The sequence below is a fragment of the Roseateles sp. P2_H4 genome (assembly GCF_056403315.1).
This window is the reverse complement of record NZ_JBFUFR010000027.1, coordinates 55,535-111,115: the sequence shown is the minus strand read 5'-3', so window position 1 is coordinate 111,115 and position 55,581 is coordinate 55,535. Positions and strand designations below refer to the sequence as shown.

The 55,581-nt window shown below is 66.4% G+C and carries 53 protein-coding genes, 1 tRNA gene and 1 riboswitch (1 of these 55 running past the window's edge); of the genes, 11 read left to right on the top strand and 43 right to left on the bottom strand.

Annotated elements, in window-relative coordinates:
- Window positions 1-31 precede the first annotated feature (31 nt).
- A riboswitch (TPP riboswitch) is annotated at window positions 32-151 on the bottom strand.
- Between the two features lie 11 nt (window positions 152-162).
- Window positions 163-1,485 (bottom strand): MFS transporter, encoded by a 1,323-nt coding sequence (locus tag AC1DW3_RS20175; RefSeq protein ID WP_477934201.1) that lies wholly within the window; start codon window positions 1,483-1,485, stop codon window positions 163-165.
- 72 nt (window positions 1,486-1,557) lie between these two features.
- Between AC1DW3_RS20175 and AC1DW3_RS20170 the strand changes: the two genes are divergently transcribed.
- Window positions 1,558-2,457, top strand: coding sequence for a LysR family transcriptional regulator (locus tag AC1DW3_RS20170; RefSeq protein WP_477934199.1), 900 nt, complete (start codon window positions 1,558-1,560; stop codon window positions 2,455-2,457).
- Between the two features lie 94 nt (window positions 2,458-2,551).
- The gene (locus tag AC1DW3_RS20165; protein WP_477934197.1) at window positions 2,552-3,130 is read left to right on the top strand and encodes a YcxB family protein; all 579 of its coding nucleotides are present in this window, start codon (window positions 2,552-2,554) and stop codon (window positions 3,128-3,130) included.
- Between the two features lie 38 nt (window positions 3,131-3,168).
- Here the strand turns inward: AC1DW3_RS20165 and AC1DW3_RS20160 are convergent, their stop codons facing one another.
- From AC1DW3_RS20160 to aroC, 4 genes are all read right to left on the bottom strand, one after another.
- A complete protein-coding gene (locus AC1DW3_RS20160) occupies window positions 3,169-6,411 on the bottom strand; it encodes an efflux RND transporter permease subunit (RefSeq protein WP_477934195.1) in 3,243 nt (1,080 codons plus the stop codon).
- A 10-nt stretch (window positions 6,412-6,421) separates the two neighbouring features.
- Window positions 6,422-7,513, bottom strand: coding sequence for an efflux RND transporter periplasmic adaptor subunit (locus AC1DW3_RS20155; RefSeq protein ID WP_477934193.1), 1,092 nt, complete (start codon window positions 7,511-7,513; stop codon window positions 6,422-6,424).
- Window positions 7,514-7,820: 307 nt separating this feature from the next.
- On the bottom strand, window positions 7,821-8,360 hold the full coding sequence (locus AC1DW3_RS20150) for a hypothetical protein (RefSeq protein WP_477934191.1): 540 nt from the start codon (window positions 8,358-8,360) through the stop codon (window positions 7,821-7,823).
- A 145-nt stretch (window positions 8,361-8,505) separates the two neighbouring features.
- A complete protein-coding gene (gene aroC / locus AC1DW3_RS20145) occupies window positions 8,506-9,603 on the bottom strand; it encodes a chorismate synthase (RefSeq protein WP_477934189.1) in 1,098 nt (365 codons plus the stop codon).
- Window positions 9,604-9,867: 264 nt separating this feature from the next.
- On the opposite strand from aroC, the gene AC1DW3_RS20140 reads away from it, so the two are divergent.
- Window positions 9,868-10,419, top strand: a complete 552-nt coding sequence (locus tag AC1DW3_RS20140; RefSeq protein WP_477934188.1) for a PEP-CTERM sorting domain-containing protein — start codon at window positions 9,868-9,870, stop codon at window positions 10,417-10,419.
- 163 nt (window positions 10,420-10,582) lie between these two features.
- Here the strand turns inward: AC1DW3_RS20140 and AC1DW3_RS20135 are convergent, their stop codons facing one another.
- Window positions 10,583-11,050: a CBS domain-containing protein gene (locus AC1DW3_RS20135; RefSeq protein ID WP_477934186.1), complete on the bottom strand. Its 468-nt coding sequence runs from the start codon at window positions 11,048-11,050 to the stop codon at window positions 10,583-10,585.
- Between the two features lie 60 nt (window positions 11,051-11,110).
- Between AC1DW3_RS20135 and AC1DW3_RS20130 the strand changes: the two genes are divergently transcribed.
- Both AC1DW3_RS20130 and AC1DW3_RS20125 read left to right on the top strand, forming a co-directional pair.
- Window positions 11,111-12,415, top strand: a complete 1,305-nt coding sequence (locus tag AC1DW3_RS20130) for an O-acetylhomoserine aminocarboxypropyltransferase (protein WP_477934184.1) — start codon at window positions 11,111-11,113, stop codon at window positions 12,413-12,415.
- The gene (locus AC1DW3_RS20125; RefSeq protein WP_477934182.1) at window positions 12,412-13,209 is read left to right on the top strand and encodes an alpha/beta fold hydrolase; all 798 of its coding nucleotides are present in this window, start codon (window positions 12,412-12,414) and stop codon (window positions 13,207-13,209) included. Before AC1DW3_RS20130 ends, AC1DW3_RS20125 begins: the two co-directional genes overlap by 4 nt.
- On the opposite strand, the gene AC1DW3_RS20120 is transcribed toward AC1DW3_RS20125, so the two are convergent.
- On the bottom strand, window positions 13,194-14,654 hold the full coding sequence (locus AC1DW3_RS20120) for a flavin-containing monooxygenase (protein ID WP_477934180.1): 1,461 nt from the start codon (window positions 14,652-14,654) through the stop codon (window positions 13,194-13,196). The genes AC1DW3_RS20125 and AC1DW3_RS20120 overlap by 16 nt on opposite strands.
- Before the next feature lie 327 nt (window positions 14,655-14,981).
- Here AC1DW3_RS20120 and AC1DW3_RS20115 point away from each other — a divergent pair, with 327 nt between their 5' ends.
- Window positions 14,982-15,290 (top strand): Mpo1-like protein, encoded by a 309-nt coding sequence (locus AC1DW3_RS20115; protein ID WP_477934178.1) that lies wholly within the window; start codon window positions 14,982-14,984, stop codon window positions 15,288-15,290.
- Between the two features lie 159 nt (window positions 15,291-15,449).
- Here the strand turns inward: AC1DW3_RS20115 and AC1DW3_RS20110 are convergent, their stop codons facing one another.
- The 3 genes from AC1DW3_RS20110 to kbl are packed head-to-tail and all read right to left on the bottom strand — an operon-like array spanning window position 15,450 to window position 18,439.
- Window positions 15,450-16,256, bottom strand: coding sequence for a MipA/OmpV family protein (locus tag AC1DW3_RS20110; protein WP_477934176.1), 807 nt, complete (start codon window positions 16,254-16,256; stop codon window positions 15,450-15,452).
- A gap of 36 nt (window positions 16,257-16,292) precedes the next feature.
- Complete coding sequence (locus AC1DW3_RS20105; RefSeq protein WP_477934174.1) at window positions 16,293-17,246, bottom strand: NAD-dependent epimerase/dehydratase family protein; 954 nt, start codon at window positions 17,244-17,246, stop codon at window positions 16,293-16,295.
- A complete protein-coding gene (kbl, locus tag AC1DW3_RS20100; RefSeq protein ID WP_477934172.1) occupies window positions 17,243-18,439 on the bottom strand; it encodes a glycine C-acetyltransferase in 1,197 nt (398 codons plus the stop codon). The genes AC1DW3_RS20105 and kbl overlap by 4 nt, the downstream gene beginning before the upstream one ends.
- A 98-nt stretch (window positions 18,440-18,537) precedes the next feature.
- On the opposite strand from kbl, the gene AC1DW3_RS20095 reads away from it, so the two are divergent.
- Both AC1DW3_RS20095 and AC1DW3_RS20090 read left to right on the top strand, forming a co-directional pair.
- On the top strand, window positions 18,538-19,098 hold the full coding sequence (locus tag AC1DW3_RS20095) for a helix-turn-helix domain-containing protein (RefSeq protein WP_477934170.1): 561 nt from the start codon (window positions 18,538-18,540) through the stop codon (window positions 19,096-19,098).
- Window positions 19,099-19,129: 31 nt separating this feature from the next.
- Window positions 19,130-20,089 carry a Bug family tripartite tricarboxylate transporter substrate binding protein gene (locus AC1DW3_RS20090; RefSeq protein ID WP_477934168.1) on the top strand — a complete coding sequence of 320 codons (960 nt, stop codon included), beginning with the start codon at window positions 19,130-19,132 and terminating at the stop codon, window positions 20,087-20,089.
- A gap of 3 nt (window positions 20,090-20,092) precedes the next feature.
- Here AC1DW3_RS20090 and AC1DW3_RS20085 read toward each other — a convergent pair whose 3' ends face one another.
- A complete protein-coding gene (locus AC1DW3_RS20085; protein WP_477934166.1) occupies window positions 20,093-20,548 on the bottom strand; it encodes a YccF domain-containing protein in 456 nt (151 codons plus the stop codon).
- Between the two features lie 20 nt (window positions 20,549-20,568).
- Window positions 20,569-21,885 (bottom strand): YihY family inner membrane protein, encoded by a 1,317-nt coding sequence (locus AC1DW3_RS20080; RefSeq protein ID WP_477934164.1) that lies wholly within the window; start codon window positions 21,883-21,885, stop codon window positions 20,569-20,571.
- A 21-nt stretch (window positions 21,886-21,906) separates the two neighbouring features.
- Between AC1DW3_RS20080 and AC1DW3_RS20075 the strand changes: the two genes are divergently transcribed.
- Both AC1DW3_RS20075 and AC1DW3_RS20070 read left to right on the top strand, forming a co-directional pair.
- A complete protein-coding gene (locus AC1DW3_RS20075; RefSeq protein ID WP_477934162.1) occupies window positions 21,907-22,287 on the top strand; it encodes a DUF2069 domain-containing protein in 381 nt (126 codons plus the stop codon).
- On the top strand, window positions 22,284-23,687 hold the full coding sequence (locus AC1DW3_RS20070; RefSeq protein WP_477934160.1) for an FAD-binding oxidoreductase: 1,404 nt from the start codon (window positions 22,284-22,286) through the stop codon (window positions 23,685-23,687). The genes AC1DW3_RS20075 and AC1DW3_RS20070 overlap by 4 nt, the downstream gene beginning before the upstream one ends.
- Here AC1DW3_RS20070 and AC1DW3_RS20065 read toward each other — a convergent pair.
- The 24 genes from AC1DW3_RS20065 to rpsO all read right to left on the bottom strand — a co-directional run bounded on the left by AC1DW3_RS20065 (window position 23,665) and on the right by rpsO (window position 49,193).
- Complete coding sequence (locus AC1DW3_RS20065) at window positions 23,665-26,880, bottom strand: efflux RND transporter permease subunit (RefSeq protein WP_477934158.1); 3,216 nt, start codon at window positions 26,878-26,880, stop codon at window positions 23,665-23,667. The two genes, AC1DW3_RS20070 and AC1DW3_RS20065, sit on opposite strands and share 23 nt — an antisense overlap.
- Window positions 26,881-26,895: 15 nt before the next feature.
- A complete protein-coding gene (locus AC1DW3_RS20060) occupies window positions 26,896-28,065 on the bottom strand; it encodes an efflux RND transporter periplasmic adaptor subunit (protein ID WP_477934156.1) in 1,170 nt (389 codons plus the stop codon).
- 100 nt (window positions 28,066-28,165) lie between these two features.
- A complete protein-coding gene (locus AC1DW3_RS20055) occupies window positions 28,166-28,753 on the bottom strand; it encodes an NUDIX domain-containing protein (protein ID WP_477934154.1) in 588 nt (195 codons plus the stop codon).
- Entirely contained in the window at window positions 28,740-29,042 is a 303-nt protein-coding gene (locus tag AC1DW3_RS20050; RefSeq protein ID WP_477934152.1) for a DUF2818 family protein, read from the bottom strand. The genes AC1DW3_RS20055 and AC1DW3_RS20050 overlap by 14 nt, the downstream gene beginning before the upstream one ends.
- 152 nt (window positions 29,043-29,194) lie before the next feature.
- Window positions 29,195-30,676, bottom strand: a complete 1,482-nt coding sequence (gene nuoN, locus AC1DW3_RS20045; protein WP_477934150.1) for an NADH-quinone oxidoreductase subunit NuoN — start codon at window positions 30,674-30,676, stop codon at window positions 29,195-29,197.
- 20 nt (window positions 30,677-30,696) lie between these two features.
- Complete coding sequence (locus AC1DW3_RS20040; RefSeq protein ID WP_477934148.1) at window positions 30,697-32,175, bottom strand: NADH-quinone oxidoreductase subunit M; 1,479 nt, start codon at window positions 32,173-32,175, stop codon at window positions 30,697-30,699.
- 21 nt (window positions 32,176-32,196) lie between these two features.
- A complete protein-coding gene (gene nuoL / locus AC1DW3_RS20035) occupies window positions 32,197-34,242 on the bottom strand; it encodes an NADH-quinone oxidoreductase subunit L (RefSeq protein ID WP_477934146.1) in 2,046 nt (681 codons plus the stop codon).
- Window positions 34,243-34,254: 12 nt separating this feature from the next.
- On the bottom strand, window positions 34,255-34,575 hold the full coding sequence (nuoK, locus tag AC1DW3_RS20030) for an NADH-quinone oxidoreductase subunit NuoK (RefSeq protein WP_056271411.1): 321 nt from the start codon (window positions 34,573-34,575) through the stop codon (window positions 34,255-34,257).
- Window positions 34,572-35,225 carry an NADH-quinone oxidoreductase subunit J gene (locus AC1DW3_RS20025; RefSeq protein ID WP_477934144.1) on the bottom strand — a complete coding sequence of 218 codons (654 nt, stop codon included), beginning with the start codon at window positions 35,223-35,225 and terminating at the stop codon, window positions 34,572-34,574. The genes nuoK and AC1DW3_RS20025 overlap by 4 nt, the downstream gene beginning before the upstream one ends.
- A 54-nt stretch (window positions 35,226-35,279) precedes the next feature.
- Window positions 35,280-35,768: an NADH-quinone oxidoreductase subunit NuoI gene (gene nuoI / locus AC1DW3_RS20020; RefSeq protein ID WP_477895074.1), complete on the bottom strand. Its 489-nt coding sequence runs from the start codon at window positions 35,766-35,768 to the stop codon at window positions 35,280-35,282.
- Between the two features lie 10 nt (window positions 35,769-35,778).
- Complete coding sequence (gene nuoH, locus AC1DW3_RS20015) at window positions 35,779-36,882, bottom strand: NADH-quinone oxidoreductase subunit NuoH (protein WP_477934142.1); 1,104 nt, start codon at window positions 36,880-36,882, stop codon at window positions 35,779-35,781.
- Between the two features lie 14 nt (window positions 36,883-36,896).
- Window positions 36,897-39,203 (bottom strand): NADH-quinone oxidoreductase subunit NuoG, encoded by a 2,307-nt coding sequence (gene nuoG, locus AC1DW3_RS20010; RefSeq protein WP_477934140.1) that lies wholly within the window; start codon window positions 39,201-39,203, stop codon window positions 36,897-36,899.
- Between the two features lie 20 nt (window positions 39,204-39,223).
- Complete coding sequence (nuoF, locus tag AC1DW3_RS20005; protein ID WP_477934138.1) at window positions 39,224-40,564, bottom strand: NADH-quinone oxidoreductase subunit NuoF; 1,341 nt, start codon at window positions 40,562-40,564, stop codon at window positions 39,224-39,226.
- An 8-nt stretch (window positions 40,565-40,572) separates the two neighbouring features.
- The gene (locus AC1DW3_RS20000; protein WP_477934136.1) at window positions 40,573-41,073 is read right to left on the bottom strand and encodes an NADH-quinone oxidoreductase subunit NuoE family protein; all 501 of its coding nucleotides are present in this window, start codon (window positions 41,071-41,073) and stop codon (window positions 40,573-40,575) included.
- The gene (locus AC1DW3_RS19995) at window positions 41,070-42,323 is read right to left on the bottom strand and encodes an NADH-quinone oxidoreductase subunit D (RefSeq protein WP_477934134.1); all 1,254 of its coding nucleotides are present in this window, start codon (window positions 42,321-42,323) and stop codon (window positions 41,070-41,072) included. The genes AC1DW3_RS20000 and AC1DW3_RS19995 overlap by 4 nt, the downstream gene beginning before the upstream one ends.
- A gap of 3 nt (window positions 42,324-42,326) precedes the next feature.
- Window positions 42,327-42,923: an NADH-quinone oxidoreductase subunit C gene (locus AC1DW3_RS19990; RefSeq protein ID WP_477934132.1), complete on the bottom strand. Its 597-nt coding sequence runs from the start codon at window positions 42,921-42,923 to the stop codon at window positions 42,327-42,329.
- A gap of 10 nt (window positions 42,924-42,933) precedes the next feature.
- Window positions 42,934-43,410, bottom strand: a complete 477-nt coding sequence (locus AC1DW3_RS19985; RefSeq protein WP_046113908.1) for a NuoB/complex I 20 kDa subunit family protein — start codon at window positions 43,408-43,410, stop codon at window positions 42,934-42,936.
- Between the two features lie 33 nt (window positions 43,411-43,443).
- Window positions 43,444-43,803 (bottom strand): NADH-quinone oxidoreductase subunit A, encoded by a 360-nt coding sequence (locus AC1DW3_RS19980; protein WP_477934130.1) that lies wholly within the window; start codon window positions 43,801-43,803, stop codon window positions 43,444-43,446.
- A 227-nt stretch (window positions 43,804-44,030) separates the two neighbouring features.
- Window positions 44,031-44,115 (bottom strand) — tRNA-Leu (locus tag AC1DW3_RS19975).
- 113 nt (window positions 44,116-44,228) lie between these two features.
- Window positions 44,229-44,609 (bottom strand): preprotein translocase subunit SecG, encoded by a 381-nt coding sequence (gene secG, locus AC1DW3_RS19970; protein ID WP_477934128.1) that lies wholly within the window; start codon window positions 44,607-44,609, stop codon window positions 44,229-44,231.
- 215 nt (window positions 44,610-44,824) lie between these two features.
- Window positions 44,825-45,568, bottom strand: a complete 744-nt coding sequence (gene tpiA, locus AC1DW3_RS19965; protein WP_477934126.1) for a triose-phosphate isomerase — start codon at window positions 45,566-45,568, stop codon at window positions 44,825-44,827.
- A 10-nt stretch (window positions 45,569-45,578) separates the two neighbouring features.
- Window positions 45,579-46,565, bottom strand: coding sequence for an NAD(P)H-quinone oxidoreductase (locus AC1DW3_RS19960; protein WP_477934124.1), 987 nt, complete (start codon window positions 46,563-46,565; stop codon window positions 45,579-45,581).
- Between the two features lie 11 nt (window positions 46,566-46,576).
- Window positions 46,577-48,721, bottom strand: coding sequence for a polyribonucleotide nucleotidyltransferase (pnp, locus tag AC1DW3_RS19955; protein ID WP_477934122.1), 2,145 nt, complete (start codon window positions 48,719-48,721; stop codon window positions 46,577-46,579).
- A 205-nt stretch (window positions 48,722-48,926) separates the two neighbouring features.
- Window positions 48,927-49,193, bottom strand: coding sequence for a 30S ribosomal protein S15 (gene rpsO, locus AC1DW3_RS19950; RefSeq protein WP_477934120.1), 267 nt, complete (start codon window positions 49,191-49,193; stop codon window positions 48,927-48,929).
- Window positions 49,194-49,571: 378 nt separating this feature from the next.
- Between rpsO and AC1DW3_RS19945 the strand changes: the two genes are divergently transcribed.
- Window positions 49,572-49,967, top strand: a complete 396-nt coding sequence (locus AC1DW3_RS19945) for an Hsp20/alpha crystallin family protein (RefSeq protein WP_477934118.1) — start codon at window positions 49,572-49,574, stop codon at window positions 49,965-49,967.
- Here the strand turns inward: AC1DW3_RS19945 and tsaD are convergent.
- The 7 genes in view from tsaD to AC1DW3_RS19910 are tightly spaced (at most 59 nt apart) and all read right to left on the bottom strand, a layout consistent with a single transcriptional unit that may run on beyond the window.
- Window positions 49,964-50,998 (bottom strand): tRNA (adenosine(37)-N6)-threonylcarbamoyltransferase complex transferase subunit TsaD, encoded by a 1,035-nt coding sequence (gene tsaD / locus AC1DW3_RS19940; protein ID WP_477934226.1) that lies wholly within the window; start codon window positions 50,996-50,998, stop codon window positions 49,964-49,966. The genes AC1DW3_RS19945 and tsaD overlap by 4 nt on opposite strands.
- A 5-nt stretch (window positions 50,999-51,003) precedes the next feature.
- Window positions 51,004-51,342, bottom strand: a complete 339-nt coding sequence (fdx, locus tag AC1DW3_RS19935; protein WP_056196904.1) for an ISC system 2Fe-2S type ferredoxin — start codon at window positions 51,340-51,342, stop codon at window positions 51,004-51,006.
- Window positions 51,343-51,350: 8 nt separating this feature from the next.
- On the bottom strand, window positions 51,351-53,195 hold the full coding sequence (hscA, locus tag AC1DW3_RS19930; protein WP_477934116.1) for a Fe-S protein assembly chaperone HscA: 1,845 nt from the start codon (window positions 53,193-53,195) through the stop codon (window positions 51,351-51,353).
- 5 nt (window positions 53,196-53,200) lie between these two features.
- The gene (gene hscB, locus AC1DW3_RS19925; protein WP_477934114.1) at window positions 53,201-53,719 is read right to left on the bottom strand and encodes a Fe-S protein assembly co-chaperone HscB; all 519 of its coding nucleotides are present in this window, start codon (window positions 53,717-53,719) and stop codon (window positions 53,201-53,203) included.
- Between the two features lie 59 nt (window positions 53,720-53,778).
- Window positions 53,779-54,102, bottom strand: a complete 324-nt coding sequence (gene iscA / locus AC1DW3_RS19920) for an iron-sulfur cluster assembly protein IscA (protein ID WP_057299626.1) — start codon at window positions 54,100-54,102, stop codon at window positions 53,779-53,781.
- Between the two features lies 1 nt (window position 54,103).
- The gene (gene iscU / locus AC1DW3_RS19915) at window positions 54,104-54,490 is read right to left on the bottom strand and encodes a Fe-S cluster assembly scaffold IscU (RefSeq protein ID WP_477934112.1); all 387 of its coding nucleotides are present in this window, start codon (window positions 54,488-54,490) and stop codon (window positions 54,104-54,106) included.
- Window positions 54,491-54,511: 21 nt separating this feature from the next.
- A protein-coding gene (locus tag AC1DW3_RS19910; RefSeq protein ID WP_477934110.1) for an IscS subfamily cysteine desulfurase crosses the window boundary here: on the bottom strand, window positions 54,512-55,581 show its 3' portion. The gene runs 151 nt beyond the window's last position; the window shows 1,070 of its 1,221 coding nt (coding positions 152-1,221); its start codon lies off the right edge, out of view; its stop codon occupies window positions 54,512-54,514.

Sequence of the window (55,581 nt, the reverse complement as noted above, 5' to 3'; positions counted from 1 at the left end):
GCGCAACCACCGGGGTGGCAGCGCCCGCACGCCGCGAGGCATGCGCTCTCCTTACGCCGGTATTAGCCGGTTCAAGTTCACGGGTTCGGTCTCATGACCGTCTCAGCGTCTGGGTCTGGCAAGCCAGTCCCGGGCACCCCGGAGCGGGGGCGATTGTGCTTGTCAATTCGCGCGCCTGGCAAGCCCGAGAGAGATGGCAAGCAAGGCTGTCGCGATGACGAAGCTCAAACGCAGGCCGCCGGCGGCGAAGACGGCGCCCATGGCCGAAGCGCCCGTGATGAGGCCAAGGTTGCGCGACAGCGTCAACAGGCCGGAGATGACACCGCGCTGCTCGGCCGCCACATCGGCCATGACGGCCGTGTTGTTGGCGGCCTGGAACAGCGCGTAGCCGGGTGTGACGATGACGAGCGGGCCCACGTAGGCGATGGCTCCGAGCGAGGCGGGCAACAGAGCTATCAGCGCGCAGCCGAGGGCCATGGCGCAGAGACCCAGCTGGGTCATGCGCCGTGTGCCGAAATGATCCACCAGCCGCCCCGCAGGCACGCCGCTCAGCGCCGACGCGATGGGGCCGATGGACATCAGTGCGCCAACTGCCGCCGCACCCAGGCCCAACGCGCCACTCAGGTGGAAGGGGCCGACGACGAGGGTGGCCATCATGACGGCCGAGACGACGGCGTTCATCGCCAAAGCCGCACCGAGGATGGGATCGCGCAGGCGGTCCAACCGTACCAGCGGCGCCGCGGCGCGGGCTTCGGTGCGCAGGAAGAGCAGAAGGCACACAGCGGCGATGGCGAGCAGACCGAGGTGGCGCGTCATCGCCAGGGCATAGGCCGCCAAAGTCAGGGCAAGCCACAGCGTGCCGGGCAGGTCGAAACCCGTCGCGCCCTGCCCTCGTTCCGCCGGCAGGTAGCGCCAGGCCAGCACGAGGGCCAGCAGGCCCAGCGGCAGGTTGACGGCAAACACGGCCTGCCAACCCAAGGTGCCGATCAGCACGCCGCCCAGCGATGGGCCGAGGGCCGTGCCCACCGCCGACATCGTGCCCAGCAGCCCCATCGCGCTGCCCGTGCGCGCCTTGGGCAGTGCAGCGCCCACCATCGCCATCGTCAAGGCCATCATGGCTGCCGCACCCGCGCCCTGCAGCGCGCGGGCGGCAATCAGCAGCGGCAGCGTGGGCGCCAGCGCGCAGAGCGCCGACGCGGCCGTGAACAGCGCGATGCCGGCCAGCAGCAGGCGGCGCTTACCCGTCAGGTCGCCCAACCGGCCGGCGCCGACGATGAGGGTCGTGATCGCCAGCAGATAGGCCAGCACGACCCACTGCACGTCGGCGAAGCTGGCACCCAAGGCGGTGGCCAGCGTGGGCAAGGCGACGTTGGCGCTGCTGATGGCAAGCGACGGCAGCAGCGTGCACAAGGCCAGGCTGGCAAGCACGCCGGCGGCGGGCGCCGCGGCGGTTTCAGCGTGTGGGGCGAGGGTCGTGGTGTTCATGCCTCAACCTTAGGCATTGGCCAGGTATGGCGGAAGACGCATCATCTGCACTTCATCCCTGCACGAAACGCCATGTCAGACCCTGATCTGAATCTGTTGCTGACGCTGGACGCCCTGCTGGCAGAGGGCAGCGTCGCGGGTGCCGCCAGGCGCCTGAGGTTGAGCCCGTCGGCGATGAGCCGGTCACTCGCGCGTCTGCGAGAGGCGACAGGTGACCCGCTGCTGGTGCGGGCTGGCCGCGGCCTGGTGGCGTCGCCGCGGGCGCTGGAATTGCGCGAGCGCATCGGCCCGTTGCTGCACGAAGCCCAGGCCGCGTTGAGGCCGGCCGCGGCGCTGCGGCTGGACAAGCTCGAGCGCGAGTTCACGCTGCGCACGCGCGAGGGGTTTGTCGAGAACTTCGGGGCGGCGCTGCTCGCCCGCGTGACCTCGGAAGCGCCCGGCGTACGGCTGCGTTTTGTGCCCAAGCCGGATCGCGACAGCGCGCCGCTGCGCGAGGGCAGCGTGGATCTGGAGACCGGTATCGTCAGTGCGACCAGCGGGCCGGAGCTGCGCACCCAGGCGCTGTTTCGTGATCGCTTTGTCGGCGTGATACATGCCAATCACCCACTGGGGCGCCGCAAGCCGACGGCACAGCGCTACGCGGCCGGTCGGCACGTGGCCATCTCCCGTCGCGGCACTTCGCCTGGCCCGGTCGACGAGGCACTCTGCGCGCTGGGCCTGCAGCGCGACATCGCGGTCACCGTGGCGGGCTTTGCCGAAGCCCTGGCCCTGGCACGCGGCACCGACCTGATCGCGACCGTGCCTGAGCGCCACACCGGCCATCTGCGTGACGGGCTGCTGAGCTTTGATTTGCCGCTGGCGCTGACGCCCTTCACCGTGTCGCTGCTGTGGCATCCACGCATGGATGGGGACGCGGCGCACCGATGGTTGCGGGGCTGTGTGCGCGAGGTGTGTTCTGACACCCCCCGTTGATGACCGTGCATCTTCACCGGGGTCGCGCATCAGCCTGTCGATATTCGTGGGCATAGTCCCCGGCATCGACCTCCAACAGGCCCTTGTCCGAAAGATGCAATCCGTCAGCTTCACTCCGGCATCCGCAGACTATGTCTTCGTCCACCAGCACGTGCGCGCCCACCTCCTGGATCCTGGGCTCGCTGGCCAATTGCTGAGCGGGCTTTTCCTCGTCGGGACCATGAGCGGCGTCTTCGGAGCCGTGGGGGTTTTCACCTCGACGGTGACTCGCCACGAGGTTTACTTCTCCGAGCTGCGAATGGTTGGCCTTGCCGCGAGTGCCGGCTTTCTTGCGCTGCTGACCTGGAGCTATGTCCGTCAGGCACTGATCCGCCGGCTGGCTGCGGCTCAGCACAAGGACCTCCTGATTCCGACGGAGGTGCAGCTCACTGCCGCGAATCTGACCCTGCTCAACCCAGGCAAGACGGCAAGCTTTGACTGGCAAACCTTCCATCGTGTGAAAGAAGTCGATGGCTATCTTCTGTTCTATACGTCGGTGGACAGTGCGCTCTTTGTTCCAGCGCACGCTTTTCCGAGTCCGGAGACGTTCTCAGACTTCGTCAAAGTAGCGCTGGCCCAACACGCCAACAGCCACGCCAGCTTGGCCGCCCAACAAAAAGGGCCGACCACCTAAGCAGCCGGCCCAGCGCAGAAGCGCTCGAGGGATCTTGACTATTCCTTGTCCGCCGGCATCGCACCCGGCATGCCGTGCTGCGGCATCGACGACGCACCGCCCAGCTCCGCCGCCTTCTTGGCGGGCTTCTTCTCCCGCACCAGATAGCTGTAGAGCACCGGCACCACCACCAGCGTCAGCAGCGTCGACGTGATGACGCCACCGATGATGGCGCGGCCCATGGGTGCCTGGATTTCGCCGCCGTCGTTCAGCGCGATGGCCATGGGCAGCATGCCGAAGACCATGGCGGCCGTCGTCATGATGATGGGGCGCATGCGGATCAGGCCGGCCTCGCGCAACGCTTCGGCGACGGTCGCACCCGCCTTGCGGGCATGGTTGGCGAAGTCGACGAGAAGAATCGCGTTCTTCGTCACCAGGCCCATCAACATGACCAGGCCGATCATCGAGAACACATTCAGCGTCGAGCGCCACAGCAGCAGGGCCAGCATCACGCCGATGAGGGCGAGCGGCAGTGAAGCCATGATGGCGATGGGCTGCAGGAAGCTGCCGAACTGGCTGGCCAGCACGATGTAGATGAAGATGCCGGCCAGCGCCATCGCCGCCAGCAGGCCGTTGAAGGCCTCGGCCTGCTGCTTGCCGGCGCCGTCCACCTTGAAGCTGGTGCCCGGGGGCAGCTGGGTGGCCTTGATCAGCTTCTGCACATCGGCATTCACGTCGCCGCCCGGGCGGCCCTGGACGCCGGCGAACACGGCCTCGCGGCGCTGCAGGTTCTCGCGGCGGATGACCTCGGGGTTGAACACCGGCTCGATGGTCGCGACCTGGTCCAGCGCGATGGGCGCGCCGTCCTTGGAGAAGGCCACCGGCAGCTTGCTCATCTGCTCGATGCGCTCGCGCTGTTCGCGCGGCAGGCGCAGCAGCACCTCGACCTGGTTGCCATCCGGCGTCGTCCAGTAGGTCGCGATCTCGCCGTTCACGTAGGCACGCAGGCTGGAGGCGATCTGCGGGGCGGTCAGGCCCAGTTCGCGGATGGCCGAATCCTTCAGGCGCACGGCAAAGGCCGGCAGGCCGGGCTTGACGGTCGTGTCCACGTCGACGGCGCCGGGGATCTTCTTGATCTTCTCGACCAGGTCGGTGGCGGCCTGGGTCAGCACTTCGGGGTCGCTGCCCAGGATGGTGATCCAGATCGGGCGGTTGAAGCCAACACTGACCTCGATGCCGGGGATCTTGGCAATGTCGGCGCGGATGGCGTCCTCGATCTCCTTTTGCGTGCGCTTGCGTTCGCTGCGGTCGGTCAGCGTGATATTCAGCGCCGCCTGGTTGCGGCCGGTGGACAGGCCTTCGCCGGTGCTGCCGACCACGGTCGAGACGGTCTTGATCTCGGGGTAGTTCTTGAGGATCTCCTCGATCTGGGCGACCTTGGCGCTGCCGCGCTCGATGCTGCTGGCCACCGGCATGCGCAGGTTGACCTGCGTGAAGCCGTTGTCCGTCTCGGGCACGAATTCGCTGCCGACCATGGGCGCCAGGGCCAGTGCGGCGACGAAACTGGCGAAGGCTCCCCACATGACGAGGCCACGCGGCGTCAGCGTCGCGAAGCGGAACACGCGCTTCGCGGCCTTGTCGCGCTTGCCGTCCGCGCTGAACGGATGTCCATAGGCGGGAATGGGCGGCACGAAGACGCGGTAGCGACGGCCGGAGAAGGCCCAGTCGATCGTCCTGGCATAGAGGTCGTGCAGGCGGTCCATGCTCCAGTCGGTCGCGCGGATGAGATGACCGATGACAGGCCAGTGCTTGATGCGCGTGCCCGGCGGGTCTGGCCAGACCGACGACAGCATCGGGTCGAGCGTGAAGCTGACGAACAGGCTGACCAGCACCGCCACCGCGACGGTGATGCCGAAGGGGTAGAAGAACTTGCCGATGATGCCGCCCATGAAGGCGACGGGCACAAACACCGCGCAGATGGCGAAGGTCGTCGCCATGACGGCCAGGCCGATCTCGTTGGTGCCGTCGAACGACGCCTGGCGGTGGTCCTTGCCCATGGCCACATGGCGCACGATGTTCTCGCGCACGACGATGGCGTCGTCGATCAGCAGGCCGATGCACAGGCTCAAGGCCATCATCGTCATGAAGTTCAGCGTGAAGCCGAAGGCCTGCACGGCGATGAAGCTGGAGATGACGGCGATGGGCAGCGTGAGGCCGGTGATGATGGTCGAGCGCCAGCTGTGCAGGAACAGGAAGACGATGGCCACCGTCAGCAGCGCGCCTTCAATCAGCGTGTGCTGCAGACCGGTCAGCGAGCCCTTGACGAAGTCGCTGGCGGCGTAGATGAGGCGCAGCTCGACGTCCTTGGGCAGCGTCTTGCGCAGCTCGGCCATTGCTTCCTTCACGGACTCGCCGGTCTTGACGATGTTGGCGTCCTGCTGCTTGAAGATGTTGAAGCTGACGGCCGGCTGGCCGTTGATGCGGGCGATGCTGTCCTGCTCGCGCTCGCGCTCGACCAGGGTGCCGAGGTCGTTCAGCGTCAGCGCCAGGTTGCCGCGGCGGGCGACGATCATGTTGCCGAAAGCCTTGGGGTCCTTCACGCGACCTTCCACGCGCAGGATGGCGTCGGAGGTGGAGTCGGACAGCAGGCCCACCGGCTGATCGGCGTTGGCCTCAGCCAGCGCCTTGGCAATCTCGGCCGGCGTCACGCTGTAGGCGCGCAGCCGCATCGGGTCGAGGTCGATACGCACCTCACGGGTGGTCAGGCCGCCCACGTCCACCTTGGCCACGCCTTCCACACGACCCAGGCGCTTGGAGACGATCAGGTCGGCCATCATGGACAGCTCGCGCGAGCCGCGTGTGGGGCTCAGCAGCGCCATGACGACGACGGGCTGCGAGTTGTCGTTCTCGAAGCGCTGCACCGTCGGCGGCTTGGCGTCACGCGGGAATCGGGCCTGCGCGGCGGCGACGCGGTCGCGCAGGTCCTGCATCGCGCGGCCCATGTCGGCGTTCAGCGAGAACTCGACGCTGGCCTGCACACGGCCCTCGAAGCTGCGCGACTGGATGCGTTCCACGCCGGCAATCGTGTTCAGCGCCTCTTCAAGCGGTTTGGCGATCTCGCGCTCGACGGCCTCGGGCGAGGCGCCCGGGTAGCGCACGTCCACCTGCGCGCCGGGGAAGGAAATGTCGGGCATCTGCTCGACGCCCAGCTTGGAGTAGGAAAACAGGCCCAGCACGCACAGGGCCACCATCACCATGGTCGCAAAGACCGGGTTCTGGATGGAAACGCGGGTCATCCACATGGCACGCCCCTTACTGAACCGTGGCGGCCGACGCGGCCGAGCTGGCCACCTTGGCCTTGGCTGCAACGATGTTCGCCTTGTCACCTTCGCGCAGGTTGTCGAAGCGCGCCGCCAGTACCTGGGCTTCGGGCTTGAGGCCGTTCAACACCTCCACGCGGCCTTCGCGGGCGTCGCTGCGGCCGGTCGTCACGATCCGGCGCACCAGGGCGCCGCTCTCGATCATCCAGATCTGTTCCTGGCCGGCATTGCGGCTGATGGCGGCGATGGGCACGGTCAGGCGCTGGGTGTCGTCCTGCAGCACCACCTTGGCGACGGCGTACTGGCCGGCGCGGTAGGCCTCCTTGGGGTTGGCCAGCACCAGGGTCACGCCGATGGAACGCGTGCCCGGCTCGGCGCTCGGCGCGATGCGGTCGATCTTGGCCTCGACCGGCTCTTCGACGCCCTCGACCTTGACCTGCACCGTCATGCCCGGTTTCAGGCGGCTGACTTCATGGGTGCCGACCAGGCCGGCCAGCTCGAGCTTGGACAGGTCGACGATGGTCAGGATCTGCTGTTCGGCGGCCACTTTCTCGCCGGGCACCACATGGCGCTTGGAGACGACGCCGTTGATGGGCGCCACCAGCGCGGCCTGGCGCATCGTCACCTGGCTGGTGTCGAGCTGGGCCTTGGCGGCGTTCCAGTTGGCACGGGCCGACTCGTAGGCGGCGCGCGAGTTGTCGAGTGCCGTCTGGGCAATGAAATTCTTGGCAGCCAGGCCTTCGTTGGCCTTGAAGCTGCGCTCGGCCTGCTCCATCTGGGCCCGCATGGCTTCGACGCTGGCGCCGCGCTCGGCGATGCGATAGCGAAGCTCTTCCAGGTCGACCTGACCGAGAGCCTGGCCCGCCTTCACGCGGCTGCCTTCGCCAACGGCGAGGGTGAGCAGCGTGCCGTTGGACTTGGCACGCACCATGGCCGTGCCCGGCGCCACCAGCGGCCCGCTGAATTCGATCTGGGCCGGCATGGCGGTCAGCGTCGGCTTGACGACCTCGCTCGGCACGAACTCCAGAACGGTCTTGGCCTTCTCGTCACCCGGCTTCTTCGGGCCATCGCCCTTGCTCGCCATGACAGCAACACCGGCGCCACCCACCAACAAAACGGCTGCGACAACGCTACCGATCTTCCAAGACTTGCGCATGGCTCCCCCAATCACTCTCTGATTTCACGACCTTTACAGTCTAGAAACCGGCGCGGGGCGGCGCAGCGGACTTGTGACGAAACGCGGTTTGCGGGGGCTGAGCTGCACCGGCTGGCGATCAGGCCGGTGGCTTTCCGGTGACGAACTGCAGCTCAGGCCGGACGAGTCGCCGGGATCGGGTCGATCGGCAGCCCCACGTCGCCGCACCGCGCCCTATGACCAACGGCATGGCCCGTCAACGGTTCGATTGACGAACCGCGATGTTGTCGAACATGTGAGGCTTGTTCACCAAGCAATCGCCTTGTTGCCATGAGACGCTGTTCAGGCGGTTGAAGTGGCCAGGGAATCGGATGCGTTGCCAGCCGCGGTCGGCTTTGAGATCGACGCTCAGCACCACCTTTTCGCCGTAGACGGTCGTGCCCTCAAAACGCACGGACACGTCGGGATCGCCATTGAGCGGAGCCAAATCAATCGCCTGCAGGTCAAACGGGTTGTTGTCGATCCCCGTCATCACCACGGTTGCGCCGCAACTGTTGGGGTTCACCGCCGCTGAGCGGCCGTTATAGCGCCAAGTCGGGCCGACGGTTTGAAAACCCACCGGATACGGTTCACCCGCTGCGGGGAAGTAGCGAAAAAGATAGCCCTTCGAAATGAGCTGGTCGCCGGTGCCCTGCAACTCGGCGCCATGCTCGAGTTCTTCAAAGTCCAGCGTGGTCGGTTTGGCATGGCTGATATTCAGCATCAGCATGCTGGCCAAGGCGACGATCCACTTCATTCAATACTCCCTCATGTTGGAGGGCGAATCATGCTGGAGACGCAATCCGTCCGGTCACCGGTTCAGCCGGCCGCGCCCCTGCGGTTCGGGGGGGCAGATGTTCAATAACTCACGCTGGAGCCGACTATCGCGTCGGCTGGACGACTCACCGCCGACCCGGAATTGCCTCCACCGGCAACACCACATCCCCGCACTGCGCCCTATGACGGAGGGCATGGTCCATCAGCACCAGAGCCAGCATGGCCTCGGCGATGGGCGTGGCGCGGATGCCGACGCAGGGGTCGTGGCGGCCAAAGGTTTCCACCACGGACGGATTGCCGGCGCGGTCGATGCTGGCCTTGGGGCTGCGGATGGAGCTGGTGGGCTTGATCGCGATGCTGGCGACGATGTCCTGGCCGGTGGAGATGCCGCCCAGCATGCCGCCCGAGTTGTTGCTGGCAAAGCCCAGCGGGCTGAGCTCGTCGCCATGCTCGGTGCCTTTCTGGGCCACGACCGCGAAGCCGGCGCCGATCTCGACACCCTTGACGGCATTGATGCCCATCATGGCGTAGGCGATGTCGGCGTCCAGCTTGTCGAACAGGGGCTCACCCAGGCCGACCGGCACGCCGGTGGCTTCCACGCGGATGCGCGCGCCGACCGAATCGCCGGCCTTGCGCAGCGCGTCCATGTATTCCTCGAGCGCGGCGATCTTGCTGGTGTTGGCGGCGAAGAAGGGATTGGCGCCGACGTGTTCCCAACCCTCGAACGGGATCTCGATCTCGCCCAGCTGCGTCATGCAGCCGCGGAACTCGGTGCCGTAGGCCTGCTTCAGCCATTTGCGGGCCACGGCGCCGGCGCCGACCATGGGGGCCGTCAGCCGCGCCGACGCGCGGCCACCGCCGCGCGGGTCGCGCACGCCGTATTTGCGCCAGTAGGTGTAGTCGGCGTGCCCCGGGCGGAAGGTGTCGAGGATGTTGCCGTAGTCCTTGCTGCGCTGGTCGGTGTTCTCGATCAGCAGGCAGATCGGCGTGCCGGTCGTGACGCCCTCGTAGACACCGGACAGGATCTTGACCGCATCAGGCTCGTTGCGCTGGGTGACGTGGCGGCTGGTACCGGGTCGGCGGCGGTCCAGCTCGAGCTGGATGTCGGCCTCGCTGAGCGCCATGCCGGGCGGGCAGCCGTCGATGACGCAGCCGATGGCCGGACCATGGCTTTCGCCGAAATTGGTGACGCGAAAGAGTTCGCCGAAGGTGCTGCCTGACATGACGAGATGAGAGAGAGGACAGGAGGATTCTAGGCAGCCTGCTTCACGTTCCGCCTTCGTGATCAGCGGGCCATGCCATGCGCACGGCCTGGCGCCAGAGGAGCCGCATAACCTGCCAACACAGGGTGTCGGGAAAGGTTACAAACAAGTCCTTGCAAAACGGAATTGATATTCAAGTCAATGATTTAAAAGGTGTTTTATTCAATGGCATGACGATTGCTTGTCGCATCGTGTCCAACCCACCTTTGTCCAGAGGAGCACATAATGAAGAAACTGCTTGCTGCTTTCGCCCTTGTCGCCACGGCAGCCGCCGCACAAGCCGCCCCGATCATCTCGTCGGCAACGCCCATCCCGGACCAGTACGTGCTGCTGAACTACGCAGGTTCGGGTCTGGACTGGACCTACGCCGGCCCGATCGCCCCGAACGAGTTCGGCCCGGGCAACATCGAGCCTTCCTCCTATCGTGCCGCTGAAGGCTGGCGCGCCGCCACTGCTGCAGAGTGGGCCGCACATCCGATCTGGAGCGATTTCATCGCCGCCGGCAACCCCTGCAACATCGTTGCGGCTGCCACCTTCAACAACCACAGCTGCTACGTCTACTCTTCGGAATACTGGAGCACCTTCAGCCACGTTGACGCGCAAGACTTCGCGAACGGTCGCGTGACCGACGGCGTGAACGGTCTGCTCAGCGGCGTTCCCGAGACCATCTACGTGCGTGACTCGCGCAATGCCAACGCCGTGCCCCTGCCCGGCACCCTCGCCCTCGTCGGCGCTGGTTTCCTGGCCATGGGTGCTCGCCGCCGCAAGGCTGCCTGAAGTTCGCAGACTGCGAACCTGGCTTGAGAAGAACCCGCCTCTGGCGGGTTTTTTATTGGGCGGCAGACAAAGCAAAGGCGGCCTCACGAGGCCGCCTTCTTCATTTTGCGCTGCCGTCAGGCCTGCAGGACGGGCGTTCGCCCCCTGTGGCCTCGGTCCAGCCTCAGAGCTTGGACTCGTGCTCGGTCGCGTTCTCCTCGACCGGCCAGTCGCGGATATAGGCCTTGAGCATGCGGTTCTCGAAGTCCTGGCTGTCCACCACGGCCTTGGCCACGTCGTAAAGCGAGATGACGCCCATCAGCGTCTTGCCGTTCATGACCGGCATATAGCGCGCATGCCGGCCCAGCATCATGCGGCGCACCTCGTCGATCTCGGTCTCGGGCGTGCAGGTCAGCGGCGCATCGTCCATCACCGAGCGCACGATGGTCGTGCCGACGGCACCGTTGTTCTTGACGACGGCCGAGATGACTTCGCGGAAGGTCAGCATGCCCACCAGGTCGCCATGCTCCATGACCACCAGCGAGCCGATGTCGCGCTCGGCCATGACGGCGAGGGAATCCTTCAGCGGCTCGTCCGGCGTGACGGTGAACAGGGTGCCACCTTTGACACGCAGGATATCGACGACTTTCATAGGGGCCTCCATGGGAAAACTGCCAGTCAACATAGCACACAATGCCCGCGACTCCACCCCATGAAAAACACCATGCCGGGCTTCGACACCCTAGCTTTGCAYGCCGGCGCCACGCCCGATCCGAGCACCGGCGCGCGGGCGACACCGCTGCATCTCAGCACCTCCTTCGTCTTCGAGAACAGCGAGCACGCGGCCTCGCTGTTCAACATGGAGCGCTCGGGACACGTCTACAGCCGGCTGTCCAACCCGACGACAGCGGTCTTCGAGGAGCGGATGGCCGCGCTCGACGGTGGCATCGGCGCCATCGCGACGGCCAGTGGCCAGGCCGCCTTGCACCTGGCCATCTGCACGCTGATGGGCGCCGGCGGCCACATCGTCGCCAGCACTGCGCTGTATGGCGGCAGCCACAACCTGTTGCACTACACGATGAAGCGTTTCGGCATCGAGACTAGCTTCGTGAACCCGCGTGACCTGGACGCCTGGCGCGCGGCCATCCGGCCCGAGACGCGGCTGCTGTTCGGCGAGTCCCTGGGCAACCCGGGGCTGGACGTGCTGGACATCCCGGCTGTCTCGGCACTGGCGCACGAGGCCGGCCTGCCGCTGCTGGTGGATGCCACCTTCACGACACCCTATCTGCAGCGCCCGGCCGAACTGGGTGCCGATCTGGTCTACCACTCGGCCACCAAATTCCTCTGCGGCCACGGCACCGTGGTCGGCGGGGTGCTGGTGGATGCGGGCAGCTTCGACTGGCAGGCCGCGCATGACCGCCATGGCCGCTTCGAGACCTTGTGCGAACCGTACGAAGGCTTCCACGGCATGGTGTTCGCCGAAGAGAGCACCGTCGGCGCCTTCCTGCTGCGCGCCCGCCGCGAGGGCCTGCGCGACTTCGGCGCCTGCATGAGCCCGCACACCGCCTGGCTGATGCTGCAAGGCCTGGAGACGCTGCCGCTTCGCATGGCCCGCCATGTGGCCAACGCGCAGGCGGTGGCAGAGTTTCTGGATGCACACGATCTTGTCGAAAAGGTGGCCTACCCCGGCCTGGCCTCCCACCCCGACCACGCCCTGGCCCAGCAGCTCATGCCGCGCGGTGCCGGCGCCGTCTTCTCCTTCGACTTGAAGGGCACGCGGGAGCAAGGCAGCGCCTTCATCGAGGCGCTCAAGCTGTTCTCCCACCTCGCCAACGTCGGCGACGCCAAGTCCCTGGTCATCCATCCGGCCAGCACCACCCATTTCCGCATGGACGACGCGGCGCTGCGACAGGCCGGCATCGGCCCCGGCACCATCCGCCTGTCCATCGGCCTGGAGGACCCGGCCGACCTCATCGACGACCTCAAGCGGGCGCTCAAGGTGGCGAGCAAGGCATGAAGTTCGTCGTCGACAACCACGAGGCCTATGCCTATACGGGCGGCAAGGCCTTCGACCCTGCCCTGCCCTGCGTCGTCTTCATCCACGGCGCGCTGAACGACCACAGCGTCTGGACCCTGCTCGCGCGCTGGTGTGCCCATCACGGCTACGGTGTGCTGGCGGTCGACCTGCCCGGCCACGGCCGCAGCGCCGGCGTGCCCTTGACGAGCGTCGAAGCCATCGCCGCCTGGCTGGAGCGATTGCTGGACGCGGCCGGCGTGAAGAAGGCCGCCCTCGTCGGCCACAGCATGGGCTCGCTGATCGCCCTCGAAGCCGGCGAAAGGGCATCCACGCTCGTCATGGTGGGCACGGCCTACCCGATGAAGGTCTCCGAGGCCCTGCTGACGACGGCGCGCGACAAGCCCGAAGCCGCGATGGCCATGGTCACGGCCTTCTCGCATTCACTCGCCAGCGCCAAGCCCGGCTACCCCGGCCCGGGTGCCTGGTTGCGCGGCGGCGCCATGGCGCTGATGCGGCGGCTGCAGTCGCGCCAGACGGCCGTCAATCTGTTCGAGAACGACTTCCAGGTCTGTGACCGCTATGCCGGTGGCGAGGCCGCCGCGGCGCGCGTGAACTGCCCGGTGCATTTCATCCTCGGCGCGCTGGACCAGATGACCTCGCCCAAGCAGAACGCGGTGCTTGGAAGCCTGCTCAAGCCGCGCATGCACACCGTGCCCGCCGGACACGCGCTGATGGCCGAAGCGCCGGACGCGATGCTGGCTGCGCTGAGAGCCGCGCTTCAGCCGAGCTCGTAGGCCGCTTCGTCGGGCCGCCGCACGGCACGCACGTATTCGCCGGTGAAGCCCGGCCAGATCGCGATGATGCGGCCGCTGTCGTTGCGGTACCAGGAGCTGCAGCGGCTCCAGACCGAGCCGGCGAGCCTTTGCTGGACGTCGGCGTCCTGGGCCGCAAACGCTTCAGGGCGCACGTCTATCCATCGCTTGCCCGACTGCTTCACGCGGCGCATGCACGCCAAGGCATGCTGGACCTGGGGTTCGATGAAGAGCAGCGTCGAGGTGTGGCCCGTGCCGGTGTTGGGGCCCAGCGTCAGGAAGAGGTTGGGGAACCCGGGCACCGTCAGGCCGAAGTAGGCGCTGGGATTGGTGCGCCAGGTCTCTTCCAGCGTGCGGCCGCCGAGGCCCGTGATGGGCAGCTCTGCCAGCGGTTGCGCCGTGTCGAAGCCGGTGGCACAGACCAGCGCGTCCAGCTCATGCTCGCGCCCGTCCAGCGTCAGCAGGCCTCTTTCCGTCACGCCGGTGATGGCCTCCGTGACGAGTTCGGACTGCGGCAGCGCCAGCGCGCGGAAGTAGTCGTTGGAGTAGATGATGCGTTTGCACCCGAGCGGATAGCGGGGTGTCAGCCGTTCGCGCAGCGCCGCATCGGCCACCTGGCGCCGCAAATGACCGCGCGCCGCGGCCATCATGGTGCGCCGGGCCAGCGTGCCCTCGTCGAAGCCGCGCCGCCCCAGCTCCAGGAACTGCACCCAGGCATGCCGGGCCAGCGCGGCATACGGCGGGAAGCGCGACAGCCAGCGGTCCAGCACGCCGTAACGCCGGTCCAGCCGCGGCATCACCCAGTTGGGCGTGCGCTGGAACAGCGTGAGGCGTGCCGCCGCGGGCGCCAACGCGGGCACGAGCTGGGCTGCCGTCGAACCCGTGCCGATGACGCCGATGCGCTTGCCCACCAGATCCACGTCGGCCGGCCAACGCGCGGAGTGCAGCAACTGCCCCTTGAAGGACATCAGATCGGGAATGTCGGGCCAGCGCGGCCGGCTCAGCGGGCCGGTGCTGCAGACGAAGAAGCGCGCGCTCAGACTGCTGCCGTCGTCCAGGCTCAGCTGCCAGCGGCCGGCCTCGGCATCGAAACGCGCCGCGGTGATGGCCACGCCCAGACGCATGCGCGCCGCCAGGCCATGCTGCTCGGCCAGGCGCTGCTGGTAGCGATGGATCTCGGGGGCATCTGCGAAGCGGTGCGTCCAGTGCGGGTTGGGCGCGAAGCTGAAGCTGTAGGCTGGCGCCGGCACATCGACCTGGGCGCCGGGGTAGCGGTTGGACCACCAGGTGCCGCCCAGCCCCTGAGACTTCTCGATGATGAGGAAGTCCTCGATGCCGGCGCGCTGCAGCTGGATGGCCATGCACAGGCCGGACATGCCGGCGCCGAGGATGACGACTTCGATCTCGCCGTTGGGGGCAGGGTTCATCGACGCATTGTTGCCAGGGCATCCCCGCTTGCCGCTCGGGCGCAACCCGCGCTTGAATCAGGGCTTGCTAACACTGCGGCAGCAGGCCGCGTTGTTGCCAGAATGCCCGCGAGCAAGGCGCAAACCGGAGCCGGGCTGGGTGCCGGCGAGGATTTGCAACGCCGCGCGYGGGCWTTCTGGCMACAACCCGAAGGGAAGACCRTCCGCCAGGGGCCACTCGGCGTTGCACCGCTTGCCCGCAYATSARTGCGGGCGKCRCGCTGCGCCTTGATTGSCCYCYGGCGGAWGGCCTTCGCGRCCTACTGCCGCAGTGTTACCAGGCCCTCCATGAGCACCGAACGCTTCTCCCGCTTCGCCGACTTCTATCCCTTCTATCTCAGCGAGCACAGCAACACCGTCTGCCGCCGCCTGCACTTCATCGGCACGACGCTGGTGCTGGTCTGCCTGTGGCAGCTGTTCATGACGGGCGCGCTGGTCTGGCTGCTCTATGGCCTGCTGTGCGGCTACGGCTTCGCCTGGATCGGGCATTTCTTCTTCGAGAAGAACCGCCCAGCGACCTTCAAATACCCGCTCTACAGCTTCATCGGCGATTGGGTCATGTACGCAGATATCTGGCGCGGCCGCGTCAAGCTATAGGGAACGCTGAACGAGCCCCTCTCGGCGCGCACATCCCGGCTGAGGGCGCATCGCGGCGTTGCAAGTCCTCGCCATAGCGAGAGCTATGGCTGCGGCTTGCGCCTTGCGCTGCATCCCTCAACCGGACGCGCGCACCCGCGGAGACTCATTCAACGTCCCCTAGTTCCGCCAGGCCAGGCCGATGCCGACCGACGAGCCGGTGCGCTTCTCGACCAACGGGCTGTCGGCCACCGGCCCGAGCAGGCGACTCGCACCCGCATTGCCGTAGGCCAGCCAATGCTTGGAGAGGGGCCGGATGAAGCCAACGCCCATGTGCACGTCGCGCAAGCCCGAGCCGGGGTCATAGGCCGGCTTGCCGCTGGCCGCGACGGCCGATTCGGGCACGCCGAAATAGCTGCGCAGGTTCTGCGCGCTGCCGGCCGAGATGCCGATGCCGCTGGTCCATTCCAGCGTCGGGCTGCGGTAGAAGCGCCAACCCAGGTCGGCGCCCAGCGTCATGCCGCCGTGGTGGCCGAGCAGGTCCTGCGACAGGTTGGCGCCGACGTTGAGATCCTTGGTCAGGCTGTAGTTGGTATAGAAACGGGCGCGCAGCGTGCGCCGGACGTCCGGCAAGCCCTTGGTGGTGCTGGCATCACCGCTGCTGCGGCCGCTGTCCACGCGCAGCGAAACGCCGGCGCGCAGCTTGTCGGTGTTGACGAACTCCGTGCTGGCGCCGCCGGCAGATTCTTCGTGGCCGAAGCCCAGCAGGCCACCGGCACCCGAAGTGCTGAAGCGCACGCGGCCGAGCTTGAAGGCCCACAGCGGCTTGAGCTTGGTCTCGCGCCGGCTCGCGCCGTCGTACTCCGGTTGGGAGACCACAGCGACACCCAGCAGATAGCGGGCCGACGAACTTTCGACCTCTGGCTGCTGGGCCTGGGCCAGCGTCGTCAAGGACAGTGCCAAGAGGGTGGTCAGCGCGGCTCTCATAGAGGGGAGCGTACCAGCCAGACCTGGCACCTCCTGTCAGCCAACGCGTAGTTCGCGTGTCAGCTCAGTCAGCATGTCATCGACCATCGCATCGAGGTCGTATTGCAACTTCCAGCCCCAGTCGGCTTGCGCGGCCGCATCGTCGATGCGCTGCGGCCAACTGGCGGCGATGGCCTGGCGGAAGTCGGGCACGCAGTCCATCGTGAACTCGGGCAGGCGGCGGCGGATGGAGGCGGCGATGCCTGCCGGCGTGAAGCTGACGCCCGCCAGGTTGTAGCTGCCGCGCTGCTTGACCTGGTCGGCCGGTGCGTTCATCAGCTCGATGGTGGCGCGCAGCGCGTCGGGCATGTACATCATCGGCAGCGCCTGGTCCTCCTTCAGGAAGCAGGTGTAGCGGCCTTCCTTGATGGCGGAGTGGAAGATCTCGACGGCGTAGTCCGTCGTGCCGCCACCGGGCGGTGTCTTCCAGCTGATGAGGCCGGGGTAGCGCAGGCTGCGCACGTCCACGCCATGCTTGGCGTGGTACCAGTCGCACCAGCGTTCGCCGGCCAGCTTGGAGATGCCATAGACCGTCGTCGGGTCCATCACGCAAGTCTGCGGCGTGTCCACGGCGGGCGTGTTGGGGCCGAAGGCGGCGATCGAGCTGGGCCAGAAGATCTTGTCCAGCTTCTCGTGGCGGGCCAGCTCCAGCACGTTGAGCAGGCCCTTCATGTTCAGGTCCCAGGCCCACATCGGGTGCTTCTCGCCATTGGCCGAGAGGGCGGCGGCGAGGTGGTAGATCTGCGTGATGTGGTGGCGCTTGACGACAGTGGCCAGGGCGCCGGCATCGGTCACGTCCAGCGCCTCGTGCTGCAGCGCGGGCACACGGCCCTTGGGCGCCAGGTCGCTGGTGATGACGGCGTCGTTGCCGTGCAGCTTGGCGAGCTCCGTCGCCAGTTCGGTACCGATCTGGCCGTTGGCGCCGATGATGAGGATGCGGATATCGCTCATTTGACGAGGCCCAGCTCGCGGCCAGCCTGCGTGAACGCAGCGACGGCCTTTTCGAGATGCTCGCGCTCATGCACCGCCGAGACCTGCACGCGGATGCGCGCCTGGCCCTTGGGCACGACGGGGAAGAAGAAGCCGACGGCGTAGATGCCCAGCTCCAGGATGCGCTTGGACAGTTCCTGCGCCTTGACCGCGTCGTAGACCATGATGGGCACGATGGGGTGGGTACCGGGCTTGATCTCGAAGCCCGCGGCCTGGATGGCCTCCCGGAACCAGGCGGTGTTGGCTTCGAGCTTGTCGCGCAGGGCGGTCGAGCCTTCCAGCAGGTCCAGCACAGCGAGAGATGCGCCGGCGATGCTGGGCGCCAGCGTGTTGCTGAACAGATAGGGTCGCGAGCGCTGGCGCAGCAGCTCGACGACTTCCTTGCGTGCGGCCGTGAAGCCACCCGAGGCGCCGCCCAGGGCCTTGCCGAAGGTACCGGTGATGATGTCGATCTTGCCGAACACGCCGCGATGCTCGGCGGTACCGCGGCCGGTCTTGCCCATGAAGCCGCTGGCATGGCATTCATCGATGCCCAGCAGCGCGTCGTACTGGTCGCACAGCGCGCGGATCTTGTCGAGCTGGGCGATGGTGCCGTCCATGGAGAACACGCCGTCGGTGAAGACCAGCGTGAAGCGGGCGCCCTTCTCCTTGGCTTCCTTCAGACAACGCTCGAGGTCGTCGAGGTTGTTGTGCTCATAGCGGTAGCGCTGGGCCTTGCACAGGCGAATGCCGTCGATGATGGAGGCGTGGTTGAGCGCGTCGCTGATGATGGCGTCCTGCTCGCCCAGCAGGGGCTCGAAGAGCCCGCCGTTGGCGTCAAACGCTGCCGCATAGAGGATGGCGTCCTCGCAGCCGACGAAGCGGGCGATACGGCCCTCCAGCTCCTTGTGCAGGTCTTGCGTGCCGCAGATGAAGCGCACCGACGACAGGCCGAAACCATGGGTGCGCAGCGCTTCATGCGCCGCCTCGATGACCTGAGGATGGGACGACAGCCCGAGGTAATTGTTGGCACAGAGGTTGATGACCTCGCGGCCGTCGGTCGTCTTCACGACGGCGCCCTGAGGCGTCGTGATGATGCGCTCCGCCTTGAAGAGGCCGGCGGCACGGATACCGTCCAGCTCGGTCTGCAGATGGGAGTAGAAAGCCTGGCTCATCGCGTGCTCCTGATGCACAATCCTGTAAATCGAACTTGTTCGATATATCGAACTTTCGTGCAGTATCTGAAAAACGTCTACCGCCGTCAAGCATGAACATGGACACCGAACCGCCCCGCGTCGGCGCTGCATTGCAGGCGCTGCGCAGCAGCCGTGGCCTGTCGCTGGATGATTTGTCCAAACGCGCCGGCGTGAGCAAGTCCATGTTGTCGCAGATCGAGCGCAATCAGGCCAATCCCACGGTGGCCGTGGTGTGGCGGCTGGCCAATGCGCTGGGCGTGGACATGGGCGAACTGCTGGGCACGGAACGCATCGCCACGCCAGCCATCGAGACCGTGCCGGCTCATGCGACGCCGGGCCTGACCAGCCCCGACGGCCTGTGCAAGCTGCGCATCCTGGGTCCGATCGAGCTGGCGGGACAGTTCGAGTGGTACGAGCTGAGCGTGCAGCCCGGCGGTGTGCTGGATTCGCAGGCCCATGAGCCCGGCTCGCGCGAGCACCTGAGCGTGCTGACCGGCAGCCTGGAGGTCAGCGCCCAGGGCGTGACCAGCAAGCTCAAGGCCGGCGAGACGGCGCGTTATGCCGTCGACGGCCCGCATGCCATCCGCAATGCCACCAAGTCGGCGGCGACCGCACTGCTGGTGGTCCTGCACCCGTAGACTCCCGCGGGTTCAACTCGGGAGCCCGCCGATGATCCAACGTCGTTCAGCCCTGGCCGCACTCGCGGCCCTGCCCTTTGCCGCTCAGGCCCAGGAAGGCAAGCCCATCCGCCTCCTCGTCGGCTTCCCCGCCGGCGGCGGCACCGATGCCATCGCGCGGCTGCTGGGTGAAGCCCTGCAGGCCTCCCTCGGCACGACGGTGCTGGTCGACAACCGGCCCGGTGCCGGCGGCCAGATCGCGGCCCAGGCGCTGAAGGCAGCCGCCCCAGACGGCACGACCTTCTTCGTCAGCCACGACCACACCATCTCCATCCTGCCGCTGGTGCTGAAGAACCCGGGCTTCGACCCGGCCCACGACTTCGTACCCGTGGCCGGCTTCGCGACCTTCGCCAACGCCTTCGCGATTTCGGGCGGCACGCCGGCGGCAAGCCTGCCGGATTACCTCGCCTGGGTGAAGAAGCAGAACAACGGCCAGGGCAATGTCGGCGTGCCGGCACCGGCCTCGGTGCCGGAATTCCTCGTCAAGCTGCTGGGCGAGAAGCATGGCCTCAACCTGCTGGCCGTGCCCTACCGTGGCAGCGCGCCCATGATTGCCGACATGCTGGGCAACCAGATCAGCGCCGGCGTGGGCTCGGTGCCCGACCTCATCGTCAACCACCAGCAGAAGAAGCTGAAGATCGTCGCCGTCATGGGCCAGCAGCGCCAAGGCGTGCTGCCCGAGGTGCCGACCTTCGCCGAACTGGGCATCGCCGGCTTCGAGGACCTGCCCTACTACGGCCTGTTTGCACCCGCCGGCACTTCACCCGCCGTCGTGGAGCGCTTCTCCAACGCGCTGGCCGGGGTGATCAACCAGCCGGTGGTGAAGGCCAGGCTGGCCGAGCTCGGCCTGTCCGTGGGCATGATGACTTCGGCCCAGCTGGCCACCCGCGAGCGCGCCTATGCCGCGGCGTGGGCCAAGATCATCAAGGCCGGAGGCTTCCAGCCGCAGTGAGGCTCAGTTGCGCCAGCCCGTCACGGAGGCTTTGGCCTCGTGCGTACGTGCGGCGGCCGCCACTTCCTTGTCGACGATGGTCTTGCCGATGGGCGCCAGCGCGATGCCGGCCAGCTTCAGATGCTGGATGGCGAAGGGAATGCCGATGATGGTGCAGACGCAGGCAATGGCCGAAAACACATGGCCGATGGCCAGCCACACGCCGGCGAGAATGAACCACACCACGTTGCCGATCACGCCGAGCCCGCTGGTGCCAATGTCGTCCACGCCCGACAGCGTCCTCCTGCTGACCGCCTCCTTGCCGAAGGGGAAGAAGGCGAACTGACCGATGACGAAGCAGGCGCGCCCCCAGGGGATGCCGACCACGCTGACGAAGGCCAGCAGCCCGACCACCCACCAGCCCAGGCCCATCAAGGCGCCGCCCAGGACGAACCAAAGAAAATTTCCAATCGCGCTCATGGTTTCCTCTTGCCAAGCGGTCAGCGCACCGGCGCGCCGACCGCGGTCGTGAACAGGTCGGCCAGTTGCAGGCGCTGCCAATCGCTGCGCTGCCACAGCGGGCCCAGCGTGGTGCCGCGCTCGGCCAGGAAGGCCGCCAGCAGCGGCTCGGCCGGCGTGCGCTCGGGCGCGCACATCAGCACCAGGCGCTGGGCGCCCTCCTCTTCCAGCCGGCCTATCCAGTCCATGGCCAGCAGCTTGTCGATGACGGGGCTGAGCTGCAGCGGGTCCACGCGCAGGGCGCTCGCCAGCGCCAGATAGGACAGGCCGCGCTGGCCGGCTTCGCGTACGCGCCAGAGCTCACGCAGTGTTTCCAGCGCCAGCGCCATAGGCTGGCCGGGCGAGTCGGGGCGCAGATGCAGCCGGCCCGTCAGGCTGGGCGTGTTGGCCGCCAGGATGGCGCCCAGCAGCACGATGACCCAGCCGAGGTAGACCCAGATCAGGAAGACCGGCACGGTCGCGAAGGCGCCGTACAGCGTCGAATAGGTCGGCACCTGCTTGACGTACCAGGCCAGCAGCGACTTCGCCAGCGAGAAGCCCAGCGACACGAAGGCGCCGCCGATGAGGGCATGGCGCCAGCGCACATGGGTGTTGGGCACATAGTGGAAGAGCCCGGCCATGGCCAGGCCGAACAGCACGACGTCGGCACTGCCCAAGGTCGTCGACATGGCGGCCGGCATGGCCGTGAGATAACCCTGGCCGACGCTGATGGCATAGCTCGTCAGCGTCAGGCTGCCGCCCAGCAGCAGCGGGCCCAGCGTCAGCGCGGCCCAGTAGACCAGCACGCGCTGCGCCATCGGTCGCGGCCGCTTCACGCGCCAGATGGCGTTCAGCGTGCGGTCTATGGTCAGCATCAGCGCCAGCGCCGTGATGCCGAGAAAGATCAGGCCGACGACGCCGAGCTTGTTGGCCTTGGCCGCGAACTGCGTCAGCGAGGCCAGCACCGGCTTGGCGATATTGGGCGGGATCAGGCTCTTCAGAAAATACTGCTCCAGCGCGGACTGGAAGCTGGAGAACATCGGGAAGGCCGTGAAGATGGCCAGCATCACCGTCAGCAGCGGCACCAGCGAGATCAGCGTCGTGAAAGTCAGGCTGCCGGCGGTCAGGCCGAGCTTCTCCTCGCGAAAGCGCTGGCGGAAGGTGTGCAGCGTCTGCAGCCAGGGCCAGGCCAGCAGCTCGGTGATGAAGTCGCTGGCGAAGGCGATGGGGTTGCGGGCCAGCGGCGCATCGGGGTTGTCGGGCGCTGCAGGCGGAACGGGCGGGATCGGCGGAATCGGCGGGATCGGCGTCATGGACATGGCTTCTATGATGCCGCAGCTATGTCCCCTGCCCTCGAAAGAACCGAACCCACAGCCGTCGAGCGGCTGACACGCAATCTGGCGTTCAGCGCCACCGTGAGCCTCATCCTGCTGTGCCTGGCCTGGGAGCTGTGGCTCGCCCCGACCGGCCGCGGCACGCTGGCCGTGAAGGCGCTGCCGCTGCTGGCTGCCCCGCTGGGCTTGTGGCGCTATCGCATGTACACCTACCGCTGGCTGTCACTCGCCATCTGGCTCTATGTGATGGAAGGGCTGGTGCGCTCGACGAGCGAAAGCGGCCTCGGGCAATGGTTGGCGCTCGCCGAAGTGGTGTTGAGCGTCGTCATCTTCACGGCCTGCACGGCACAGATCCGCCGACGCCTGGCGGCGGCCAAGGCGGCATGAAAGCCTTCCTCGACGCGCTGCGGGAGCGGCTCGGCGAGGCGGGCCTGCTGGTGGGCGGTGATCTGGCCGCCTATGAAAACGACTGGCGCAAGCGCTATGTCGGCAAGGCGCTGGCCGTGGCGCGGCCGGCGTCGACCGATGAAGTCGCGGCGGTCATGCGGTTGTGCCACGAGTACCGCGTGACCGTCGTGCCCCAGGGTGGCAACACCGGTCTCGTCGGGGGCTCGACCCCGGACGACAGCGGCCACCAGCTGGTGCTGAGCCTGTCGCGCATGAAGCGCGTGCGCAACATCGATGCCGCCAACGCCAGCCTGACCGTCGAAGCCGGCTGCGTGCTGGCCGAGGTGCAGGCCGCCGCCGCGGCCGCGGGCTGGCTGTTCCCGCTCAGCCTCGCCGCCGAGGGCTCGTGCACGCTGGGCGGCAACCTGGCGACGAATGCCGGTGGCACCCAGGTGCTGCGTTATGGCAATGCGCGCGAACTCTGCCTGGGGCTGGAGGTCGTCACGGCGACGGGCGAGGTCTGGCAAGGCCTGTCGGGCCTGCGCAAGGACAACACCGGCTATGACCTGCGCGATCTCTTCATCGGCAGCGAGGGCACGCTGGGCGTCATCACCGCCGCGACGATGAAGCTCTATCCGCAACCCAAGGAGCGCCTGACCGCGCTGGCCGCTTGTGACTCGCTGGAAAATGCGGTCGCCCTGCTCGGCCTGGCGCGCGAGCGGGCCGGCGATGCGCTGACCGGCTTCGAGGTCATGAACCGGGCTGCGCTGGCTCTCGTCGCGCGCGAGCTGCCGCAACTGGCACAGCCCCTGGGCCCGGCCGAATGGAGCGTGTTGCTGGAACTGTCCGATGCCGAGAGCGCCGAGCATGCCCGCAGCGTTTTCGAAGGCCTGCTGGAAGCCGCCTTCGAGCGCGGCTGCGTGCAGGACGCGGCCATCGCCCAGAACATCCAGCAGGCCAAGGCCTTCTGGCATCTGCGCGAGTCCATCCCGCTGGCGCAGGCCCAGGCGGGGCTGAACATCAAGCACGACATCTCCTTGCCGGTGTCGGCGATTCCCGGCTTCGTCGCCGAGATGGATGCGGCGCTAGGTGCCTATCTGCCCGGCATCGAGGTCATCGACTTCGGCCACCTCGGCGACGGCAACCTGCACTACAACGTGCAGGCGCCGGCTGGTGTGGCACCGCCCGAGTTCCTGGCCGCGCACGAGGCGGCCATCAACGAGAAGGTCTACGACGCCGTGCAGCAGCGCGGCGGCTCGATCTCGGCCGAGCATGGCATCGGCCGGCTCAAGCGCGAAGAGCTCGCTCAGCGCAAGGACCCGACGGCCCTGGCGCTGATGCGAGCGATCAAGCGGGCACTCGACCCACTCGACCTGCTCAACCCTGGGCGGCTGGTGTAACGATCACTCGGCGGCCCGTCACCAGACGGCCCAGCTTGACGATCAGTCGGAACACGAAGCGCACCATCACGAGGGCCAGCACGGCCTCGATCAGCGTCATCACGAAGGCACCCACCACCGTGAAGCGCGGCACGCGGCGGTGGAACTTGGCCAGCGCATGGTCACGGGCCAGTTCGATGCTGTCGTAGAAGGTCGGCACGATCAACAGCGTCAGCAGCGTCGACGTGATGGTGCCACCGATGATGGCCACGGCCATCGGGCGGTAGAACTCGCCGCCTTCGCCGATGCCGATGGCGACCGGCATCATGCCGGCGATCAGCGCCAGCGTCGTCATCAGGATGGGACGGAAGCGCTTGCGGCCCGCATGCATCAACGCCTCTTCACGGTCGATGCCGGCCTTCTCCTCCTGGCGCGTCGCGTCCAGCAGCAGGATGGCGTTCTTGGCCACCAGGCCCATCAACATGATGACGCCGATGAGGCTCATCAGGTTCAGCGTGCCGCGCGTCAGGATCAGCGCCAGCACGACGCCGATCAGGCTCAGCGGCAGCGACAGCATCACGGCGAAGGGCGCCGTGAAGCTGTTGAACTGGATGACGAGCACGAAGTACATCAGCGCGATGCCGGACAGCAGGGCCGTGATCATGGCCGTGAAGACGACCTGCTGGTCGCGCGCCGCGCCCGCCAGTTCGATGCCGAAGCCGGGCGGGAAGTCGATCTTCTCGGCCAGCTTCTTGGCTTCGGCGGTGATCTCGCCGGACGAGCGGCCCTGGGCGTTGGCGCTGACCGTGATGGTGCGCTTGCCGTCGCCGTGCTGGATCTGGCCCGGGCCCTTGCCCATGGTGACGGTGGCGATCTGGTCCAGCGGCACCATGCGGTTGGTGCCGGTCACGGCGATCGGCAGGCGCTCGATGTTGGCGGCGTCGACGCGGTCGGCCGGGTGCAGGCGGATGGACACGTCGCGGGCCTCGCCGGTCGGGTCGATCCAGTCGCCGGCCTCGACGCCGGCGAAGGCGACGCGCAGCGCCTGGGCCGCGTCGTTGACCGAGATGCCCATCTGGTTGGCCAGGCTGCGGTCGAGCTCGATCTGCAACTCGTTCTGCGGGTCCTGCTCGGAGTAGCCGATGTCCACCGCGCCCTTGATGCCGGCCATGGTCTTCTGGAAGTCCTGCGTGATCTGCTGCAGGCGGCGCGTGTCGGTGCCGTAGAAGCGGATCTGCACGGGCTTCTGGGCACCGTTGTTCAGGTCGTCGAGCACGACGTACTCGGCGCCGACCAGGCGAGCGACCTTGTCGCGCAATTCCTTGGCGACGTCGGCCGCCGAGCGCTGGCGTTCGGTGCTCTTGCCGATGTCGACATAGATGCGGCCGCCGCTGGCGTTGGGATAGGACGTGGTCGCCTTGGTTTCCTTCATCGTCGAGGCCAGGGCCGCGGCGGCGTCGAGCTTGAGCTTGGAGTAGTCCAGGCTGCTGGACGCCGGGCTGCGCACCTCGATGGCGAGGAAGCCGGCGTCGGCCTGCGGCAGGAAGCTGGAGCCGCCGAACGTGGCCTGCAGGAAGATGGCGCCGACCAGGCTGGCCAAGGCGAAAGCGGTCATCCAGCGGCGGTGATGCAGCGCCCAGGCAATGACATGGCCATAGCTGTTGGCCACGCCGTCGAACCAGTGGTTGAAGCGTTCCAGCAGCTTGCCGAAGCCCTTCTTGGGCTGCTCGTGATAGCCCACGGGGTCGCCCCAGTAGGCCGACAGCATCGGGTCCAGCGTGAAGCTGATGATCAGCGACACGACGACCGAGGCGACCACGGTCAGCGCGAAGGGCTTGAACCATTGGCCGGGCCCGTTGCCCATGAAGGCGACGGGCACGAACACCGCCACGATGGCGAAGGTGGTGGCGGCCACGGCCAGGCCGATCTCGGCCGTGCCTTCGCGCGCTGCCGTGACGCGGTCGCTGCCGCGCTCCATGTGGCGCACGATGTTCTCCCGCACGACGATGGCGTCGTCGATGAGCACGCCGATGGCCAACGACAGGCCCAGCAGGCTCATGAAGTTCAGCGAGAAGCCCATCAGCCATACGGCGATGAAGGCCGCCAGCACCGAGGTGGGCAGGGATAGCGCGGTGATCAGCGTCGAGCGCCAGCTGTTCAGGAAGGCATAGACGACGAAGATGGTCAGCGCGGCGCCGAAGACGAGGGCGTCGGTGACGTTGTGCAGGCTGTTCTCGGCATCCTTGCCGCCGTCCTGCGTGATTTCCAGCGTCGTGCCCTTGGGCAGTTCCTTCTCGACTTCCTTCAGCAGCGCGCGTGCGCCATTGGCGACGCTGACGGTGGACGCGTCACGCGAGCGCGTGATGGAGATGCCGACGTTGGGGCGGCCGTTGCGCAGCGAATAGCCGGTCATCTCGGCGAAGCCGTCCTGCACTTCGGCGACCTGGCCCAGGCGCACGACGGTACCGGCGGTGCGCTTGATGATCATCTGCTCGAACTCGGCCGGTGACTCCAGGCGGCCGAGCAGGCGGATGCTCTGGTCTTCCAGCGCGCCGCGGATCTTGCCGACCGGCGCGGTAGTGTTCTGCGCGCGCACGGCGTTCAGCACCTCGGTGACGGAGACGCCGAACTCGCGCAGCTTCTCGGCATGCAGCAGGATGGACAGCTCGCGCTTGAGCGAGCCGTTGACGCCCACCGTCGACACGCCCGGGATGCCGCGGAAGCGCTCGGCGAGCTTGTCCTCGGCCAGGCGGCTGAGCTGGGCGTGGGTCAGCGTCGTGCTGGACAGCGACAGCTGCAGGATGGGCTGGGCGCCTGGGTCGGCCCGCGTGATGATGGGTTCGCGGATCTCGGTCGGCAGCTTGTAGCGCACCGAGGCGATGGCGTTGCGCACCTCGTCGGCAGCCTCGATCATGTTCTTCGAGAAGTCGAAGACCAGCACGAGGGTGGCACTGCCTTCGCGCGACGTGGAATTGCTGCGGTCCACGCCCGAGATGCTCTGCAGCGCCTTCTCGATGCGGTTGACGACCTCGCGCTCCACCGTCTCGGGTGAGGCACCGGGGTAAGGGATGTTGATGACGAGCACGGGCGGCTCGACCTCGGGGAACTGGTTGACCTTGAGCTTGGACAGCGCCAGCAGGCCCACCAGCATCAGCCCGATGACCATGACGACGGTCGCGACGGGCCTGCTGATGCTGAAGTTGGAGAGGAACATCGGGGAGCCTCCTGCTTACTTGCTGGCGGTGGGCGTGGGCGCCGCGCCGGGCGTGACGGCCGAGGCCGCACCGGCGCCGGCCGTGACGCGCTGCAGCGGCGCGCCGTCGACCAGGTTGCCGGTGGGCGCACGCAGCACCTGGTCACCCAGGGCCAGGCCGGCAGCGATGACGACCTCGCCGCGGCGGTCATCACGCTCGCCCAGGGTCACATTGACCTTCTTCAACTGGTTGCCCTCGACCTTCCAGACATAGGCCGCATCGCCCTGGCGTTGCACCGAGCCCTCGGCCAGCACCAGCGCCTTGCGCTCGGCGCTCTCGACGCGGCCTTCGGCATAGAGGCCGGAGACCTGGGGCGCCTTGGCGCGGTCGTTGAACTCGGCGATGAGTTCGACCTGGCGGGTTGTCGCATTGGCGGCCGCGTCGATGCGGGCCAGCTTGCCGCGGAACTCCGCGTCGCCAAAGCCGTTGATGCGGAAGGCCACCGGCTGGCCGAGCTTGAGCTCGCCCAGGCGGTCGGCCGAGACCTGGCCTTCGAAGCGCATGGACGCCGGGTCGATGACCTTGATGAGCTCGCGGCCGATCTGCACGGTGTCGCCGACGGAAATCTTGCGTTCGCTGACGACGCCATCGAACGGTGCGCGCACCTCGGTACGCGAGACCTGCTGGCGGGCCGTGACGGCGCGCGCCTTGGCCGCGGCCAGCTCGCTCTGGGCCGAATTGCGGCGCACCTCGGCGTCTTCCAGGCCTTGCATGGAAATCATGCCCTGCTGGTTCAGCGTCTTCTGGCGGGCCAGCACGCGTTCCGTCTGCTCGAAGCTCTGCTGGGCGGCGCGCAGAGCCTCCTCGGCGGAGGTCAGGCCGTCGCGGATGGAGGTGGGGTCGAGGCGGATGATGAGATCACCCGCGCGCACGCGTTCGCCGTTGTCCTTGGCGACCTGCAGCACGACGGCGGCCACTTCGGCACGCAGGTCGGCGCGGCGGGCCGGCTGGATGGCGCCGGTGATGACGGGGGCACCGATCAGGCCGCTTTGGCCCACCTGGCGCAGATCCTCCGGCGCCAAAAGCAGCGGCGCGGCGGCCGGCTTCGCGGCGGCCTTGGCATCGTCAGGCTTGCCGCCCTTGCCGCAGGCGGTGAGGGCCAGGGCCAGTGTCAGGACGGTCAGGATCGGCGTTGCACGCGTCATGGAGAGAAGCTTTCTGCGGTGGAAAGGTTTTCGGGCGGCTCAAACGCCTGAGCTTAACGGTCTGGCAACAGTTCGCCAGAGGTCATGCACTGAAAAAGGATCAGGCGCGCTGCCAATCCAGCGGCCAGGCACCCTGCTGCCAGCGCTGCAGCCACAGCAGGCCGATCAGCGTCTTGGCGTCGGTCAGTTCGCCCTGGGCGGCGAGGCGGTCGAGATCCTCGACCGTGTGCGTGACGAGTTCGAGAAACTCGCCGTCATCCAGCTGTTGCACGCCCCTCGTGAGGCCGCGTGCGAAGTAGATGTGGATGCCTTCGTCCGAGTAGGCGATGGCGTTGTGCAGTACGCCGGCGTAAGCCCACTCGGTGGCGCTGCAGCCGGTCTCCTCGAGCAGCTCGCGCTGCCCGCAGGCGAGTGGGTCCTCGCCGGCGTCGAGCTTGCCGGCCGGGAACTCCAGCATCACGCGGCCCATGGGGTAGCGGTACTGACGCTCCATCAGCAGCCGGCCATCGTCGAGCAACGGCACGACCATGACGGCGCCGGGGTGGCGAATGTACTCGCGGTGGGCGGCGCGACCGTCGGGCAGCGCGACGCGGTCGCGGCGCACATCGAGGAAATGGCCGGCGTAGACCTGGCTGCCTTCGATCAGGCGTTCGACGAGATGCTCGTCTGAGGCATCAGAGGTGGCCACGGCGCAGATACCTCCAGACGAAGCCGGGAAAGCCCAGCGTGATGAAGAGGCAGGTTGCCGCCGCGTAGAACTCCCAGCCCTGGGCCTGGCGCTGGCCGATGCGGGCTTCCAGCAGCGAGCCAAGGCCGAAGGTCAGCACGGCCATCAGCACCAGTTCCAGCAGCCGCCACCAGGCCGCCTTGGGCGCCTGGCGCGGGCCGACGAGCAGCACGCGCTCATTGAAGTAAGGCAGGTTGGCCGCGACGACGGCCACGGCCAGGACCAGCCAGACGGCGACCGATTGATCCATCAACTTGCGGGCCGAGCGACGGGCCGCTCCCTAGCCGGCCCGCTCTGGCGATGTGCTTGCGGCTCAATGCCGGAAGCATCGCCGTCCCCTCGGGGGACCGGCCAGGACCGTCCGCGTCCAGCGGCGCGGTCGTGGACGAGGGGCTGTGCCATTCAGGTCGCCAGGGCCTGGCGGATCGCGACCTTGCACAGCTCCAGCAGGCCACCCGGCAGCAGGCCGAAGACCAGCACGGCGGCGCCGTTGAGCGTCATGACGAAGCGCACGTCGGCCGGCGCGGCCAGCGGGGCCGTATCGGTCGGGGCGTCGAAGAACATGACCTTGACGATGCGCAGGTAGTAGAAGGCGCCGACCAGCGACACGACGACGGCGAAGCCGGCCAGCCACAGGTAGAACGGCAGCTGCGTGGCGACCAGGGCCTGCAGCACGGCGAGCTTGGCGTAGAAGCCCACGGTCGGCGGCACGCCGGCCAGAGAGAACATGAACAGCGTCATGACCAGCGCGAACCAGGGGCTGCGCTTGCCCAGGCCGGCCAGGTCCTTGATCTCTTCGGCCTCATGGCCCTGGCGCGACAGCAGGATGACCATGCCGAAGGTGCCCAGCGTCGTCAGCACATAGGTGACGACATAGAACATCGCCGAGCTGTAGGCATTGGTGCCCCAGGTCGTGCTGTCGTTGACGACGCCGGCGGTCATGCCCAGCAGCATGAAGCCCATGTTGGCGATGGTCGAGTAGGCCAGCATGCGCTTCAGATTGGTCTGGGCGATGGCCGCCAGGTTGCCGATGAGCAGCGACATGACGGACAGCACGACCAGCATCTGCTGCCAGTCCACGGCCAGGCCGCTCATGCCTTCGACGAGCAGGCGCACGGTGATGGCGAAGGCGGCCAGCTTGGGCGCGCCGCCGATCAGCAGCGTGACAGCGGTCGGTGCGCCCTGGTAGACGTCGGGCACCCACATATGGAAGGGCGCGGCGCCGAGCTTGAAGGCCAGGCCGGCCACGACGAAGACGGTGCCGAAGACCAGCACGCTCTTGTTCGGGATGCCCTGGGAGATGACATTGAAGACTTCGGGGATGGTCAGCGAGCCGGTGGCGCCGTACATCATCGACAGGCCGTACAGCAGGAAGCCGCTGGCCAGCGCGCCGAGCACGAAATACTTCATGGCCGCCTCGGTCGACACCGCGTGGTCGCGGCGCAGCGCCACCAGCGCGTACAGCGACAGGCTCATCAGTTCCAGGCCGAGATAGACGACCAGGAAGTTGTTGGCCGACAGCATCACGTTGATGCCCAGCAGCGCGAACAGGCTGAGGATGAAGAGCTCACCCTTGAGCATCTCGCGCGAGGCCGCGTAGGGGCGCGCATAGACCAGCGTGATCAGCGTGGCCACACAGGCGAAGCCGGCCAGCAGATGGCCCATGGGGTCGGCGACCACCATGTCCTGCATGGCATAGCTGGTCAGGCCGGCGTTGAAGTAGCTGAAGTGCAGGCCACCCACGACGACCAGCGTCAGCTGGGTCAGCCAGTAGGTCGGACGGCGCTGTTCGTCGGTGACCCACAGATCCACGAGGGCGACCACGCAGCCCATCGCCAGCAGCAGGATTTCGGGATAGATCGCGAGCCAGTTCATGTCGTTCATTGTTTTGCCTCTGCTCGAGATCAGGCCGGGATCTTGCTGAGCGCCACGTGCTTGAGCAGCTCGGTGACCGAGTTGTGCATCACGTCGGTGAAGGGCTTGGGATAGAGGCCCATGTACAGCGTCGCCACGGCCAGCAGGCCGAGCATGAGGAATTCGCGACCGTTGATGTCGGTCAGCGCGCGCACGTCGTCGTTGGCGATGTCGCCGAAATAGACGCGCTTGATCATCCACAGCGTGTAGGCCGCGCCGAAGACCAGCGCCGTCGCCGCGATGCCGCCGAGCCAGAAATTGGCCTTGACGGTGCCGAGGATGACCATCCACTCGCCGACGAAGCCGGCCGTGGCGGGCAGGCCGCAGTTGGCCATGCCGAAGAAGACGGCGAAGGCGGCGAACTTGGGCATGGTGTTGACGACACCGCCATAAGAAGCGATCTCACGCGAATGCACGCGGTCGTAGAGCACGCCGATGCACAGGAACATCGCGCCCGACACGAAGCCGTGCGAGATCATCTGCACCAGGCCGCCGGAGACACCGAGTTCGTTGAAGATGAAGAAGCCCAGCGTCACGAAGCCCATGTGGGCGRTGGACGAATAGGCCACCAGCTTCTTCATGTCCTTCTGCACCAGGGCCACCAGGCCGATGTAGACGACGGCGATCAGCGACAGCGCGATGATGAGCCAGGCCCATTGACGGGCGGCGTCCGGCGCGATCGGCAGCGAGAAGCGCAGGAAGCCGTAGCAGCCCAGCTTCAGCATGATGGCGGCCAGCACGACCGAGCCACCGGTGGGCGCCTCGACGTGGGCGTCGGGCAGCCAGGTGTGCACCGGCCACATCGGCACCTTGACCGAGAAGGCGGCCAGGAAGGCGAAGAACAGCCAGGTCTGGGCACCACCGGTCAGCGGCAGCTTGTGCCAGGTCTGGATGTCGAAGCTGCCGCCGGGAACCTGGGAGTACAGGTAGAGCAGCGCGATCAGCATCAGCAGCGAACCGGCCAGCGTGTACAGGAAGAACTTGAAGGCCGCGTAGACGCGGTTCGGTCCGCCCCAGACGCCGATGATGATGTACATCGGGATCAGCGTGGCCTCGAAGAACACGTAGAACAGCATGCCGTCCAGCGCGCTGAACACGCCCACCATCAGCCCCGACAGGATCAGGAAGGCGCCCATGTACTGGTTGACGCGGGTCTCGATGACCTCCCAGGCCGAGATGACGACGATGATGGTGATGAAGGCCGTCAGCGGCACGAACCACATCGAGATGCCGTCCACTCCCAGGTGGTAGCTGATGTTGAAGCGCTCGACCCAGGGCTGGTTCTCGACGAACTGCATCGCTGCCGTCGTCGTGTCGAAGCCGGTGATCAGCGGGATGGTGACGAGGAAGCTCGCCACGGCCGCGACCAGGGCCAGCCAGCGCACGGCGTGCGCCTGCTCGTCGCGCCCGAGCGCCAGCAGCAGTGCGCCGCAGGCAATGGGCAGAAAAATCGCAAGACTCAGCAACATTCTTGTTCTCCGCCTCTTCGCTCAGAACCCGATGAGGGCATTGAACTGGGGCTTGATATAGGGCCAGAGCTGCCAGGTCATCAGTCCCGTGACGCCAAGGATCATGACGAGGGCGTACCAGTAGAGATAACCGCTCTGCAGACGGCGCACCAGGCCCGCAATGCCGCCGACGGTCTTGACAGAGCCATTGATGATGACGCCGTCGATCAGGCCGGCATCGCCCCCCTTCCACAGGCCCATGCCGATGAGGCGTGCAGCGCGGGCGAGGATGTTCTCGTTGATCCAGTCCATGAAGTATTTGTTCTCCAGGACGATGATCAGCGGGCGCAGCACCTTGGCCAGCGTGGCCGGGATGCTCGGAGCCACCATGTAGAACACATAGGCGGTCACGACGCCGGACAGGGCCAGCCAGAACGGCAGCGCGGTCAGGCCATGCAGGGCCATCGCGGCAGCGCCGTGGAATTCATGCGCCAGTTCCTCCATCGCCGGGTGGGCGTGCAGGTTGACGATGATGGCGTCCTTGAAGAAGTCGCCGAACAGCATCGGCTGGATCGTCATGAAGCCGATGACGACCGACGGGATGGCCAGCAGCACCAGCGGCGCGGTGACGACCCAGGGCGACTCGTGCGGCACGTGCGCGTGGCCGTGGTCACCATGGTCATCGTCGTGATGATCATGCTCGCCCGGGAAGGGCTTGTGGTGGAAGTTCTCCTTGCCGTGGAAGACGAGGAAGTACATCCGGAAGGAATAGAAGGCCGTCACGAACACGCCGACGATGACGGCGAAGTAGGCGAAGTGCGCACCCGGCAGATGGCTGGCGTGCACGGCCTCGATGATGGAGTCCTTGGAATAGAAGCCCGAGAACAGCGGTGTGCCGATCAGCGCCAGCGAACCCAGCAGCGACGTGATCCAGGTGATGGGCATGTACTTGCGCAGGCCGCCCATGTTGCGGATGTCCTGGTCGTGGTGCATGCCGATGATGACGGAGCCGGCACCGAGGAACAGCAGGGCCTTGAAGAAGGCATGCGTCATCAGGTGGAAGACGGCGACCGAATAGGCCGAGGCGCCCAGGGCCACCGTCATGTAGCCGAGCTGGGACAGCGTCGAGTACGCAACGACACGCTTGATGTCGTTCTGGATGATGCCCAGGAAGCCCATGAACAGCGCCGTGATCGCGCCGATGACGAGCACGAAGTTCAGCGCCGTGTCGCTCAGCTCGAACAGCGGCGACATGCGCGCCACCATGAAGATGCCGGCCGTCACCATCGTTGCCGCGTGGATCAGCGCGGAGATGGGCGTCGGGCCTTCCATGGAGTCGGGCAGCCAGACGTGCAGCGGGAACTGCGCGCTCTTGCCCATGGCGCCGATGAACAGGCAGATGCAGGCGACCGTCAACAGCATCCAGTCCGTGCCGGGGAAGATCATCTTCGACAGGATCTCGGACTTGGCGAAGATCTCGACGTAGTTCAGCGAGCCGCCGAAGGCCACCAGCAGGCCGATGCCCAGGATGAAGCCGAAGTCACCGACCCGGTTCACCAGGAAGGCCTTCATGTTGGCGAAGATGGCCGTCGGTTTCTTGTACCAGAAGCCGATCAGCAGATAGGACACCAGGCCCACCGCTTCCCAGCCGAAGAACAGCTGCAGCATGTTGTTGCTCATGACGAGCATCAGCATGCTGAAGGTGAACAGCGAGATGTAAGAGAAGAAGCGCTGGTAGCCGTCGTCCTCTTCCATGTAGCCGATGGTGTAGATGTGCACCATCAGCGACACGAAGGTCACGACGCACATCATCATGGCCGTCAGGCCGTCGATGAGGAAGCCGACCTCCATCTTCAGCTCGCCGAGCGTCATCCACTCGTAGACGGTGGCGTTGAAGCGCGCGCCGTCGACGGCAACGCTGTACAGCGTCATGGCCGAGATGATGAAGGCGATGAGGACGCCGAGGATGGTGACCACGTGCGAGCCGCGGCGGCCCACCGTCTTGCCGAAGAAGCCGGCCACGATGGCGCCCGCGAGCGGCGCCAGCGGCACCGTCAGCAACAGGTTCTGGGAGAGTTGTGCAGACATCTTGTTGTGTCCTCAGCCCTTGAGAGCGTCGAGCTCTTCGACATTGATGCTGGCGCGGTTGCGGAACAGCACGACCAGGATGGCCAGGCCGATGGCCGATTCGGCCGCCGCGACGGTCAGGATGAAGAAGACGAAGACCTGGCCGCCCATGTCGCCCAGATAGTGCGAGAAGGCGACGAAGTTCATGTTGACCGCCAGCAGCATCAGCTCGATGGCCATCAGCAGCACGATCAGGTTCTTGCGGTTCAGGAAGATGCCGATCACCGACAGCGCGAACAGCATCGCGCCGAGCGTCAGGAAATGGCCCAGGGTCAGTCCAGCGGCGCCGATCATGCCTGGCCTCCTTTGGTGGGTGCGGCAGCAGATTCGGGGGCGACGGCGGGCGTGGCCACGGTCGGCGCCATCTTGACGATCTTCAGGCGCTGGGCCTTGGTGACCTTGACCTGCTCGGACGGGTCCATGGCGCGCGAATCCTTGCGGCGGCGCAGCGTCAGCGCGATGGCCGCGACGATGGCCACCAGCAGCAGCACGGCGGCGATCTGCAGCGGGTAGAGGTAGGCCGTGTAGATCTCGATGCCCAGCAGCTTGGTGTTACCCATCTGGATCTGGGCTGCGGTGGCCACCGGCGCATCGGACAGCTGGAAGCCACCCATCAGCACGATGCCCATCTCGAAGGCGATCAGCGCGCCGACGACGGCCGCCAGCGGCAGATGCTTCCAGAAGCCCTCACGAATGCTGTCCGTGTTCAGGTCCAGCATCATGACGACGAACAGGAACAGCACCATGACGGCGCCGATGTAGACGAGCACCAGCGCAATCGCCAGGAACTCGGCCTTCAGCAGCATCCAGAGGCAGGACGCCGTGAAGAAGGACAGGATGAGGAAGAGCGCGGCATGCACGGTGCTGCGCGCCGTGATGACACGGAACGAACTCACCAGCAGGATGCCGGAGAAGACGTAGAAGAGGATGGTCTTGATGTCCATACGTATCCAGGCCAGCTGAGCTGGACCGCGGTGCGCCCTGCGGCGCGCCGGCGATCAGCGGTACTTGGCGTCGGCCTCCTTCTGGGCTGCGATTTCTGCCTCGTACTTGTCACCCACAGCCAGCAGCATGTCCTTGGTGAAGTACAGGTCGCCGCGCTTTTCGCCGTGATATTCGAAGATGCTGGTCTCGACGATGGAGTCCACCGGGCAGCTTTCTTCGCAGAAGCCGCAGAAGATGCACTTGGTCAGGTCGATGTCGTAGCGCGTCGTGCGGCGGCTGCCGTCGGCACGCACGTCGCTCTCGATGGTGATGGCCATCGCCGGGCAGACGGCCTCGCAGAGCTTGCAGGCGATGCAGCGCTCTTCACCGTTCTCGTAGCGGCGCAGCGCATGCAGGCCGCGGAAGCGCGGGCTCAGCGGCGTCTTCTCTTCCGGGAACTGGACGGTGATGTTGCGGGAGAGGAAATGCCTCCCGGTCAGCTTCATCCCCTTGAGCAGTTCCCAGAGGAAAAACGTCTTCGCGAAATTCGTGATTGCAGTCATGGTCGCCGCCTCACTTCCAGATGTTGTACGGAGCCGGCAATTGCATCCAGGCACCGACAACGACCAGCCAGATCAGCGTGATGGGAATGAAGATCTTCCAGCCCAGACGCATGATCTGGTCGTAGCGGAAGCGCGGGAACGTGGCGCGCACCCACAGGAAGGTCGTGACGACGAAGAAGGTCTTGCCGAACAGCCAGGCCCAATTCCAGAACGCCATCGTGTGCTGGATGAAGGCCGGCGTCTCCATGCCGAAAAGGCTCCAGGAGATCGGTGCACTCCAGCCGCCCAGGAACATGAGCACGGCCAGGGCCGACACCAGGATCATGTTGGCGTACTCGGCCAGGAAGAACATCGCGAACGACATGCCCGAGTACTCGATCATGTGGCCGGCGACGATTTCCGATTCGCCTTCGACGACGTCGAAGGGGTGGCGGTTGGTTTCAGCCAGGCCGGAGATGAAGTACACGATGAAGATGGGGAACAGCGGCAGCCAGTTCCACGACAGCAGCGGCACGCCGTGGGCCGCGAACCAGCCGCGCTCCTGCACCTGCACGACCTCGGTCATGTTCAGGCTGCCGGTCACCATCAGCACGACGACGAGGGCAAAGCCCATCGCGATCTCATACGAGACCATCTGGGCCGAGGCGCGCAGTGCGCCCAGGAAGGCGTACTTCGAATTCGACGCCCAGCCGGCGATGATGACGCCGTAGACCTCGAGCGAGGTGATGGCCATCAGGTACAGCAGGCCGGCATTGACGTTGGCCACGGCGGCATCCGGGCCGAAGGGCACGACGGCCCAGGCGGCCAGCGCCGGCATGATGGTCATGACCGGTCCGAGGAAGAACAGGCCCTTGCTGGCGGCGGTGGGTTTGATGATCTCCTTGAAGATCAGCTTGACCGCATCGGCGATGGGGGTCAGCAGGCCGTAGGGGCCGACGCGGTTCGGGCCCGGGCGGATCTGCGACCAGCCGATGGCCTTGCGCTCCCACAGCGTCAGGTAGGCGACGCAGATCATCAGCGGCGCCACGACCACGATGATCTTGATCAGGCTCCACACCAGGGGCCACAGGGCCCCCAGCAGCGACGCGCCTTGTTGGTAGAGGGTGTCGATCATTCTTGTCAGCTCCCTCAGACCTTGCTGATGTTGAGCGTGCCGAAGGCAGCACCCAACGCGGCGGTTTGTGCGAGGCCGGCGGGCACGCGGGCCACGCCTTCCGGCAGGCCGGCTTCGAGGCGGGCGGGCAGTTGGGCGGCGCCACCATCCTGCACGACGCGAACCTGGTCGCCTTCAGCCAAGCCAAGCTGTTGCCACAGGCTGCTGGGCAGACCGACCGTGGCGGCTTCGCGGCCGTCGGTGGTCAGCTGCAGCGACGTGGAGTTGCGCACCAGCGCGTCGGTCGCGTAGATGGGCAGGTTGCCGAAGCGCTCGACGCCCTCACCCTTGGCCGCGACTTGCGGTGCGGCCGAGGTGGTGTTGGACAGGCGGGCAGCGATGTCGCCACCCAGGGCCTGTTCGCGGACCTGCTCGGAGCTGTCCTGGTCGAAACCGGCCAAGCCGAGCAGATTGCCCAGCACGCGCAGCACCTTCCAGCCCGGACGCGTCTCGGCCAGCGGGCGCACGACGCCGACAAAGCTCTGCAGACGGCCCTCGGCGTTGACGAATGAGCCCGAGGTCTCGGTGAAGGGCGCGACGGGCAGCAGCACGTCGGCGTATTCGAGGCCGGTCTTGAACGGGCTCAGCACGACGACCATCTCGGCCGCGTCCAACGCCTTGGCGGCGGCGGCGGCGTTGGCGGAGTCGAGCACCGGATCGGTGTTCAGCAGCAGCGCGGCCTTCAGCGACGTGCCGCTCAGCATCTGGCCGGCGTTCAGGCCGTCGATCTGCGGCTGGGCCTTCACGAGCTGCGCGCCGACACTGTTGGCGGCGGCCGTCAGATAGCCGACGCTGGCGCCGGTCTGCTGGCCAATCCACTGCGCCAGCGCCAGCAGGCTGGCGGCCTGCGGGTGTTCGGCGGCGGCATTGCCGAGCAGGATGGCCTTCTTCTGGCCGGACGCGAGGCTGGCGGCGATGGCCTTGGCTTCATCCGTGGCCGTACCGGCGAGCGGCGCGCCAGCGCCAATGGCGGCGGCGACGTCGGCCAGGGCTTGCACCCAGCCCGAAGGCGCGACGGAGGTCGAGCCGGCAAGCGGCATCAGCCAGTCATCGCTGCTCAGGCCGACGCGATGCACGGCGGCACCGCGGCGCGCGGCGTGGCGCAGGCGGGCGGCGAACAGCGGGTGGTCCTTGCGCAGGTTCGAACCCACGACCAGCGCACGGTCCAGCTCGGACAGGCTGGCGATGCTGGTACCCAGCCAACGCGCCTGACCAGCGGCTGCGGCATTGCCGAAGTCACTGTGGCGCAGGCGGTGGTCGATGTTGTCGCTGCCCAGGCCGCGCACGAGTTGTGCCAGCAAGTGCAGCTCTTCCACCGTGCTGTGGGCTGAGCCCAGCGCGCCGATGGACGCTGCACCGTGGTCGGCCTTGATGGTCTTCAGGCCGTTGGCGATGTATTCCAGCGCCGTCGTCCAGTCGACCTGCTTCCAGGCGCCGCCCTGCTTGATCATGGGCGCGGTCAGGCGCTGGTCGCTGTTCAGCGCTTCATAGCTGAAGCGGTCGCGGTCGGCGATCCAGCATTCGTTGACGTCTTCGTTCTCCAGCGGCACGACGCGCAGGACCTGGTGGTTCTTGACCTGGACGATCAGGTTGGCACCGGTCGAATCGTGCGGGCTGACGCTCTTGCGGCGCGACAGCTCCCAGGTGCGGGCGCTGTAGCGGAAGGGCTTGCTGGTCAGCGCACCGACCGGGCAGATGTCGATCATGTTGCCCGACAGCTCGGAGTCCACCGTGCGGCCGACGAAGGTCTGGATCTCGCTGTGCTCGCCGCGGTGGGCCATGCCCAGCTCCATCTGGCCGGCGATCTCCTGGCCGAAGCGCACGCAGCGCGTGCAGTGGATGCAGCGGCTCATCTCTTCCATCGAGATCAGCGGACCCACGTTCTTGTGAAAGACGACGCGCTTCTCTTCGGTGTAGCGGCTTTTTCCTGCACCGTAGCCGACGGCCAGGTCCTGCAGCTGGCACTCGCCGCCCTGGTCGCAGATCGGGCARTCCAGCGGGTGGTTGATCAGCAGGAATTCCATGACGCCCTGCTGGGCCTTGATCGCCTTGTCGCTCTTGGTGCGGACGATCATGCCCTGCGTGACCGGCGTCGCGCAGGCCGGCATGGGCTTGGGCGCCTTCTCCACATCCACCAGGCACATGCGGCAGTTGGCCGCGATGCTGAGCTTCTTGTGATAGCAGAAGTGCGGGATGTAGGTGCCGGCCTTCTCGGCGGCATGCATGACCATGCTGCCTTCCAGGACCGAGACCTTCTGACCGTCGAGTTCGATTTCAACCATGGTGGTGTTTCTCTAGGCGCTCAGGTCGGAGCCACCAGGGGCTTCTTGTGTTCAATCAGGTGCACGAACTCGTGCTTGAAATGCTTGATCATGGCGCGCACGGGCATCGCGGCAGCGTCGCCCAGCGCGCAGATCGTGCGGCCCTGGATGTTGTCGGCCACCGAGTTCAGCAGGTCGATGTCCTCTGCCCTGCCCTCGCCGTGATAGATGCGCTCCAGCACGCGGTGCATCCAGCCCGTGCCTTCGCGGCAGGGCGTGCACTGGCCGCAGGACTCGTGGGCATAGAAATAGGACAGGCGCAGCAGGCTCTGCACCATGCAGCGCGAGTCGTCGAGGACGATGACGGCGCCCGAGCCCAGCATGGAGCCGGCCTTGGCGATGGAGTCATAGTCCATCGTGCACTGCATCATCACGTCGGCCGGCAGCACCGGCGCGGACGAGCCGCCAGGAATGACGGCCTTGAGCTTGCGGCCCTTGCGCACGCCACCGGCCAGCTCGAGCAGCTTCTCGAAGGACGTGCCCAGCGGCACCTCGAAGTTGCCGGGCTTCTCGACATCACCCGACACCGAGAACAGCTTGGTGCCGCCGTTGTTGGGCTTGCCGATCTCCAGGTAGGCCTGGCCGCCGTTGCGGATGATCCAGGGAACCGCCGCGAAGGTCTCGGTGTTGTTGATCGTCGTGGGCTTGCCGTACAGGCCGAAGCTGGCCGGGAACGGCGGCTTGAAGCGCGGCTGGCCCTTCTTGCCTTCCAGCGATTCCAGCAGCGCAGTCTCTTCGCCGCAGATGTAGGCGCCGAAACCATGGTGGCCGTGCAGCTGGAAGCTGTAGTCCGAACCCATGATCTTGTCGCCGAGGTAACCAGCGGCGCGGGCCTCTTCCAGGGCTGCTTCGAAGCGCTCGTAGACCTCGAAGATCTCGCCGTGGATGTAGTTGTAGCCGACCTTGATGCCCATCGCATAGGCGGCGATGGCCATGCCCTCGATGACCTGGTGCGGGTTGAACATCAGCAGGTCGCGGTCCTTGCAGGTGCCCGGCTCGCCTTCGTCGGAATTGCAGACGAGGTACTTCTGGCCCGGGAACTGGCGGGGCATGAAGCTCCACTTCAGGCCCGTGGGGAAGCCGGCGCCGCCGCGGCCGCGCAGGGCCGAGGTCTTCACTTCGGCGATGACCTGGTCGGGCGTCAGGCCTTCGCCACCGTCCTTGCCGAGGATCTTGCGCAGGGCTGCATAGCCACCGCGGGCTTCATAGTCCTTGATCGACCAGTTCTTGCCGTCCAGGTCCGCGTAGATCTGCGGGCTGATGTGGCGACCGTGGAAACAGGTCTCGGCGCCGGTGGCTTGGAATTTGGAAAGGTCCAGCATCGTCGTCCTCAGGCCTTGGCTGCTTCAGACCGCAGCACGTCGACGAGTTCGTCCAGGCGCTCGGTCGTCATGAAGCTCAACATCTGGCGGTCATTCACCAGCATCACCGGCGAGTCGGCGCAGGCGCCCAGGCACTCGCTCTTCTGCACGGTAAAGAGGCCGTCGGCCGTCGTGCCGCCCTGCTCGATGCCGAGCTTGCTGCACAGATGGTCCATGGCCTTCTGGCCGTCACGCAGCTGGCAGGGCAGGTTCGCGCAGACGTTCAGCTTGAACTTGGCCGTCGGGCGCTGGTTGAACATGTTGTAGAAGGTCGTCACCTCGTAGACCGCAATGGTCGGCATGCCGAGGTGGGCGGCGATCACGTCTTCTGCCGCGCGGGACACGAAGCCCTCTTCCTGCTGCACGATGGCCAGGCAGGCCATGACGGCAGACTGGCGCATCTCGTAGGGGTACTTGGCGACCTCGCGGTCGAAGCGCGCGCGGGTGGCGTCAGAGAGTTGGTAGCTCATCGATCAATCTCGCCGAACACGATGTCCATGGTGCCGATGATGGCGACGGCGTCCGCAATCATGTGGCCGCGACCCATCTCATCCAGCGCCGCCAGATGGGCAAAGCCCGGCGGGCGAATCTTCAGGCGGTAGGGCTTGTTGGCGCCGTCGCTGATCATGTAGATGCCGAACTCGCCCTTGGGGTGCTCGACGGCCGCATAGGCCTCGCCCTCGGGCACGTGGAAGCCCTCGGTGAAGAGCTTGAAGTGGTGGATCAGCTCTTCCATGTTGGACTTCATGTCCACGCGCGAAGGCGGCGCCACCTTGTGGTTGTCGGTGATGACCGGGCCGGGATTGGCACGCAGCCAGGCCGAGCACTGCTGGATGATGCGGTTGGACTGGCGCATCTCTTCCACGCGCACGACATAGCGGTCGTAGGTGTCGCCGTTGGTGCCGATGGGGATGTCGAAGTCCAGCTTGTCGTAGACGTCGTAGGGCTGCTTCTTGCGCAAGTCCCAGGCGATGCCGGAGCCGCGCAGCATGGGGCCGGTGAAGCCCAGGTTCAGCGCGCGCTCGGGCGACACGACGCCGATGCCGACCGTGCGCTGCTTCCAGATGCGGTTGTCGGTCAGCAGCGTTTCGTAGTCGTCGACGTTCTTGGGGAAACGCGCGCAGAAGTCGTCGATGAAGTCCAGCAGCGAGCCCTGGCGGTTCTCGTTGAGGCGATCGATGTCCTTCTTGTTGCGGATCTTGCTGGCCTTGTGCTGCGGCATCGTGTCCGGCAGGTCGCGGTAGACGCCGCCCGGCCGAAAGTAGGCCGCGTGCATGCGCGCGCCCGAGACTGCCTCGTACATGTCGAACAGGTCTTCGCGCTCGCGGAAGCAGTAGATGAGCACATTCATCGCACCGCAGTCCAGGCCGTGCGCGCCCAGCCACATCAGGTGGTTCAGCAGGCGCGTGATCTCCGCGAACATCACGCGGATGTACTGCGCACGGACCGGCACGTCGACGCCCAGCATCTTCTCGATGGCCAGGCAGTAGGCTTGCTCGTTGGCCATCATCGACACGTAGTCGAGGCGGTCCATATAGGGCAGCGACTGGATGTAGGTCTTGCTCTCGGCAAGCTTCTCGGTCGCGCGGTGCAGCAGGCCGATATGCGGGTCGGCGCGCTGGATGACTTCGCCGTCCAGCTCCAGCACCAGGCGCAGCACGCCGTGCGCGGCCGGATGCTGCGGACCGAAGTTGAGGGTGTAGTTCTTGATTTCGGCCATGGTTCAGAGCCCGCCGTACTTGTCTTCGCGAATGATGCGAGGCGTGATTTCACGCGGCTCGATGGTCACCGGCTGGTAGATGACTCGCTTCTGCTCGGCGTCGTAGCGCATCTCGACATGACCCGACACAGGGAAGTCCTTGCGCATCGGGTGGCCGATGAAGCCGTAGTCGGTCAGGATGCGGCGCAGGTCGCTGTGGCCGTCAAAGATGACGCCATACATGTCGAAGGCCTCGCGCTCAAACCAGTTGGCGGCACTCCACACCTCGGTGACCGAGGCCACGCAGGGGAAGTCGTCGTCGGTGGCGAACACCTTCAGGCGCAGGCGCCAGTTCTTGCTGACCGACAGCAGGTGGCTGACGACGGCATAGCGCTGGCCTTCCCAGGCGCCGTCGCCAAAGCCGCTGTAGTCGACGCCGCAGAGGTCGATCAACTGCTCAAGCTTGAGCTCGGGGTGGTCGCGCAGCGTCGTCGCGACTTCGAGGTAGTCGGCCGCGCGCACGGTCAGCGTCAGTTCGCCCAGGGCGTTCTTCAGCTCGACGACGCGCTCGCCAAGGACGGCACCAACTTGCTGGGCCAGGGTTTCGAGATTCAGGCTCATACCTTGGCGCTCAGCGTGCAATGGTGTTTTCGCGGCGGATCTTGGCCTGCAGCTGCAGGATGCCGTAGAGCAGCGCCTCGGCCGTCGGCGGGCAGCCGGGCACGTAGACGTCCACCGGCACGATGCGGTCGCAGCCGCGCACGACGGAATAGCTGTAGTGGTAGTAGCCGCCGCCATTGGCGCAGGAGCCCATCGAGAGCACCCAGCGCGGCTCGGCCATCTGGTCGTAGACCTTGCGCAGGGCCGGCGCCATCTTGTTGCACAGCGTGCCGGCCACGATCATCAGATCGGACTGACGCGGGCTGGGACGGAACAGCATGCCGAAGCGGTCGATGTCGTAGCGCGCGGCACCCGCATGCATCATCTCGACTGCACAGCAGGCCAGGCCAAACGTCATCGGCCACAGCGAGCCGGTCTTGGACCAGTTGATGAGCTTGTCGACCGAGGTGGTGACAAAGCCCTCTTTCAGGACGCCTTCAATACCCATTTCGAATTCCCAGCAGCGTGTTTGGCGTAGCGCTTATTCCCAGTCCAGGGCGCCTTTTTTCCACTCGTAGGCGAAGCCGACGACCAGAATGCCGAGGAAGATCATCATCGCCCAGAAGCCCGTTGCACCGATTTCCTTGAGCGCCACGGCCCAGGGGAACAGGAAGGCGATTTCCAGGTCGAAAAGAATGAACAGGATGGCGACGAGGTAGTACCGCACATCGAATTTGATGCGCGCGTCTTCAAAGGCCTCGAAGCCGCATTCGTAGGGGGAGTTCTTGGCCTTGTCCGGCCGATTGGGCCCGAGCAGCGCGCCGAGCACCTGGGGTGCGATCCCGACTACTGCGCCGACCAAGATGAAGAGGATGACGGGCAGGTATTGTTCGAGATTCATCTGGGCTTTCTCGGTCGACTAGAACGTCTCTTCGTCCACGCGGCCCCTGCGCGAGCAGGGCACAAAAGCAAACAGGCGCGCCACCAGCGAATCGAAAGAACTCGCTCGCGGATCGCGCCCGCCTTGAACCTTGCGTCGGTCAACCCAGCTCCAGGCTGGGCAACCTAGCGACAGGCCGCTTTGGCTGATTCCCGCATCAGGACCAACGGGAATGCTAGCCGATTGTCTGGTGCCGTCGGCGAGACTCGAACTCGCACAGCTTTCGCCACTACCCCCTCAAGATAGCGTGTCTACCAATTTCACCACGACGGCAGGTACTCAAATATGCCTGGCAACCCAAGGAGGGAAGGCCTGCCAGACAGCCTCGAATTCTATACCGGGAATTAGGGGTGTCCCGGTGAGGAGACGAGGTTTTTAGTCGGTCTTCAGTTGGGCGCGGCGGACGCGGCCACCGAAGCCGCGGCAGCCGGCGCGACGACGGCGCCAGGGATGGCGGCGGCACCCGAAGCGGCGGGCGCGACGACGGCGGCGCGGTCCAGCACGCTGTCGGCGCTCGACGCGGCCGGGCGGCTGTTGGACAGGAAGGCCAGGCCCAGCGTGCAACCGAAGAACAGCGTGGCCGCGACGGCCGTGCTGCGCGACAGGAAGTTGGCACTGCCGGTGGCGCCAAACAGGCTGCCCGAAGCGCCGCTGCCAAAGGAGGCGCCCATGTCGGCACCCTTGCCGTGCTGCACCAGCACCAGACCAATGATCGCCAGAGCCGAGAGCAACTGAACGATCAACACCAGATTCGCAAAGACCTGCATTCCAAACACTCCATCAAAACTCAATGACGCCGCCGCTCCATGCGGCAGGCGCCGGGACACTTCAGTTATTTCCGGGCCGAGCGCTGGGCCGCTCCCGAGCCGGCCCGCCTGAGGCTGCTTGCGGCCCAACGCCGCAGGCGGCCTCGTCCCCGCGGGGGACCGACCAGGTTGGCGCGCGTTCAGCGCCGCAAGACTGGGCGAGGGGCTGCTTCATTTCAGTGGGCTGCCGCGCGGCAGATGGCGGCAAAGTCGGCCACCTTCAACGAAGCACCGCCAATCAGGCCACCGTCGATATCAGCCTGCGAGAACAGCTCGGCTGCGTTGTCGGCCTTGACGCTGCCGCCGTAGAGGATGCGCATGGCACCGGACTTGTCCGTCGCCGCATGCAGCTGGGCACGCAGCACGGCATGCACCGCTTGCGCTTCGGCAGGCGTGGCGGTCAGGCCGGTGCCGATGGCCCAGACGGGCTCGTAGGCGACGACCATTTCGCCGGTGCAGTGACCCAGCGTGTGGATGACCGCCGCCAGCTGGCGCTTGACGACGGCTTCAGTCTGGCCAGCCTCGCGCTCGGCGCGGGTTTCGCCGACGCAGACGATGGGCGTCACGCCATGGGCCAGCGCAGCCTTGGCCTTGTCGGCAACGAGCTGGTCACTCTCCGCGTGATAGGCACGGCGCTCCGAATGACCCACGATGGCGTAGCGGCAGCCGACGTCGGCCAGCATCGCGCTGGACACCTCGCCGGTGTAGGCGCCTTGCTCGTGCGAGGAGCAGTCCTGCGAGCCGTAGGCAATGGACGCGCCGGTCAGCGCGAGCGCCGTCTCGGCGATGTAGAGAAACGGCACGCAGACGGCGACGTCGGCGTTCCAGGGGCCGGCTTCCTTGAGGCCGGCGAGCAACTGGGCAGTGGCAGCGCGGCTGCCATGCATCTTCCAGTTACCCACGACGAGTTTTCTTCTCATGTCGACTCCATCACCAGTTCAGCACGATCTTGCCGACGTGCTGGTTCGATTCCATCAGCGCATGCGCCTCGGCCGCGTTGGCAGCCGGCAGCTCGCGATACACCACGGGCTTGACTAGCCCCGCCTCGATCAGCGGCCAGACCTTGTCGCGCAACGAGCGCGCGAGCTGGGCCTTGAAGGCCACGGAACGCGGGCGCAGCGTCGAGCCGGTGATCGTGAGGCGCTTGCGCAGCACGAGGCCGGCATCGATCTCAGCCTTCACACCGCCCTGCACGGCGATCAATGCCAGGCGACCATCCTCGGCCAGCGCCTGCACGCCGCGGCCAATGTAGTCGCCAGCCACCATGTCCAGGATCACGTCGACACCGCGACCGCCGGTGGCGGCCTTGGCTTCGGCGACGAAATCCTGTTCGCGGTAGTTGATCGCCACATCGGCACCCAGCACCTTGCAGGCTTCGGCCTTGTCGGCGCTGCCCACCGTCACCAGCACACGCGCACCCAGCGCCTTGGCGATCTGGATGGCCGTCACGCCGATGCCGCTGGAGCCGCCATGGATCAGCAGCGTCTCGCCCGATTGCAGGCCCGCGCGGTCGAACACGTTCGCCCACACGGTGAAGCAGGTTTCAGGCAGCGTCGCCGCCTGCGTCAGCGTCCAACCCTTGGGCACCGGCAGGCATTGGCCGACAGGCGCGGTGCACAGCTCGGCATAGCCGCCGCCGTTGACCAGCGCGCAGACTTTGTCACCCAGCTTGAAGCCATGCGCGGCCAGCGCCTGGACATCGCCCGCGACGATCTCGCCAGCAACCTCCAGCCCTGGCAGATCGCTCGCGCCGGGCGGCGGCGGGTAAGCGCCCTTGCGCTGCAGCACGTCCGGCCGATTGATGCCGGAAGCTGCAACGCGGATCAGGCACTCGCCCGAGCCCGCGACTGGATCTGGCCGTTCGGCCAGTTCCAGCACCTCGGGCCCGCCGGGGCGGGTGATCGCGATGGCTTTCATCGCTGCAGCGTTTACTCCGCGGCCGGGGCGTCAGCAGCCGGAGCCACCGGAGCCGGTGCGGCCTCGCGGTCGATCAGCGCCTTCATCGACAGCTTGATGCGACCCTTCTCGTCCGTCTCCAGCACCTTGACCTTGACGATCTGGCCTTCGCTCAGGAAGTCGGTGACCTTCTCGACGCGCTGGTGGGCGATCTGGCTGATGTGCAGCAGGCCGTCCTTGCCGGGCAGCAGGTTCACGAGAGCACCGAAGTCCAGGATCTTGGTGATCGGGCCTTCGTAGACCTTGCCGACTTCGACTTCGGCCGTGATTTCCTGGATGCGCYTCTTGGCCAGTTCGGCCTTGTCAGCGTCCGTCGAGGCGATGGTGATGGTGCCGTCTTCGCCGATGTCGATGGTCGTGCCGGTCTCTTCGGTCAGCGCACGGATGGTCGAGCCGCCCTTGCCGATGACGTCACGGATCTTCTCCGGGTTGATCTTCATCGTGTACAGACGCGGCGCGAACTGCGACACCTCGGTATTGGCGCTGCCCATGGCTTCGGTCATCTTGCCGAGGATGTGCAGGCGGGCTTCCTTGGCTTGCGCCAGGGCGACCTGCATGATTTCCTTGGTGATGCCCTGGATCTTGATGTCCATCTGCAGGGCGGTGATGCCGGTCGTCGTGCCGGCCACCTTGAAGTCCATGTCGCCCAGGTGATCTTCGTCACCCAAGATGTCGGTCAGCACGGCGAAGCGGTTGGCGTCCTTGATCAGGCCCATGGCGATGCCGGCCACGTGGGCCTTCATCGGCACGCCGGCGTCCATCAGTGCCAGGCAGCCGCCGCAGACGGAAGCCATCGACGAAGAGCCGTTGGACTCGGTGATTTCGGAGACGACGCGCAGCGAGTAGGGGAAGTCTTCCTTGCTCGGCAGCGCGGCGATCAGCGCGCGCTTGGCCAGGCGGCCGTGGCCGATTTCGCGGCGCTTCGGCGAACCCACACGACCCGTCTCGCCGGTGGCGAAGGGGGGCATGTTGTAGTGCATCATGAAGCGGTCCTCGAACTCGCCGTCCAGCGCGTCGATGCGCTGGGCGTCACGGTCCGTGCCCAGGGTCGCGATGACCAGGGCCTGCGTCTCGCCGCGCGTGAACAGCGCCGAGCCGTGGGTGCGCGGCAGGATGCCGTTGCGGATTTCGATGGGACGCACGGTGCGGGTGTCGCGGCCGTCGATGCGGGGCTCGCCGGCCAGGATCTGGCTGCGGACGATGCGGGCTTCGATCTCGAACAGCAGACCTTCGACCTCGACCTTGTCGAAAGCGACGCCTTCGTCCTTCAGCGCGGCGAAGACGCTGGACGTCACGGCGCGGCAGGCTTGCGTGCGGGCCTGCTTGGAGCGGATCTGGTAGGCCTCGCGCAGCGGACCTTCGGCGAGGCCGTTGACCTTGGCGATGAAGGCTTCGTCCTTGGCGGGCGCGGTCCAGGTCCAGGTCGGCTTGCCGGCGTCGCGCACCAGGTCGTTGATCGCGGCGATGGCGACATTGCCTTGCTCGTGACCGAAGACAACGGCGCCGAGCATGATTTCTTCCGACAGGCCCGAAGCTTCGGATTCAACCATCAGCACGGCGCTTTGCGTGCCGGCGACGACCAGGTCCATCTGGCTGTTGACCAGCTCCGACTTGGCGGGGTTCAGCAGGTACTCGCCGTTCACATAGCCCACGCGGGCGGCGCCGATCGGGCCGTTGAACGGGATGCCGGAGATGGCCAGCGCGGCGGACGTGCCGATCAGGGCGGCGATGTCGGCCTGCACTTCAGGGTTCAGGCTCACCACGTGGATGACGACCTGGACTTCATTGAAGAAGCCTTCCGGGAACAGCGGGCGGATCGGGCGGTCGATCAAGCGGCTGGTCAGCGTCTCATGCTCGCTGGGGCGGCCTTCACGCTTGAAGAAGCTGCCGGGGATCTTGCCGGCGGCGTAGGTCTTTTCGAGGTAGTCGACGGTCAGCGGGAAGAAGTCCTGGCCGGCCTTGGCTTCGGTCTTGGCGACCACGGTGGCCAGCACGACGGTGCCTTCGATGTTGACGAGGACGGCGCCGGTGGACTGGCGGGCGACTTCACCCGTTTCCAGCACGACGTTGTGGCGGCCCCATTGGAAGGACTTCGTGACCTTGTTGAAAATGGACATGCTCATCTCCTGGTTGTGGTGGGTGCGGGGGCACCCGAGGGAACCGGGAACGAGACTGGGTTTGGTCCAGATGCCATTCCAGGGCGGCTCAACAAACCGTCTTGGAATGATCCGACACCACGTCAGCTCGGTTCCGGCAGATAGATGGACAAAGAGCCTGTACTGGGCTAATGGACCAGACAGGCTCCTCGTGGATTGGCGGGAATTACTTGCGCAGGCCCAGCTTGGCGATCAGCGCGACATAACGGCTGGAGTCAACGCGCTTCAGGTAGGCCAGCAGGCTCTTGCGGGTGTTGACCATCTTCAGCAGACCGCGACGACCGTGGTGGTCCTTGGCGTGGGTCTTGAAGTGGGGGGTCAGATCGTTGATGCGGGCGGTCAGCAGGGCGACCTGGACTTCCGGCGAGCCGGTGTCATTGGCGCTGCGCGCGTTGGCCTTGACGATTTCGGCCTTCTTGTCGGCGACGGACATTTTGTTTTCCAAAAGGTTTCGGAAGTCCGGCCGGGCAAGGCACAACTGCTGGTGCTGCCGCAGACGGTTTCCGGGGTTGACTTGCGGACAAGGGGGAAACCGCCCCTAGCCGTGCTAAATGTTCTGCACCGTGAAGCGCAAAACCTGCGGATTCTATCCCAAAGCGGCGGGAGACCCAAACCGCGGCAGGCCAAGCGGGCGGACGTGGGGCACGCAACGAGGGTTTCAAGAGCCCAAACCGCCCTGCCCTGCAAATGCGTGACATCTCTGCGCCAACGCAAAAACAGCCCTTGAAGCGCCCTCGCATCGCCACATCTCTGGGTCATCGGGTGCTGCTCCCGACTGGTTCAGCAGCGCAACCACTGGAGTTTCTTCACCATGTTCTATCTGACCCACCCCCGCCACGTTGCCCGCGCCCTGCGCCAGTTCGACGCCGACAGCAATGCCGCCCGCAGCCCGGCGCTGGACGTTTCTGAGGACGACAAGGCCTACCGCGTCACCGTCGACATGCCCGGCGTGGCCAAGGAGGCCGTCAAGGTTCGCATCGAAGGCCGCCGCGTGAACGTCGAAACCGTCACGCCGGAGAGCGAAGCCGCCACCGACGGCTCGCGCCTGCTGTACAGCGAGCGCCGCGCCGCCCGCTACGCCCGCAGCTTCTCGCTGCCGGTCGAGATCGACCAGACGCAATCGGAAGCCCGCTTCGAGAACGGCGTGCTGACGCTGAACCTGGTCAAGCGTGTCGCCGAGAACGGCGGCCAGCTGACGGTCAACTAAGCCGACGTCAGTTCCCAGCGCGGACGGACTTCAAAGCCGCCGTCCTGCCTCGGGTTGGCCATGCCGCGCTGCACCCGCAGCGCGGCGGCCATCGCGATCATGGCGCCGTTGTCGGTGCACAGAGCCAGCTCGGGATAGTGCACACGCACGCCCCGCTTGGCGCAGGCGGCGTTCAGTTGCTCACGCAGCTTCGTGTTTGCACCGACACCGCCGGCAACGACGAGGCGCTTCAGGCCGGTCATCTTCAAGGCCAGCAGCGATTTCTTCACCAGCACCTCGACGATGGCTTCCTGCGTCGCCGCAGCGAGATCGGCCTTGGTCTGCTCGCAGGGTGAATCACCGATCTTCTTCACCTGCGTCAGCACTGCCGTCTTCAGGCCGGCAAAGCTGAAGTCCGGCTTGCCGCTGTGCAGCAGCGGGCGCGGCAGCGTGAAAGCCGCGGGGTTGCCGAACTCGGCCATGCGCGCCAGGTGCGGGCCACCCGGGTAAGGCAGGCCGAGCAGCTTGGCGCTCTTGTCAAAGGCCTCGCCGGCGGCGTCATCGATGGTTTCGCCAAGGATCTCGTAGCTGCCCACATCGTCCACGCGCATCAACTGCGTGTGGCCGCCGCTGACCAGCAGCGCGACGAAAGGGAATTCCGGCGGATCGGCCGACAGGAAGGGCGACAGCAGATGCCCTTCCAGGTGATGGATGGGCAGGGCCGGCACATCCAGCGCGGCGGCCAGCGACACGGCCACGCCAGCGCCGACAAGCAACGCGCCTGCGAGGCCAGGGCCCTGCGTGTAGGCGATCAGGTCGATGTCATGCAGCGCCAGGCCGGCCTGCGACAGCACCTCGCGCGTCAGCGGCAGCACGCGGCGCACATGGTCGCGCGAGGCGAGCTCGGGCACGACGCCGCCATAGGCCTGGTGCATCGTGATCTGGCTGTGCAGCGCCTGCGCCACCAGCTTCGGCGGCGCATTGCCATCGATCTCGACAAGCGCAACCCCGGTCTCGTCGCAGGACGACTCGAACCCCAGGATGCGCCGCACGGAGGTCACTTGCCTTCCTTGGCGTGGTTGATCGAGTACTTGGGAATCTCGACCGTCACATCCTGCTGGCGCAGCAGCGCCTGGCAGGACAGGCGCGAGTCGGGCTCCAGCCCCCAGGCGCGGTCGAGCATGTCCTCTTCGTCTTCTTCCATCTCGCTCAGCGAACGGCCGCCTTCGCGCACGATGACGTGGCAGGTCGTGCAGGCGCAGACCTGGTCGCAGGCATGCTCGATGTGGATGTCGTTGGCCAGCAAGGCTTCGCAGATCGACGTGCCGGGCGTCGCCGTGATGCTGGCGCCGTCGGGGCAGTACTCGGCGTGGGGAAGGATCTTGATGACGGGCATGTCAGTTCTCAAATCTGGTTGACGGCACGGCCGGTCAGCGCGCGGGCGATGGAGCGGTTCATGCGCTCGGCGGCAAAGCCTTCGGTCGCCTCGGCCAGCGCCTTCACAGCAGCGTCGATGGCGTCGGCATCGCCGTCCATCTGGGCCAGGTCCTTCAACCGTGCCTGCAGGGCGTCGCGCTCCGCCGCCGGCAGCAGGTCGCCATCGGCGGCCAGCGCGCTGCGAGTCGCCAGGACCATGCGCTCGGCCTCGACCTTGGCTTCGCGCAGCTTGCGCGCCGCCATGTCGCCCTCGGCGCTGGCAAAACCGTCTTTCAGCATGTTGGCAATCTCGTCGTCGCCGAGGCCGTAGCTGGGCTTGACGGTGATGGCCGCCTGCACCCCCGAGGTCAACTCCTCGGCGGACACGCTGAGCAACCCGTCCGCGTCGACTTGGAAGCTGACACGGATGCGGGCCGCACCGGCCACCATGGGCGGGATGCCGCGCAGCTCGAAGCGCGCCAGCGAACGGCATTCGCTGACCAGCTCGCGCTCGCCCTGCACGACATGGATGGCCAGCGCGGTCTGGCCATCCTTGAAGGTCGTGAAGTCCTGGGCCTTGGCGACGGGGATGGTCGAGTTGCGCTCGATGACACGCTCGGCCAGGCCGCCCATGGTTTCGAGGCCGAGGGACAGCGGGATCACGTCGAGCAGCAGGATTTCGCCGTCGGCGGCATTGCCTGCCAGCTGGTTGGCCTGGATGGCGGCGCCCAGCGCGACGACCTCATCCGGGTTCAGGTTGGTCAGCACCTCGCGGCCGAACAGCTCGCTCACCGCGCCGCGAACGACGGGCATGCGCGTGGAGCCGCCAACCATGACCGTGCCCACCACGTCGACTGCCTTGACCTTGGCGTCGCGCAGCACGCGCTTCACGGACGACAGCGTCTTGGCGATCAGCGGCTGGACGAGCTCTTCGAATTGAGCGCGGGTGACGGCCACACGCAGCTCGCCGGCATCCAGCGCGGCCACCAGCTCGGTCGAGTCCGCGTCAGACAGGGCCTCCTTGGCGGCACGCGCCGCGACGAGGACAGCGCGCTTGTCATGGGCCGATTCCATGGCACGGCCCGCGAGCGCCCAGTCGGCCAGCACGCGATCGAAGTCGTCGCCCCCCAGGGCCGCATCGCCGCCCGTCGCGACAACCTCGAACACGCCGCGCGTCAGGCGCAGCAGCGAGATGTCAAAGGTGCCGCCGCCCAGGTCGTAGACCGCATACAGGCCTTCGCTGGCGTTGTCCAGGCCGTACGCAATCGCGGCGGCGGTGGGCTCGTTGATGAGGCGCAGCACCTTCAAACCGGCAAGTTCGGCGGCGTCCTTGGTGGCCTGGCGCTGGGCGTCGTCGAAATAGGCCGGCACCGTGATGACGGCGCCGAACAGGTCGTCGACAAAGCTGTCCTCGGCGCGAAAGCGCAGCGTGGCCAGGATCTCGGCGGACACCTCGACCGGGCTCTTCACGCCATCGCGCGTGCCGATGGCCAGCATGCCGGGACGGTCTTCGAACTGGTAGGGCAGCTGCTCACGGTTGGCCACGTCAGCCAGGCCACGGCCCATGAAGCGCTTGACCGAGACGATGGTGTTCTCGGGGTCGTCAGCCTGCGCGGCGAGTGCATCGGCGCCAATCTGGCGGCGACCTTCAGGCAAGTAGCGCACGGCGGACGGCAGGATCACCCTGCCCTGCTCATCGGGCAGGCATTCAGCCACGCCATGCCGGACGGCCGCGACGAGGGAGTGCGTCGTGCCGAGGTCGATGCCGACGGCGATGCGGCGCTGGTGCGGGTCGGGCGACGCGCCGGGTTCGGAGATCTGGAGAAGAGCCATGGTGTTCAGGCATCCAGCGCGGCGAGGCGCTGGTCGATATCGGCACGGAAGCGCTGGATGAACATCAGCGCGCGGACCTGGGATGCGGCAGCCGGCGCGTTGCCGGCTTCATCGAGCAGGCGCTGCACGGTGGCGAGCGCAGTGGTTTCGGCTTGCGCCGCGTCGTCGTCCAGCGCCTGGAGGGCGGCTTCGCCATCGGCGTCGTCAAGCGCCTCTCGCCATTCCATCTGCTGCATCAGGAAGGCCGCGGGCATCTGCGTGTTGTTCTCGGCTTGAACCGGCGCACCACGCAGCTCGCACAGATAAGCGGCGCGCCTGAGCGGGTCGCGCAGGCGCTGGTGGGCTTCGTTGACACGCATGGCCCACTGCATGGCCACGCGCTGGGCGGCGGCGCCTTCCGATGCGAAGCGGTCGGGGTGGACCTCGGCTTGCAGCGACTTCCAGCGCGCATCGATGTCGGCGCGCACCTGGGCTTGCCGTTCAGGCAGGCCAAAGAGCTGGAAGTCGTTGTCGGTGAGGCGCATGGCGGGTGGAAAAGCAAAAGGCGCGGTTCACACCGCGCCTGTCATGGAGTCAGCGAGTTTCAGACACGGAAGGACTCGCCGCAACCGCACTTGTCCTTCTCGCGCGGATTGCGGAACTTGAAGCCTTCGTTCAGGCCTTCGCGAACGAAGTCCAGCTCGGTGCCGTCGAGGTAGGGCAGGCTCTTGGGGTCGATGAGGATCTTGACCTCATGACCTTCGAAGACCACATCCTCGGGCGCCACGTCGTCGGCGTATTCGAGCTTGTAGGCCAGGCCCGAGCAGCCGGTCGTCTTCACGCCCAGCCGCACGCCCACGCCCTTGCCGCGCTTGGCGATGTAGCGCTTGACGTGGCGGGCCGCAGCTTCGGTCAGCGTGACGGACATGTCAGTTGGCGTGCTTGGCGCGGTAGTCGTCCACCGCGGCCTTGATGGCGTCTTCGGCCAGGATGGAGCAGTGAATCTTGACCGGTGGCAGGGCCAGCTCCTCGGCGATCTGCGTGTTCTTGATCGTCAGCGCCTGATCCAGCGTCTTGCCCTTGACCCATTCGGTCACGAGGGAGCTGGAGGCGATGGCCGAGCCGCAGCCATAGGTCTTGAACTTGGCGTCCTCGATGAGGCCGGTCGCCGGGTTGACCTTGATCTGCAACTTCATCACGTCGCCGCAGGCCGGTGCGCCGACCATGCCGGTGCCGATGTCGTCATCGCCGTTGTCGAACTTGCCGACGTTGCGGGGGTTCTCGTAGTGGTCAACGACCTTTTCGCTGTATGCCATGGTGTTCTCCTGTGTCGACGCTCAGTGGGCAGCCCACTGGATGGTCGAGATGTCGATGCCGTCCTTGTACATGTCCCAAAGCGGGGACAGTTCGCGCAGCTTGGCCACGCGGTCGGTCAGCACGCTGATCGCGTAGTCGATTTCTTCTTCGGTCGTGAAGCGGCCGATGGTCATGCGCAGCGAGCTGTGGGCCAGCTCGTCGCTGCGGCCCAGCGCGCGCAGCACATAGCTGGGCTCCAGGCTGGCCGAGGTGCAGGCCGAACCCGACGACACCGCCAGGCCCTTCACGCCCATGATCAGGGACTCACCCTCGACGTAATTGAACGAGATGTTCAGGTTGTGCGGCACACGGTGCTCGAGGTCACCGTTGATGAAGGTCTGCTCGATACCGGACAGGCCCTTGATCAGCTTGTTGTGCAGCGCGCGGATGCGTTCGTTCTCGGCACCCATCTCCTCGCGGGCGATGCGGAAGGCCTCGCCCATGCCGACGATCTGGTGCACGGGCAGTGTGCCGGAGCGCATGCCGCGCTCGTGGCCACCGCCGTGCATCTGCGCTTCCAGGCGGATGCGCGGCTTGCGGCGCACGTAGAGGGCGCCGATGCCCTTGGGACCATAGCTCTTGTGCGAGGCCAGGCTCATCAGGTCGATGGGCAGCTTGGCCATGTCGATCTCGACCTTGCCGGTGGCCTGGGCCGCATCGACGTGGAAGATGATGCCGCGCTCGCGGCACAGATTGCCCAGCGCGACGACGTCCTGGACGACACCGATCTCGTTGTTCACGAACATGACCGAAGCCAGGATGGTGTCGGCGCGCAGCGCGGCCTTGAAGGCTTCCAGGTCGACGAGGCCGTTCTCCAGCACATCGAGATAGGTCACGTCGAAGCCCTGGCGCTCCAGTTCACGCATGGCGTCGAGCACGGCCTTGTGCTCGGTCTTCACGGTGATCAGGTGCTTGCCGCGGGTCTTGTAGAACTGCGCGGCGCCCTTGAGTGCCAGGTTGTTGGACTCGGTGGCGCCGGACGTCCAGACGATCTCGCGCGGGTCGGCGCCGATCAGCTCGGCGACCTGCACACGCGCCTTCTCGACCGCCT

Coding starts and splice junctions, on each gene's coding strand:
- fdx (WP_056196904.1), bottom strand. CDS start 51,342: ATGCCCGTCATCAAGATCCTTCCCCACGCCGAGTACTGCCCCGACGGC.
- AC1DW3_RS20165 (WP_477934197.1), top strand. CDS start 2,552: ATGCAATCCGTCAGCTTCACTCCGGCATCCGCAGACTATGTCTTCGTC.
- AC1DW3_RS20110 (WP_477934176.1), bottom strand. CDS start 16,256: ATGAGAGCCGCGCTGACCACCCTCTTGGCACTGTCCTTGACGACGCTG.
- AC1DW3_RS20070 (WP_477934160.1), top strand. CDS start 22,284: ATGAAAGCCTTCCTCGACGCGCTGCGGGAGCGGCTCGGCGAGGCGGGC.
- nuoF (WP_477934138.1), bottom strand. CDS start 40,564: ATGCTGGACCTTTCCAAATTCCAAGCCACCGGCGCCGAGACCTGTTTC.
- AC1DW3_RS20095 (WP_477934170.1), top strand. CDS start 18,538: ATGGACACCGAACCGCCCCGCGTCGGCGCTGCATTGCAGGCGCTGCGC.
- AC1DW3_RS19960 (WP_477934124.1), bottom strand. CDS start 46,565: ATGAAAGCCATCGCGATCACCCGCCCCGGCGGGCCCGAGGTGCTGGAA.
- AC1DW3_RS20160 (WP_477934195.1), bottom strand. CDS start 6,411: ATGTGGATGACCCGCGTTTCCATCCAGAACCCGGTCTTTGCGACCATG.
- aroC (WP_477934189.1), bottom strand. CDS start 9,603: ATGTCAGGCAGCACCTTCGGCGAACTCTTTCGCGTCACCAATTTCGGC.
- AC1DW3_RS20170 (WP_477934199.1), top strand. CDS start 1,558: ATGTCAGACCCTGATCTGAATCTGTTGCTGACGCTGGACGCCCTGCTG.
- AC1DW3_RS20135 (WP_477934186.1), bottom strand. CDS start 11,050: ATGAAAGTCGTCGATATCCTGCGTGTCAAAGGTGGCACCCTGTTCACC.
- AC1DW3_RS20115 (WP_477934178.1), top strand. CDS start 14,982: ATGAGCACCGAACGCTTCTCCCGCTTCGCCGACTTCTATCCCTTCTAT.
- nuoN (WP_477934150.1), bottom strand. CDS start 30,676: ATGAACGACATGAACTGGCTCGCGATCTATCCCGAAATCCTGCTGCTG.
- nuoL (WP_477934146.1), bottom strand. CDS start 34,242: ATGTCTGCACAACTCTCCCAGAACCTGTTGCTGACGGTGCCGCTGGCG.
- AC1DW3_RS20125 (WP_477934182.1), top strand. CDS start 12,412: ATGAAGTTCGTCGTCGACAACCACGAGGCCTATGCCTATACGGGCGGC.
- secG (WP_477934128.1), bottom strand. CDS start 44,609: ATGCAGGTCTTTGCGAATCTGGTGTTGATCGTTCAGTTGCTCTCGGCT.
- AC1DW3_RS20000 (WP_477934136.1), bottom strand. CDS start 41,073: ATGAGCTACCAACTCTCTGACGCCACCCGCGCGCGCTTCGACCGCGAG.
- AC1DW3_RS20080 (WP_477934164.1), bottom strand. CDS start 21,885: ATGTCCATGACGCCGATCCCGCCGATTCCGCCGATCCCGCCCGTTCCG.
- AC1DW3_RS20065 (WP_477934158.1), bottom strand. CDS start 26,880: ATGTTCCTCTCCAACTTCAGCATCAGCAGGCCCGTCGCGACCGTCGTC.
- AC1DW3_RS19980 (WP_477934130.1), bottom strand. CDS start 43,803: ATGAATCTCGAACAATACCTGCCCGTCATCCTCTTCATCTTGGTCGGC.
- AC1DW3_RS20140 (WP_477934188.1), top strand. CDS start 9,868: ATGAAGAAACTGCTTGCTGCTTTCGCCCTTGTCGCCACGGCAGCCGCC.
- rpsO (WP_477934120.1), bottom strand. CDS start 49,193: ATGTCCGTCGCCGACAAGAAGGCCGAAATCGTCAAGGCCAACGCGCGC.
- nuoK (WP_056271411.1), bottom strand. CDS start 34,575: ATGATCGGCGCCGCTGGACTGACCCTGGGCCATTTCCTGACGCTCGGC.
- AC1DW3_RS20060 (WP_477934156.1), bottom strand. CDS start 28,065: ATGACGCGTGCAACGCCGATCCTGACCGTCCTGACACTGGCCCTGGCC.
- AC1DW3_RS20105 (WP_477934174.1), bottom strand. CDS start 17,246: ATGAGCGATATCCGCATCCTCATCATCGGCGCCAACGGCCAGATCGGT.
- AC1DW3_RS19990 (WP_477934132.1), bottom strand. CDS start 42,923: ATGAGCCTGAATCTCGAAACCCTGGCCCAGCAAGTTGGTGCCGTCCTT.
- hscB (WP_477934114.1), bottom strand. CDS start 53,719: ATGCGCCTCACCGACAACGACTTCCAGCTCTTTGGCCTGCCTGAACGG.
- AC1DW3_RS20155 (WP_477934193.1), bottom strand. CDS start 7,513: ATGGCGAGCAAGGGCGATGGCCCGAAGAAGCCGGGTGACGAGAAGGCC.
- AC1DW3_RS19995 (WP_477934134.1), bottom strand. CDS start 42,323: ATGGCCGAAATCAAGAACTACACCCTCAACTTCGGTCCGCAGCATCCG.
- nuoH (WP_477934142.1), bottom strand. CDS start 36,882: ATGATCGACACCCTCTACCAACAAGGCGCGTCGCTGCTGGGGGCCCTG.
- AC1DW3_RS20175 (WP_477934201.1), bottom strand. CDS start 1,485: ATGAACACCACGACCCTCGCCCCACACGCTGAAACCGCCGCGGCGCCC.
- AC1DW3_RS19985 (WP_046113908.1), bottom strand. CDS start 43,410: ATGGGTATTGAAGGCGTCCTGAAAGAGGGCTTTGTCACCACCTCGGTC.
- nuoI (WP_477895074.1), bottom strand. CDS start 35,768: ATGACTGCAATCACGAATTTCGCGAAGACGTTTTTCCTCTGGGAACTG.
- AC1DW3_RS20050 (WP_477934152.1), bottom strand. CDS start 29,042: ATGGATCAATCGGTCGCCGTCTGGCTGGTCCTGGCCGTGGCCGTCGTC.
- AC1DW3_RS20120 (WP_477934180.1), bottom strand. CDS start 14,654: ATGAACCCTGCCCCCAACGGCGAGATCGAAGTCGTCATCCTCGGCGCC.
- AC1DW3_RS20090 (WP_477934168.1), top strand. CDS start 19,130: ATGATCCAACGTCGTTCAGCCCTGGCCGCACTCGCGGCCCTGCCCTTT.
- tpiA (WP_477934126.1), bottom strand. CDS start 45,568: ATGAGAAGAAAACTCGTCGTGGGTAACTGGAAGATGCATGGCAGCCGC.
- iscA (WP_057299626.1), bottom strand. CDS start 54,102: ATGTCCGTCACGCTGACCGAAGCTGCGGCCCGCCACGTCAAGCGCTAC.
- AC1DW3_RS20150 (WP_477934191.1), bottom strand. CDS start 8,360: ATGAAGTGGATCGTCGCCTTGGCCAGCATGCTGATGCTGAATATCAGC.
- iscU (WP_477934112.1), bottom strand. CDS start 54,490: ATGGCATACAGCGAAAAGGTCGTTGACCACTACGAGAACCCCCGCAAC.
- AC1DW3_RS20075 (WP_477934162.1), top strand. CDS start 21,907: ATGTCCCCTGCCCTCGAAAGAACCGAACCCACAGCCGTCGAGCGGCTG.
- kbl (WP_477934172.1), bottom strand. CDS start 18,439: ATGAGCCAGGCTTTCTACTCCCATCTGCAGACCGAGCTGGACGGTATC.
- AC1DW3_RS20025 (WP_477934144.1), bottom strand. CDS start 35,225: ATGGACATCAAGACCATCCTCTTCTACGTCTTCTCCGGCATCCTGCTG.
- AC1DW3_RS19945 (WP_477934118.1), top strand. CDS start 49,572: ATGTTCTATCTGACCCACCCCCGCCACGTTGCCCGCGCCCTGCGCCAG.
- hscA (WP_477934116.1), bottom strand. CDS start 53,195: ATGGCTCTTCTCCAGATCTCCGAACCCGGCGCGTCGCCCGACCCGCAC.
- AC1DW3_RS20085 (WP_477934166.1), bottom strand. CDS start 20,548: ATGAGCGCGATTGGAAATTTTCTTTGGTTCGTCCTGGGCGGCGCCTTG.